52 protein-coding genes, 1 tRNA gene and 2 pseudogenes (1 of these 55 cut by a window edge) are annotated in these 56672 nt (G+C 61.5%); 22 read left to right on the top strand and 33 right to left on the bottom strand.

What is annotated here, in order from left to right; genetic code table 11:
• The 3 genes in view from gltB to ACR0NT_RS16045 are tightly spaced (at most 28 nt apart) and all read right to left on the bottom strand, a layout consistent with a single transcriptional unit that may run on beyond the window.
• On the bottom strand, positions 1 to 3756 hold the 5' portion of the coding sequence (gene gltB / locus ACR0NT_RS16055) for a glutamate synthase large subunit (RefSeq protein ID WP_170672511.1). The gene continues 777 nt to the left of window position 1, outside the view; the window shows 3756 of its 4533 coding nt (coding positions 1-3756); its start codon is at positions 3754 to 3756; its stop codon lies off the left edge, out of view.
• Positions 3753 to 4187, bottom strand: a complete 435-nt coding sequence (locus ACR0NT_RS16050; protein ID WP_170672513.1) for a GFA family protein — start codon at positions 4185 to 4187, stop codon at positions 3753 to 3755. Before ACR0NT_RS16050 ends, gltB begins: the two co-directional genes overlap by 4 nt.
• Positions 4188 to 4215: 28 nt before the next feature.
• Positions 4216 to 5649: an NAD(P)-dependent oxidoreductase gene (locus ACR0NT_RS16045; protein ID WP_170672515.1), complete on the bottom strand. Its 1434-nt coding sequence runs from the start codon at positions 5647 to 5649 to the stop codon at positions 4216 to 4218.
• 230 nt (positions 5650 to 5879) lie between these two features.
• Here ACR0NT_RS16045 and ACR0NT_RS16040 point away from each other — a divergent pair, with 230 nt between their 5' ends.
• Entirely contained in the window at positions 5880 to 6683 is an 804-nt protein-coding gene (locus ACR0NT_RS16040; protein ID WP_170672517.1) for an undecaprenyl-diphosphate phosphatase, read from the top strand.
• Here the strand turns inward: ACR0NT_RS16040 and ACR0NT_RS16035 are convergent, their stop codons facing one another.
• Positions 6684 to 7667 carry a complex I NDUFA9 subunit family protein gene (locus ACR0NT_RS16035; protein ID WP_170672519.1) on the bottom strand — a complete coding sequence of 328 codons (984 nt, stop codon included), beginning with the start codon at positions 7665 to 7667 and terminating at the stop codon, positions 6684 to 6686.
• 199 nt (positions 7668 to 7866) lie between these two features.
• Here ACR0NT_RS16035 and ACR0NT_RS16030 point away from each other — a divergent pair.
• Positions 7867 to 7953: transfer RNA gene (locus ACR0NT_RS16030), tRNA-Leu, on the top strand.
• A 447-nt stretch (positions 7954 to 8400) separates the two neighbouring features.
• A complete protein-coding gene (locus tag ACR0NT_RS16025; RefSeq protein ID WP_170672521.1) occupies positions 8401 to 8589 on the top strand; it encodes a hypothetical protein in 189 nt (62 codons plus the stop codon).
• A gap of 51 nt (positions 8590 to 8640) precedes the next feature.
• On the opposite strand, the gene ACR0NT_RS16020 is transcribed toward ACR0NT_RS16025, so the two are convergent.
• The 15 genes from ACR0NT_RS16020 to ACR0NT_RS15950 form a co-directional block, all read right to left on the bottom strand.
• The gene (locus ACR0NT_RS16020) at positions 8641 to 9336 is read right to left on the bottom strand and encodes an RraA family protein (protein WP_170672523.1); all 696 of its coding nucleotides are present in this window, start codon (positions 9334 to 9336) and stop codon (positions 8641 to 8643) included.
• A complete protein-coding gene (locus ACR0NT_RS16015) occupies positions 9333 to 10028 on the bottom strand; it encodes an alpha/beta fold hydrolase (RefSeq protein ID WP_170672526.1) in 696 nt (231 codons plus the stop codon). Before ACR0NT_RS16015 ends, ACR0NT_RS16020 begins: the two co-directional genes overlap by 4 nt.
• A complete protein-coding gene (locus ACR0NT_RS16010; protein WP_170672527.1) occupies positions 10025 to 11149 on the bottom strand; it encodes a cobalamin-independent methionine synthase II family protein in 1125 nt (374 codons plus the stop codon). Before ACR0NT_RS16010 ends, ACR0NT_RS16015 begins: the two co-directional genes overlap by 4 nt.
• A gap of 10 nt (positions 11150 to 11159) precedes the next feature.
• The gene (locus ACR0NT_RS16005; protein ID WP_170444927.1) at positions 11160 to 11762 is read right to left on the bottom strand and encodes a class I SAM-dependent methyltransferase; all 603 of its coding nucleotides are present in this window, start codon (positions 11760 to 11762) and stop codon (positions 11160 to 11162) included.
• The gene (locus ACR0NT_RS16000) at positions 11759 to 12718 is read right to left on the bottom strand and encodes a cupin domain-containing protein (protein ID WP_170444924.1); all 960 of its coding nucleotides are present in this window, start codon (positions 12716 to 12718) and stop codon (positions 11759 to 11761) included. Before ACR0NT_RS16000 ends, ACR0NT_RS16005 begins: the two co-directional genes overlap by 4 nt.
• 154 nt (positions 12719 to 12872) lie before the next feature.
• Positions 12873 to 13862, bottom strand: a complete 990-nt coding sequence (locus ACR0NT_RS15995; protein ID WP_170444921.1) for an ester cyclase — start codon at positions 13860 to 13862, stop codon at positions 12873 to 12875.
• On the bottom strand, positions 13859 to 14902 hold the full coding sequence (locus ACR0NT_RS15990) for a LacI family DNA-binding transcriptional regulator (protein ID WP_170444918.1): 1044 nt from the start codon (positions 14900 to 14902) through the stop codon (positions 13859 to 13861). Before ACR0NT_RS15990 ends, ACR0NT_RS15995 begins: the two co-directional genes overlap by 4 nt.
• Positions 14902 to 15666, bottom strand: coding sequence for an SDR family oxidoreductase (locus ACR0NT_RS15985; RefSeq protein WP_170672529.1), 765 nt, complete (start codon positions 15664 to 15666; stop codon positions 14902 to 14904). Before ACR0NT_RS15985 ends, ACR0NT_RS15990 begins: the two co-directional genes overlap by 1 nt.
• On the bottom strand, positions 15666 to 16721 hold the full coding sequence (locus ACR0NT_RS15980) for an ester cyclase (protein ID WP_480443356.1): 1056 nt from the start codon (positions 16719 to 16721) through the stop codon (positions 15666 to 15668). The genes ACR0NT_RS15985 and ACR0NT_RS15980 overlap by 1 nt, the downstream gene beginning before the upstream one ends.
• A gap of 48 nt (positions 16722 to 16769) precedes the next feature.
• The gene (hisD, locus tag ACR0NT_RS15975; RefSeq protein WP_170672531.1) at positions 16770 to 18101 is read right to left on the bottom strand and encodes a histidinol dehydrogenase; all 1332 of its coding nucleotides are present in this window, start codon (positions 18099 to 18101) and stop codon (positions 16770 to 16772) included.
• Between the two features lie 14 nt (positions 18102 to 18115).
• Positions 18116 to 18643, bottom strand: a complete 528-nt coding sequence (locus ACR0NT_RS15970; protein WP_170444909.1) for an ester cyclase — start codon at positions 18641 to 18643, stop codon at positions 18116 to 18118.
• Positions 18644 to 18767: 124 nt separating this feature from the next.
• Positions 18768 to 19922 (bottom strand): carbohydrate ABC transporter permease, encoded by a 1155-nt coding sequence (locus tag ACR0NT_RS15965; protein WP_170672533.1) that lies wholly within the window; start codon positions 19920 to 19922, stop codon positions 18768 to 18770.
• Position 19923: 1 nt separating this feature from the next.
• Entirely contained in the window at positions 19924 to 20946 is a 1023-nt protein-coding gene (locus ACR0NT_RS15960) for a carbohydrate ABC transporter permease (protein ID WP_170672535.1), read from the bottom strand.
• A 72-nt stretch (positions 20947 to 21018) separates the two neighbouring features.
• Positions 21019 to 22230, bottom strand: a complete 1212-nt coding sequence (locus ACR0NT_RS15955; protein WP_170672537.1) for an extracellular solute-binding protein — start codon at positions 22228 to 22230, stop codon at positions 21019 to 21021.
• Positions 22231 to 22278: 48 nt separating this feature from the next.
• Positions 22279 to 23352 carry a sn-glycerol-3-phosphate ABC transporter ATP-binding protein UgpC gene (locus ACR0NT_RS15950; RefSeq protein ID WP_170444899.1) on the bottom strand — a complete coding sequence of 358 codons (1074 nt, stop codon included), beginning with the start codon at positions 23350 to 23352 and terminating at the stop codon, positions 22279 to 22281.
• A 160-nt stretch (positions 23353 to 23512) separates the two neighbouring features.
• Here ACR0NT_RS15950 and ACR0NT_RS15945 point away from each other — a divergent pair, with 160 nt between their 5' ends.
• Positions 23513 to 24514: an ester cyclase gene (locus tag ACR0NT_RS15945; RefSeq protein ID WP_480443354.1), complete on the top strand. Its 1002-nt coding sequence runs from the start codon at positions 23513 to 23515 to the stop codon at positions 24512 to 24514.
• A complete protein-coding gene (locus ACR0NT_RS15940; protein WP_170672541.1) occupies positions 24511 to 25380 on the top strand; it encodes an amidohydrolase family protein in 870 nt (289 codons plus the stop codon). The genes ACR0NT_RS15945 and ACR0NT_RS15940 overlap by 4 nt, the downstream gene beginning before the upstream one ends.
• 20 nt (positions 25381 to 25400) lie before the next feature.
• On the opposite strand, the gene ACR0NT_RS15935 is transcribed toward ACR0NT_RS15940, so the two are convergent.
• The 4 genes from ACR0NT_RS15935 to ACR0NT_RS15920 form a co-directional block, all read right to left on the bottom strand.
• Positions 25401 to 25853, bottom strand: a complete 453-nt coding sequence (locus ACR0NT_RS15935) for an SRPBCC family protein (RefSeq protein ID WP_170672543.1) — start codon at positions 25851 to 25853, stop codon at positions 25401 to 25403.
• 113 nt (positions 25854 to 25966) lie between these two features.
• A complete protein-coding gene (locus ACR0NT_RS15930; RefSeq protein ID WP_170444888.1) occupies positions 25967 to 27505 on the bottom strand; it encodes a tripartite tricarboxylate transporter permease in 1539 nt (512 codons plus the stop codon).
• Positions 27506 to 27515: 10 nt separating this feature from the next.
• Complete coding sequence (locus ACR0NT_RS15925; protein ID WP_170672545.1) at positions 27516 to 27947, bottom strand: tripartite tricarboxylate transporter TctB family protein; 432 nt, start codon at positions 27945 to 27947, stop codon at positions 27516 to 27518.
• Between the two features lie 80 nt (positions 27948 to 28027).
• The gene (locus ACR0NT_RS15920; protein WP_170672547.1) at positions 28028 to 28996 is read right to left on the bottom strand and encodes a tripartite tricarboxylate transporter substrate-binding protein; all 969 of its coding nucleotides are present in this window, start codon (positions 28994 to 28996) and stop codon (positions 28028 to 28030) included.
• A gap of 149 nt (positions 28997 to 29145) precedes the next feature.
• On the opposite strand from ACR0NT_RS15920, the gene ACR0NT_RS15915 reads away from it, so the two are divergent.
• The 3 genes from ACR0NT_RS15915 to ACR0NT_RS15905 are packed head-to-tail and all read left to right on the top strand — an operon-like array spanning position 29146 to position 32232.
• On the top strand, positions 29146 to 29817 hold the full coding sequence (locus ACR0NT_RS15915; protein ID WP_170672549.1) for a response regulator transcription factor: 672 nt from the start codon (positions 29146 to 29148) through the stop codon (positions 29815 to 29817).
• Positions 29810 to 31201: a sensor histidine kinase gene (locus tag ACR0NT_RS15910; protein WP_170444876.1), complete on the top strand. Its 1392-nt coding sequence runs from the start codon at positions 29810 to 29812 to the stop codon at positions 31199 to 31201. The genes ACR0NT_RS15915 and ACR0NT_RS15910 overlap by 8 nt, the downstream gene beginning before the upstream one ends.
• The gene (locus ACR0NT_RS15905) at positions 31198 to 32232 is read left to right on the top strand and encodes an ABC transporter substrate-binding protein (RefSeq protein ID WP_170672550.1); all 1035 of its coding nucleotides are present in this window, start codon (positions 31198 to 31200) and stop codon (positions 32230 to 32232) included. The genes ACR0NT_RS15910 and ACR0NT_RS15905 overlap by 4 nt, the downstream gene beginning before the upstream one ends.
• Here ACR0NT_RS15905 and ACR0NT_RS15900 read toward each other — a convergent pair.
• From ACR0NT_RS15900 to ACR0NT_RS15890, 3 genes are read right to left on the bottom strand one after another with little or no spacing between them, the layout of a single operon-like run.
• Entirely contained in the window at positions 32229 to 33767 is a 1539-nt protein-coding gene (locus ACR0NT_RS15900) for a heme biosynthesis HemY N-terminal domain-containing protein (RefSeq protein ID WP_170672552.1), read from the bottom strand. The two genes, ACR0NT_RS15905 and ACR0NT_RS15900, sit on opposite strands and share 4 nt — an antisense overlap.
• Before the next feature lie 10 nt (positions 33768 to 33777).
• Positions 33778 to 35037, bottom strand: a complete 1260-nt coding sequence (locus ACR0NT_RS15895) for a COG4223 family protein (protein ID WP_480443352.1) — start codon at positions 35035 to 35037, stop codon at positions 33778 to 33780.
• A gap of 54 nt (positions 35038 to 35091) precedes the next feature.
• A complete protein-coding gene (locus ACR0NT_RS15890; RefSeq protein WP_170673282.1) occupies positions 35092 to 35805 on the bottom strand; it encodes a uroporphyrinogen-III synthase in 714 nt (237 codons plus the stop codon).
• Positions 35806 to 35902: 97 nt separating this feature from the next.
• Here ACR0NT_RS15890 and tsaD point away from each other — a divergent pair, with 97 nt between their 5' ends.
• From tsaD to ACR0NT_RS15870, 4 genes are read left to right on the top strand one after another with little or no spacing between them, the layout of a single operon-like run.
• On the top strand, positions 35903 to 37000 hold the full coding sequence (gene tsaD, locus ACR0NT_RS15885) for a tRNA (adenosine(37)-N6)-threonylcarbamoyltransferase complex transferase subunit TsaD (RefSeq protein ID WP_170672556.1): 1098 nt from the start codon (positions 35903 to 35905) through the stop codon (positions 36998 to 37000).
• Positions 36997 to 37959 carry an NAD(P)H-dependent glycerol-3-phosphate dehydrogenase gene (locus ACR0NT_RS15880; protein WP_170672558.1) on the top strand — a complete coding sequence of 321 codons (963 nt, stop codon included), beginning with the start codon at positions 36997 to 36999 and terminating at the stop codon, positions 37957 to 37959. Before tsaD ends, ACR0NT_RS15880 begins: the two co-directional genes overlap by 4 nt.
• 1 nt (position 37960) lies before the next feature.
• Positions 37961 to 38230 (top strand): YciI family protein, encoded by a 270-nt coding sequence (locus ACR0NT_RS15875; protein ID WP_170444855.1) that lies wholly within the window; start codon positions 37961 to 37963, stop codon positions 38228 to 38230.
• The gene (locus ACR0NT_RS15870; RefSeq protein WP_170444852.1) at positions 38230 to 38652 is read left to right on the top strand and encodes an EVE domain-containing protein; all 423 of its coding nucleotides are present in this window, start codon (positions 38230 to 38232) and stop codon (positions 38650 to 38652) included. The genes ACR0NT_RS15875 and ACR0NT_RS15870 overlap by 1 nt, the downstream gene beginning before the upstream one ends.
• 198 nt (positions 38653 to 38850) lie before the next feature.
• Here the strand turns inward: ACR0NT_RS15870 and ACR0NT_RS15865 are convergent, their stop codons facing one another.
• The 4 genes from ACR0NT_RS15865 to ACR0NT_RS15850 form a co-directional block, all read right to left on the bottom strand.
• Positions 38851 to 39192, bottom strand: coding sequence for a DUF2853 family protein (locus ACR0NT_RS15865; protein WP_170444850.1), 342 nt, complete (start codon positions 39190 to 39192; stop codon positions 38851 to 38853).
• Between the two features lie 133 nt (positions 39193 to 39325).
• On the bottom strand, positions 39326 to 39901 hold the full coding sequence (locus ACR0NT_RS15860; protein ID WP_480443349.1) for an extensin-like domain-containing protein: 576 nt from the start codon (positions 39899 to 39901) through the stop codon (positions 39326 to 39328).
• Between the two features lie 187 nt (positions 39902 to 40088).
• The gene (gene ahcY / locus ACR0NT_RS15855) at positions 40089 to 41477 is read right to left on the bottom strand and encodes an adenosylhomocysteinase (RefSeq protein ID WP_170672562.1); all 1389 of its coding nucleotides are present in this window, start codon (positions 41475 to 41477) and stop codon (positions 40089 to 40091) included.
• Positions 41478 to 41578: 101 nt separating this feature from the next.
• Entirely contained in the window at positions 41579 to 41893 is a 315-nt protein-coding gene (locus ACR0NT_RS15850) for a hypothetical protein (protein ID WP_170444842.1), read from the bottom strand.
• Between the two features lie 205 nt (positions 41894 to 42098).
• Here ACR0NT_RS15850 and ACR0NT_RS15845 point away from each other — a divergent pair, with 205 nt between their 5' ends.
• Positions 42099 to 42716, top strand: a complete 618-nt coding sequence (locus tag ACR0NT_RS15845) for an HD domain-containing protein (RefSeq protein ID WP_170444839.1) — start codon at positions 42099 to 42101, stop codon at positions 42714 to 42716.
• Here the strand turns inward: ACR0NT_RS15845 and ACR0NT_RS15840 are convergent.
• The 3 genes from ACR0NT_RS15840 to ACR0NT_RS15830 all read right to left on the bottom strand — a co-directional run bounded on the left by ACR0NT_RS15840 (position 42692) and on the right by ACR0NT_RS15830 (position 44466).
• Positions 42692 to 43201 carry a hypothetical protein gene (locus ACR0NT_RS15840; RefSeq protein WP_170444836.1) on the bottom strand — a complete coding sequence of 170 codons (510 nt, stop codon included), beginning with the start codon at positions 43199 to 43201 and terminating at the stop codon, positions 42692 to 42694. The genes ACR0NT_RS15845 and ACR0NT_RS15840 overlap by 25 nt on opposite strands.
• A gap of 3 nt (positions 43202 to 43204) precedes the next feature.
• Positions 43205 to 43759 (bottom strand): ActR/PrrA/RegA family redox response regulator transcription factor, encoded by a 555-nt coding sequence (locus ACR0NT_RS15835; protein WP_058283361.1) that lies wholly within the window; start codon positions 43757 to 43759, stop codon positions 43205 to 43207.
• Between the two features lie 86 nt (positions 43760 to 43845).
• Positions 43846 to 44466, bottom strand: a complete 621-nt coding sequence (locus tag ACR0NT_RS15830) for an SCO family protein (protein WP_170444833.1) — start codon at positions 44464 to 44466, stop codon at positions 43846 to 43848.
• Between the two features lie 90 nt (positions 44467 to 44556).
• Here ACR0NT_RS15830 and regB point away from each other — a divergent pair, with 90 nt between their 5' ends.
• The 9 genes and pseudogenes from regB to ACR0NT_RS15785 all read left to right on the top strand — a co-directional run.
• A complete protein-coding gene (gene regB / locus ACR0NT_RS15825) occupies positions 44557 to 45954 on the top strand; it encodes a sensor histidine kinase RegB (RefSeq protein ID WP_170672564.1) in 1398 nt (465 codons plus the stop codon).
• A 60-nt stretch (positions 45955 to 46014) separates the two neighbouring features.
• The gene (locus ACR0NT_RS15820) at positions 46015 to 47520 is read left to right on the top strand and encodes a PAS-domain containing protein (RefSeq protein ID WP_170672566.1); all 1506 of its coding nucleotides are present in this window, start codon (positions 46015 to 46017) and stop codon (positions 47518 to 47520) included.
• 41 nt (positions 47521 to 47561) lie between these two features.
• Positions 47562 to 48035, top strand: coding sequence for a tRNA (adenosine(37)-N6)-threonylcarbamoyltransferase complex ATPase subunit type 1 TsaE (gene tsaE, locus ACR0NT_RS15815; protein ID WP_170444824.1), 474 nt, complete (start codon positions 47562 to 47564; stop codon positions 48033 to 48035).
• On the top strand, positions 48032 to 49036 hold the full coding sequence (locus ACR0NT_RS15810) for a phosphotransferase (protein ID WP_170672568.1): 1005 nt from the start codon (positions 48032 to 48034) through the stop codon (positions 49034 to 49036). Before tsaE ends, ACR0NT_RS15810 begins: the two co-directional genes overlap by 4 nt.
• Positions 49033 to 49719, top strand: coding sequence for a nucleotidyltransferase family protein (locus ACR0NT_RS15805; protein ID WP_170672570.1), 687 nt, complete (start codon positions 49033 to 49035; stop codon positions 49717 to 49719). The genes ACR0NT_RS15810 and ACR0NT_RS15805 overlap by 4 nt, the downstream gene beginning before the upstream one ends.
• Complete coding sequence (addB, locus tag ACR0NT_RS15800) at positions 49712 to 52639, top strand: double-strand break repair protein AddB (RefSeq protein ID WP_170672572.1); 2928 nt, start codon at positions 49712 to 49714, stop codon at positions 52637 to 52639. The genes ACR0NT_RS15805 and addB overlap by 8 nt, the downstream gene beginning before the upstream one ends.
• Entirely contained in the window at positions 52636 to 55995 is a 3360-nt protein-coding gene (addA, locus tag ACR0NT_RS15795; protein WP_170444809.1) for a double-strand break repair helicase AddA, read from the top strand. The genes addB and addA overlap by 4 nt, the downstream gene beginning before the upstream one ends.
• 42 nt (positions 55996 to 56037) lie before the next feature.
• A pseudogene (trxA, locus tag ACR0NT_RS15790) lies at positions 56038 to 56376 on the top strand (thioredoxin); the annotation flags it as partial.
• 65 nt (positions 56377 to 56441) lie between these two features.
• A pseudogene (locus tag ACR0NT_RS15785) lies at positions 56442 to 56540 on the top strand (Lin0512 family protein); the annotation flags it as partial.
• Positions 56541 to 56672: the final 132 nt, after the last annotated feature.

Raw genomic sequence — 56672 nt, 5'->3', positions numbered from 1 at the left:
CAGGAACCGTGCCGCATCGCGGACGATCTCGGCGTCCAGAGTATCCGGCACCGCATTGCGATCCTTGCGACGGTCATAGACGATGTCCTGCGCGCCATCGACGGTAATCAGCAGCGGGTTCAGGTCCAGATCATCCAGATGCGCCGAGCCCCGGCTGACCTGCGCCAGCAGATCGGCCCGGCCGATGATCTCATCAATCGAACGTGCGCCGAGGCTGGCCAGCAGCTCGCGCACTTCCTGCGCGTAGAAGGTGATCAGGTTGACGACCTTGTCGGCGTTGCCGGTGAACTTGGCGCGCAGGTCTTCGTCCTGCGTACACACGCCAACCGGGCAGGTGTTAGACTGGCACTGGCGCACCATGATACAGCCCATCGCGATCAGCGCGGCGGTACCGATGCCGTATTCCTCGGCCCCCATCATCGCGGCCATGACGATGTCACGCCCGGTCCGCAGGCCACCATCGGTCCGCAGGGTCACGCGGTCGCGCAGGTTGTTCATCGCCAGAACCTGATGCGCCTCGGTCAGGCCCATCTCCCACGGCAGACCGGCATATTTGATCGAGGTCGCGGGCGACGCGCCCGTACCGCCATTGTGGCCCGAGATCAGGATCACATCCGCCTTCGCCTTGGCCACACCGGCAGCAATCGTGCCAACGCCCGAGGACGCCACAAGCTTGACCGTCACCTTGCAGCGCGGGTTGATCTGTTTCAGGTCATAGATCAGCTGCGCCAGATCCTCGATCGAGTAGATATCGTGGTGCGGCGGCGGCGAGATCAGCGTCACGCCCTTGGTCGAATGCCGCAGACGCGCGATCAGGTCGGTCACTTTCATGCCCGGCAACTGACCGCCCTCACCGGGTTTAGCGCCTTGGGCGACCTTGATCTCAAGCTCTTCGCACTGGTTCAGGTATTCGGCAGTCACGCCGAACCGGCCCGAAGCCACCTGCTTGATCTTGGCCGACGGGTTATCGCCATTGGGCTCCGGCACAAAGTGCGCCGGGTCTTCGCCACCTTCACCCGAGTCGGATTTCGCACCGATCCGGTTCATCGCCACATTTAGCGTCTTGTGCGCCTCGGGCGACAGCGCACCCAGCGACATGCCCGGTGTGACGAACCGTTTGCGGATCGAGGTGATCGACTCGACCTCTTCAATCGGCACCGGATTGCCCAACGGTTTGAAATCCATCAGGTCGCGCAAGTGGATCGGCGGGTTCGACTGCATCTTGGCCGAATACTGCTTCCACAGCTCGTACGAAGCGCGGTTACAGGCCATCTGCATCATATGCATCGAGGTCGCTTCCCACGCGTGGGTCTCACCCGATTTACGTGCCTTGTAGAAACCACCGATGGGCAGCACGTCCAGACCATTGGTCCAGGCTTTGGCGTGGATTTCCTCGGCCTTGGTCTGAATGCCGGTGACACCGATGCCGGAAATCCGGCTGGTCATGCCCGGGAAATACTCGGCCACCATCGCACGGCTGAGGCCCACGGCCTCAAAGTTCAGACCGCCGCGATAGGACGAGATCACAGAGATGCCCATCTTGGCCATGATCTTCAACAGACCCTGATCGATGGCTTCACGGAAACGGGCCACGTTTTCGGTCAGGGTGCCGTCCAGCAGGCCGCGATCGATACGGTCGGCCAGCGAATCTTCGGCCAGATAGGCGTTGACAACGGTCGCGCCGCAGCCGATCAGCACGGCAAAGTAGTGGGGATCAACACATTCCGCCGAGCGCACGTTCAACGAGCAGAAGGTCCGCAGCCCCTGACGGGTCAGGTGCGAGTGCACCGCACTGGTCGCCAGGATCATCGGCATCGCCACACGGCCCTGGCCCGAATTCATGTCGGACAGCACCAGATGCCCTGCGCCCGAGCGCACGGCCTCTTCCGCTTCGGCTCTGACACGGGCCAAAGCGGCGCTCAGTGCACCCCGGCCGGGTTCAAAGCTACAGTCGATCTCGGCCAGCGGAGAATTGAAGTTCTCAACCAGCTTGTCCCATTGCGTGTTGCCGACAAAGGGGCTGCCCAGCACGATGATCTCGGTCTGGCTGCTGTCTTCGTCCAGCACGTTCTTGAGGTTTCCGAACCGCGTTTTCAGCGACATCACCCGGTATTCACGCAGCGAGTCGATCGGCGGGTTGGTCACCTGGCTGAAATTCTGACGGAAGAAGTGGCTCAGCGGGCGGTATTGCTTGGACAGAACCGCCGACGGGGTGTCATCCCCCATCGAGGCGATCGATTCCTTGCCGTCCTCGGCCATCGGGGCCAGAATCTGCTCCAATTCCTCAATCGAATAGCCCGCAGCGATCTGACGCTTGCGCAGTTCTTCACCCGAGAAGATCGGCGCCTCGGCCGCTTCGGCCAGCGTATCGTCCAGATCGTTGATCTTGCCGACCCACTCGCCAAAGGGCAGCGCGCGCGCCAGTTTGTCCTTGATCTGGGTGTCGCGGTAGAGCTTGCCGCGCTTCATGTCCACAGCCAGCATCTGACCCGGACCCAGCGCGCCTTTTTCCGTCACGGTTGCTTCGTCAATCGGCACCATCCCGGCCTCGGACCCCGCGATAACCAGACCATCGCCGGTCACCACATAGCGCATCGGGCGCAAACCGTTCCGGTCCAGACCGGCACAGACCCAGCGGCCATCGGTCATGGCCAGCGCGGCGGGGCCGTCCCACGGCTCCATCACCGAGTTGCAATAGGAGTACATGTCGCGCCACGCCTGCGGCAGTTCCACCGCTTGCTTGGACCAGCTTTCCGGCACCAGCATGGTTTTCGCCATCGGCGCCGAACGTCCCGCGCGCACCAGAACCTCGAAAACCGAGTCCAATGCAGCAGAATCCGACGATCCGCCCGCGATGATCGGCTTGATATCCTCGGCATAGTCACCAAAGGTGCCCGACGCCATGCGGATCTCATGGCTTTTCATCCAGTTGATGTTGCCTTTCAGCGTGTTGATCTCGCCGTTATGGGCCAACATGCGGAACGGCTGCGCCAGCCACCATTGTGGGAAAGTGTTGGTCGAATAACGCTGGTGATAGATCGCGAACGCCGATTCAAAGCGCTCATCCATCAGGTCGGGGTAGAACACGGCGACCTGCTCGGCCAGCATCATGCCCTTGTAGATGATCGAGCGGCAGGACAGCGACGCCAGATACAGGCCGGAAATGCCCGCAGCCAGCGCCGCTTTTTCGATGCGGCGGCGGATGACATACAGCTCACGCTCGAACGTCTCTTCGTCCACGCCCTTCGAGTTCGAAATCAGAATCTGCTCAATCTCGGGACGGGTCGCGTTGGCCTTTTCGCCCAGGCAGGTGACATCGACCGGAACATGGCGCCAGCCATAGATGTAATAGCCCATGCGCAGAACTTCGGTTTCCACGATGGTCCGGCAGCTTTCCTGCGCGCCGAAATCGGTGCGGGGCAGAAAGACCTGACCAACCGCGATCAGCTCATCCATGTTGGGCTCGTGACCGGTGCGGCGGATCTGATCATAGAAGAAGGGAACCGGGATCTGCACGTGGATACCCGCGCCGTCGCCGGTTTTGCCATCAGCATCCACGGCACCACGGTGCCAGATCGCCTTGAGCGCATCGATCCCGGCATCCACCACCTTGCGCGACGGCTTGCCGTCAACGGATACAACAAGACCCACACCGCAGGAGGAATGCTCTTCCTCCTCGGAATAGAGACCGTTTTCCGCCATCCATTTGCGCTTGGCTTCCTCGGCCCGCACCCAATCAGCATCATATTTGGTCATTGGCTGTCTCCTTCTTCCGGCTGGGCGAACATGGCTTCGACCTCGGCCTTGGTCATCTGCTTGCGCTCGCCTGCGAACGCATACCCGTCGGGTTTTTTGTCGATATAGAGTTCATGGTCCAGCGCGTAGCCCGTGTCTTCGAACAGGCCTGCTGCCATTTGAGTGTGCCCGTGCATCTCGCCCGGCAGGGTGACCCGGTACCAAAGGGCCGAGCCACACTCGGCGCAAAAGGCGCGCTCGGCCCAGTCGGACGAGGTGAACGTCTTGACCGGACCCAAAGCGGCATAGCCGGGGTCGGCCTGAAACGTCACCAGCATCGAGCTGGTCCAGCGGCGGCATTGATCGCAATGGCACGCGCCCAGCGAGTCCTTCGCCGGGGTTGCGGTCACGGTGACCGCGCCACACATGCATTGGCCTTGCAATTCGGGCATTCGAACCCTCCTGTCGCTGGGCATTGGGTTATTCGGCTGCGATGGCAGCCTTGGCATTGAACCGGTCGATGATCGCATCGGCGCAATCACGGCCATCACGGATCGCCCAGACCACCAGCGAAGCACCGCGCACGATGTCACCAATGGCATAGACGCCGTCCATCTCGGTCTCACCGGTCTGGAATGCGGCCTTGACGGTACCCCAGCGGGTCACGGGCAGGTCGGGCTGGCCGAACAGGGTGGGCAGGTCTTCGGGCTCGAAACCCAGCGCCTTGATCACCAGATCGGCCTCTTCGATGTAATCCGCACCTTCGATCACTTCGGGCGCCTGACGGCCGGACGCATCGGGCTGACCCAGACGCATCTTTTGCACCATCACGCCCGAGACCTTGTCGTCACCGGTAAAGCCCTTGGGCGCGCTGAGCCATTCGAACACCACGCCTTCTTCCTCGGCATTCTGAGTCTCACGCTGCGAGCCCGGCATGTTGGCGCGGTCGCGGCGGTACAGGCATTTGACTGAGGTCGCACCCTGACGGATCGAGGTGCGCACGCAGTCCATCGCCGTATCGCCACCGCCGATCACGACAACTTTCTTGCCGTCGGCATTCAGGCGGCCGTTGTCGAAATCCTCAACGTCATCGCCAAAGCTTTTGCGGTTCGACGCGGTCAGGAAGTCGATGGCTTTTTCGATTCCGGTCAGGCCACTGCCCGGCATGGACAGGTCACGCGACTTGTAGACACCGGTCGCGATGATCACCGCATCATGCTTGGCGTGGATTTCTGCAAACTTTTCGGCATCCACGTCGCAGTTCAAGACGAATTCGACGCCGCCATCGGCCAGCAGGTCATTGCGGCGCTGCACGATGTCTTTTTCCAGCTTGAAGCCCGGAATACCGTACATCAGCAGACCACCCGCGCGGTCATAGCGGTCATAAACGGTGACCTGAATGCCAGCCCGACGCAGCATATCCGCCGCAGCCAGACCACCGGGGCCACCACCGATGATGCCAACGCTTTCACTGCGTTCAGCACCCGGAGCAACCGGTTTCACCCAACCTTTGTCCCAGGCAGTGTCGGTGATGTATTTCTCGATCGTGCCGATGGTGACAGTGCCGTGGCCGGACTGTTCGATCACGCAGTTGCCTTCGCACAGACGGTCCTGCGGACAGATTCGGCCACAGATTTCCGGGAAGGTGTTGGTGGCCTGGCTGGTCGCATAGGCCTCTTCCAGACGCCCCGTGGCGGTCAGGCGCAGCCAGTCGGGAATGTTATTGTGCAGCGGGCAGTGTGACTGGCAATAAGGCACACCGCATTGGCTGCAGCGACTGGCTTGTTCTTCAGCCTTGGCCGACGCAAACTCAGCATAAATCTCGTCAAAGTCTTCTTTGCGCACATCGGCGGCACGCTTTTCCGGCATGACGCGGTCGATCTGCACAAATTTCAGCATCGGTTGCTTGGCCACGGGTCAGACTCCATGAATTGGCTTGGTCGGGTTTCTTTAAGAGATACCGCTCCGGATGAAAAGTCAATCATACTGACCTAAATTGAAAAAATCTGAGCCAAAAACCGAAATCGATGAAAAATATTCAGTTTCTTAGTTCCGATTCGGACCTATTTACGCACTTTCCTTTTCGGCACCACACTTATACCCATTGCGCGCAAAGAACACGTGACGGCAGCACGGCAGGTTAAATGGGCTTTTTCCAACTGATTCTCGCGGCAATTATTCAGGGTATCACCGAATTTTTGCCCATCTCCTCATCGGGTCACCTGATCCTGCTGCCCAGCCTGACCGGCATGGACGATCAGGGGATGGCCATCGATGTGGCTGTGCATGTGGGCACGTTGGGGGCCGTGGTTCTGTATTTCTGGTCCGACGTGAAACAGGCGGCCGCCGGCCTGCCCCGCGCCATGACCGGGCGGGTCGATACCCCGCAGGCCCGGCTGGCGATGGGCCTGATCATCGCCACGATTCCCACCGTCATCGTCGGCATCATCCTGTTCAAAACCGGTCTCAGCCAATCCTTGCGCTCAATGACGGTGATCGGTTGGACCATGCTGGGTTTCGGACTGCTTCTGTACTGGATGGACCAGAAAGGCCCTCAGACCAAACAGGCCGGAGATTGGGGGCTGCGCGACGCCTTTATCATGGGGTTGTGGCAGGTTCTGGCACTGATCCCCGGCACCTCGCGGTCGGGCATCACCATCACCGGCGCGCGACAGTTGGGCTACAGCCGCGAAGACGGTGCCCGGATCGCGATGCTGATGTCGATTCCGACGATTCTGGCGTCAGGCGTGCTGTTGTCGGCAGAGGTTATCCGAGAGGCGGACGTGCAGCTGGCCAAAGACGGCGCGATTGCCGCCTTTTTCGCCTTTATCTCAGCCCTGCTGGCGCTGTCCCTGATGATGCGCCTGCTGCGCAGCGTCAGTTTCACGCCCTATGTCATCTATCGCGTGATCCTGGGCGCGATCCTGCTGGTGATCGCCTACAGCTGATCAGGTCCGCAGGTTGTCGGCCGAGTTCTGGATGTCGTCATACTGACCGGCCGGGCGGAACTTCCACAGGTAATCCGGCAGCACCGATTCCAAAGTGGCCGGCTCGATTCCCAGATCACCAAAGCCCTTGGCGTCCTCGGACACCACGTTGTCGCGGCGCAGGTTCTTCAGCTGGTCGCGGGTCAGGATGTGGTTCGGGAACAGCTGAAAGCTGACGAATTTGGCGATATCCAGAACACCCGCCATGATCCGGGCGGCAAAGAACGGCACCCCGATGATGACACGGCGGCGGTGAATCACCCCCAGCATCTGCTGCATCAGCGCGCGGAAGGATTTCACCTCGGGCCCGCCCAGTTCGTAGATGCCGGCCTCTGCCTGCCCCAGAACCCCCTGAACGGCGGCTTTGGCCACATCATCCACATAAACCGGCTGGAACTTGGTGTCCGCACCGACCACAGGCAGAAACGGCCCCATACGGGTCATGCCAGCAAAACGGTTAAAGAACTGATCCTCGGTCCCGAAAATAACCGACGGGCGCAGGATCACCGCGCTCGGCATATGCGCCAGCACGCCAGCCTCACCCTGCGCCTTGGTGCGGGAATACTCGCTGTTCGAGTCCGCGTCCGCCCCGATGGCCGAGATGTGCACCATCCGCGCAACGCCCTGTTCGGCCGCGATCCGCGCGATACGCTCGGCCCCTTCGGCCTGCACGGCGTCAAATTCGTTCTTGCCCAGCTCGTTCAGCACACCGACGCAATTCACCACCGCATCGGCGCCCTGCATCACCGCAGCCACCGAGGCATCATCGCGGATGTTGCACAGAATGGGCTCGACCTGACCAACCACACCATAGGGTTTGACAAACATCGCCTCGTTCGGGCGGCGTACCGCGACCCGCACGCGCCATCCTTCGTTCGCCAAGCGACGTGCGATGTAACGACCGACAAATCCCGATCCGCCGTAAATCGTGACCAGTTTGGACATGCGAGGGCTCCTGCTGATGGGTCTTGATCCGATCTACCGCCCAAAGCCCCGGCAAACAAGGCGCAATAACGCCGCGCGTCCGGGAAAAAACCGTCGGAATCCGGGCTGTTTGAAGCATGGGTCAAAAAACTTTCAAAAAACCTTCCGAATCCTGTTGACGCCCCCCGCCAGTAGGCTTAAACGCCCCTCCACGACACCTGCCCAGGTGGCGGAATTGGTAGACGCGCTAGCTTCAGGTGCTAGTGTCCGTATGGACGTGGAGGTTCGAGTCCTCTCCTGGGCACCAAATCCCCGACAAAGTAAAAAGACCAATCCGCATATGCGGAGGTTCCCTGCGTCTGCGGGATTTATCCTCTGGTTTTGTCATTCGTGTTGCACAAACGGGGGCAAATACTCTGCTTTCGACTCCGGCCAAGCCCTTTTGGTCCGAATGCCCCGCGCAGGCGCTTGTAACGGCCGTTCCAAAAGTGACGTGGCGTCGCGAAACGTAAACCTCTCCTTCAACGTCTTTACCTAAAGGTAAGGTTTGAAATCATTTTTTGATTGAATGGTTAAAAATGACGCAAAAGGGCAATTTCTTCCCCCTTGTTTGAAAAAGCACGGTGCGTAAATGCCCCCTGTCGCTGCGGATCACCGCTCACGGATCATTGATCCTCGAGCCCGGAACCAGCGGGTTCGGATCAGGTCCGCAGCGGCAAGTTTTTTAAGTCCGGAATTTTGGAGGAAAGTGACAATGCAGATCAGAACGTTTCTCAATCGCTTCAAAGCGGCCAAACCGGCGCGGGGCGCTGTTTCAGAAGATGTGGAAACCACGTCAGCACTGGGTCGCAGGATTCCCCAGATCGAGAAATCCGAACTGACCGCGTTGTTCCAAACCGTTCTGGAAGAAAAACGCGACGACCTTCCAGCCGGGCGTAAGTAGCCCGCGCCCGACCTTTCTGATCCCCGGTATTATTGCGCGACCGGGGTTATTTCACACCCGTGATTTTTCGAATTTCTCCCAGGCCGATTGAAAGGCGTGAAAATCAAAGCCCGGCTGGGTGGCAGCATCCAGAACGACGCGCTCCGTGGTCAGCAATTTCTGGATCGCGGCCTCAAGCTGATCGACAACATCCACCGGCACTATCAGCGCGCCATGACGGTCGGCGTGGATCAGATCACCGGGATTGATCGTCAGACCAAAGACCGACACCGGCGTGTCGAGCGCGCGCACATGGACAAAGCCGTGGCTTGGCCCGACCGAGCCGGCAACCACTGGAAAGCCTTCGGGCAGATCGCCGAGGTCGCGCATGACGCCGTTGGTCAGGGCGCCCGACATGCCAAAGCCCTTGTGTACGGTGGTGTTGATTTCGCCCCAATAGGCACCGATGCAGTTGGGGAAGTCGACATCCTCGATCACCGCGACCGAAGGCGCAGGGCCTTCGGCCATGTACTTGTAATAGGCCATGCGGCGTTCCCGGATAACCTCTGGTGCCTCGGACGGCGGTTGTACCGCGGCGATCTTGGCGGTGCGGGCATAGCCCACGATCGCGGGTTCGGACGGGGCCGAACACAGCATGGTGCCGCGGGTGAACGCATCGAAGCCGCGCGCGCCCTGCGCCACCTCGATGGCGTTGCAGACGGTGGGGGTATCGACCTTGCGTAACAGGGTCAGAAGCGACGGTGTCATGTGGCCTCCAGCCAGCGGATCAGGGCCGCTGTCGTCTCGTTGGGTTGTTCCAGAGTGGGCAGGTGCCCGGCCTGTTCGATGATGTCAAAGCGGCTGTTGGGCAGCAGATCGTGCATGAGCTGGTGCCGCTCGACCGGGCACAAGCCATCCTCGCGGCCGCACAGAACCAGCGATGTGCCGGTATAGGCTTTCAGTGTTTCGGACTGGTCCGGACGATCCATCAGGGCGCGGGACTGGCACAGGAAAACGTCGGGGCCCAGATCTTCGGCCATCGCCATGCACAGGTCCAGAATGGCGCCCTGATTGGGACCATCGGCCAGATAATTGGGCTTCATCTCATCCCGCATCACCTGCCGCAGCTTGCCATCACGCACCGCCGCCATCTGCGGGCCGCGCCGGTCCTTGACCTCGGGCTTTTCGGCCAGCGGGTTGGTGTCCAGCAGGGCCAGCCGTTCGACCCGGTCGGGGGCTTGCCGCACGACCTCCATCGCGACGATACCGCCCATCGACAGCCCTGCCAGCGCAAAGACCGGCGGCGCGTTGGCCAGGATATCGGCAGCCATCGCCTGCACGCTGTCCTGCATCGCCAATGGGAAGGTCAGCAGGGGTCTGGACCCGGACAGGGCGGTGATCTGCGGCTGATACAGCCGCGCGTCGCACATCATACCGGGTAAAAGAACCAGCGGCGTCATGCGTTGGCCAGTTTCGCGCCCTCGGACAGCGCGGACAGCTTGGCATAAGCAATGTCGGGGTCCACCGCGCCAAAGCCCGCGAAGGTGCCGAAACCGCAGTCACTGCCCGCGATCACACGGTCCGCGCCGACGATATCGGTGAACCGCGTGATGCGCTGCGCAACCAGTTCGGGGTGTTCGACAAAATTCGTCGTGGTGTCGACAACGCCGGGCACCAGAACCTTGTCATCCGGAATCTCGGCCTTGCGGTCGCGGAACACGGTCCATTCATGCGCGTGCCGCGGATTCGACGTTTCGAACAGTACATAGCGGGATTTTGTGTTCATCAGGGTCGTGAACACCTTGTCCATGGCGATATCACAGCAATGCGGGCCTTCGTAATTGCCCCAGCAGATATGCACGCGCACACGGTCCTGCGGCACGTTCTGCAGCGCGTGGTTCAGTGCCTCGACATGCATATCGGCGATCTTGACGAATTCCGCGTCGGTCAGATCGGTGAACAGCATGTGCCGCGACAGCGCAAGGTCCGGGCAATCCAGTTGCAGGTCCAGCCCGGCGGCCACAATGGTTTCGTATTCCTGCTTCATCGCGTCGGCCAGTGCGGCCAGATAGGCCTCACGCGTGGGATAGAAATCATTCTGCAGGAACAGCGAAATCACACCCGGAGAGGCGGCGTTCATGAAGCCGCGCTCAACTCCGTGCTGCGCCATCGCCGCCTTGAGGTTGGCGATGTCCTTTTCCAGCTCGCCCTGCCCTTTCGAGCGCACCTCGCCCGTACATTGCGGGCGGGCATATTGCGGCGTGCCGCCATCATCGGCCAGACGTTGCAGGAAGCCGGGGAACATCTTCAGATCGGCGGGCGCATTGCGCGGGCTGTCCCCCGAAAAACCGGTATAGCGATCCTTGACGTAAGTCGCGTAGGAAATCTTCGAGGTTTCGCCATCACTGACGATATCCACCCCGGCCTCAACCTGTTTGCGCACGGTCTCGGAGACGGCTGCGGCCATGCTCGCATCGAAAGCAGCAGGATCGAAAGGTTCTTCCCGTTCACGGGCAAAGATGAAATCGACCACCTCTTGCGAGCGGGGCAGCGACCCGACATGTGTTGTCTTTACGGTCATGGAACCTCCGTTATGTCTTGCGTGCCATCAGCACGGTGTGGCTTTGGGTTTCCGGGTCCTTGGCCAGAAACCCGGTCAGGATCATCCCGTTTTCCTCAAGGCAGGTGGCGTAGGCTGCGGGCGAGAGAGAGGCGTGATAGACCAGCTCTCCGCCCACGGTTCCCTGCTCTTCTCCGGCGCTGGGGCCGACGGTCAGCATCAGCATCCCGCTGGGGCGCAGATGGCGTGCCATGCGGGCGATGCAGTCTTTCTGTTCGTCCGCCGTCAGGTGGAAAAAGCTGTTCCAGGCGATGATGCCATCAAAGCGGCGATTCAATTCGAAGTCCCGCATGTCCGCCTGCAACCAGTCGCCATCGGGCCAACGGCTGCGGGCGATCTCAAGCATGGCTTCCGAGAAATCGACGCCGGTGACGGTGAACCCTTCGGCCTTGAACCATCGGGCGATAGGCTCACCCGTTCCGCAGCCCAGATCCAGCACGTGATCGCAGGGTTTCAGGCTGGCGGTGAAGCGCGCCAGCCAGCGCGCTTCGAACAGGGCCTTCGAGCGTTGCTCATCATAGGCCCTGGCCTGCCGTTCATAGACGGCATGAGTATCGTCGGGATCGACGGTCATCCGACCCAGGTCGCACCGGCAGGATCGTCGGTGGCCGTGATACGGTACAGGCCTGCCTGACCGGTCATGGAGGGCGTGACGCTGTAGGCCTCACCCGGCATCACCAGCGCGGTATCGCCGTTGGAGAGTGTTGTTTCATACCCGTCCACCGCGACGCGCCAATGGCCGCTGGCCGGCATCAGAACCACAGGCTTCTCGGCTTTGACCAGATCATTGACGGCCGAGCCACGGGTCAGGAAATCAACCTCGAAACCCGGTTTGTCTTTGATGATGCCATTCTCACCGATCACCGTTGCGGGTTTGTCCGCGGCCAGCGCCATCAGGTCCCAATAGCGGGCGACGTATTTGCCGATCACGGCGTCGACGGGCACTTCGGGATAGGCTTTCAGCTCTTCTTCGGTCAGCAGAGGCATCGGGCGCACGTTATGCGGCAGCTCCTGACCTTTTTTCGAGTCATACAGCACGCCGTTGTCGCCCAGCATCAGACCATGCGCCTGCGCGTCTTCGATCACCTGCGGTGCCCAGGTGACACCGCCACCAGCATCGTCGCCGCCCAGCATCGACATGATCATGCCGTAGTCGTCGCCTACGTTCTCGAATCCGCGGAAGATACCTGTGGGGATGTTGAAGATATCACCTTCTTCGGCAATGAACTCACCCGCCGTGCCATAACGGCCCCAGAAGAACCGCCAGCGGCCCTTGGCAACAAAGAACACTTCAGCCGTGGTGTGGCTGTGCAGCGAGTTGCGGCATTTCGGAGGCTGCCCCGCCGCGCCGATGTTGAAGCCGATCTTGTCGGTGATGTGGACGTGCTGATCGGGGGATTCCGACACGCCACCGCCGACGATGGTAAAGTTCTCTTTCTGATCGCTGCCCGGGGTGTGGGCGTCGATAAAGGCGGTTTTGCAGGGTTGCAGGTCGCCATAGCGGACGATGCGTTCTTGGATGGTGCTCATTTTGGTCTCCTAACGGGTTTGATGTTGCAACAGGCGGGTTAGCCCGTTGCCCCGGGAGGGCGGTTGTTCAGCCGCTTTGCCCGCAAAGAGGCCCGGTGGCAGTGATACCGCCGAGTCCCTTCACTGGTATCCAGAGGGGCAGGCACCAAGGGCATCACACGTCCCCGGTCGCCAGGATCAGCTGTTTCCAGATCGCCGTCTCATCGAACAGGGTCCATTCGCGGCGCAGTCGGATGTCGCCGCCGATCAGCTCGCCCCATTCGGCATGGCTGATGCCCAGAACATACAGCTCGGCCCCGGTGGGCACGCCAAAGGCACCCCAGCCGTCATGCCTGCCGTGCAGGCTCCAGCGGATGGCCGAGCGCGGTGGCATGTTCGGATCGTCACGCCCGATCTGGTGGTGGATTGTGAAGGTCGCACTGGGCATCGCCGCGCGCAGCGACATCCAGAACCGGTCAACTGGATCGCGCCCATGGCCGCTTGCGCCGCCGGGATATTCGGTCTGAACCGCGCGGTCATAGTCACGCTCGACCGCGCCCATATCCGCGCCCATCATCCGGGTCAGCAGATCGGCGTGGCGCTGGCTCCATTCATTGTCATTGCCGCGGCCCGAATACGGACCCTCCAGATCATTAGCCGGGGTCAGCGGCTTGACGCAGTTTTCCGGCCCGCCTTCGCGCGCGATCAGATCTCGGGTGAAATCCTGCGGGTCCCAGCCCATCTGACGCACCACCGCGCCGTTGTCGCGGATCAGCCATTCGTCATCGATGGCGTTGTTGCGGGCATGGCAGTCGGCCAGAATGCGATAACGCAGCTTGGCACCGGTCGCCTGACCAAACATGCCATCGCCCAGATGGGTGGCGGTGGACATGATGCGGTGGCTCGACAGCATCCCCTGTTCAGGCGTGCCGGACCATATCACATCTTCGCCCAGCAGGGTGCGGTCGGGAAATTCGGCCAGCGTGGCCATGGTGGCGCCGATCACACCCTGATTGCCGGTCGACACGCTGCCGGGCATCCGCACCACGATATCCGGCGCGTAATATTCGTGCAGGGTGGAAATCCCCCGGTCTTCCCAGATCTCTTTGGTGATGCCGATGATATAGTCGGGAAAATCCCGAAACTTGGCGTCAAAGCCCTTCATGTCTCTGTCCTTTGTGGGGTCCATCCTTTGGGCAACCGGGCCGAGGTCCGCACGATCAGGGGCCCGTCAATGGCCACTTTGCGCGGCTTCGCCGATGCCGGGGCGTCAATATGTTCAAGCAACGCGGTGACGGTTTCCGCCACCATGAGATTGGCGCGCTGGCGGATCGTTGTCAGGTTGTACGCAGGCCATCCGGCAGGCGGCACATCGTCATATCCCACGACCGAGACATCCTCGGGCACGCGCAGACCCAGTTCAAACCGGATCACGTCCATCACCGCCAAAGCCATGTGGTCATTGGCGACAAAAACCGCATCCGGGCAGCTTTCGGGCGGTACGTCAAACATACGCCGCGCAGCCGCGCGCACCTTTTCGGTGTGAAAGTCACCGACATCATGGGCAAACAGGCTCTGCCCCGCTTCCGTCAGTGCAGCGCGGAACCCGGCCTCGCGGTCGCGCTGGGTCGAGGCGCCCTGCCAGCCGGCGATATAGCCGATGCGCTCGTGCCCACCGGCCAAAAGAAACTCGGCCACTTTGCGCCCGCCGACAAAGTTGTCGGACGTGACCGAGGTGATGCCTTCGATATCCTGACTGCGGTTGAACAGCACGACCGGAACCCCGGCCTGCTGGCAGCGCATCGCAATTTCCGACGACATCGCGACCGAGGCCAGAATGACCCCATCCACCTGATAGTCGAGGATTTCCGCCATCACGTCTTCGATGTTCCCGGCCGTCCGCGAGGCCATGAAGATCAGGACGTGGTAGCCCTTTTCCTGCAATGCGTTCGACAGTTTCTCCAGCGCTTCGGGATAAAAGTAGTTGTCCAGATACCCGACCACCAAACCGATGATCCGGCTTTTGCCCGACACCATCGCGCGGGCCAGAACATTGGGGCGGTAGCCCAGCTCGGCCGCGGCCTTGCGCACTTTTTCCTCGGTCTTCTTGCTGACCGACGCGCCGGGCGTGAACACCCGGCTGACCGCCGATTGGCTGACACCGGCCAGTTGAGCAACTTGAAGAGAGGTGACTTTTTCAACCATCAGTCCGCCGTCCAACCCCCGTCAATCAGCATCGAGGTGCCCGTGACCAGCGCCGAGGCGTCCGAGGCCAGGTAGGTCACCGCACCCATGATATCCTCGACCTCACCGATCCGGTCCAGCTTGATCTTTTCCATGATCCACGCAGCCCGTTCGGGGTTGTCGAAGGTGGATTGGGTCAGGGGCGTGCGGATGAAAGTCGGGCACACCGTGTTGATGCGGATACGCTGCTTGCCCCATTCGATCGCCATGGCTTTGACCATGCCTTCCAGCCCATGCTTGGTGGCGCAATAAAGCGCCCGGTCAACGCCGCCCACATGACCCATCTGGCTTGAGATATGGATGATCGACCCCGGCTTACCCGCCGCCATCAGCGCCCTGGCCGCATTGGATGACAGGAAATAAGCCGAGCGCAGGTTGACGTTTGTCACCACGTCGAAATCTTCGGGCGTGGTCTCAACCGCCGGGCTGTGACGCGCCGTTCCCGCAGAGTTCACCACCACATCAAAGACACGGCCGTCGAACAACCCACGCAGCGCATCCAGATCGCCCTGATCGATCACGGCCGCTTCGGCCGACCAGCCCTGCGCCTGAAACGCGGCGACGGTTTCGTTCAGACGATCCGCACCACGCGCGGCGCAGACCACATGCGCACCCGCTTCGGCCAGGGCCACGGCACAGCCCTGCCCGATGCCCGAAGACGCACCGGTGACAAGGGCGGTCTTACCCGCAAGGGAAAACGAAGGGGTGCGGGGCAGATCACTCATCAGCTCATTCCATCCGGTATATTGATACGCCCCATGTTGCGGGCTTTATTGAATTCCCGCAGCCGGGCGAAAACGTCAACGCCTAGCTGGCGATACGCGTCCAGAAGATCGACCAGAACCCAGTTTTCGCGGATCTTGCCGTTTTCAACGCGCCAGAAATCAAGGCTGCGCATGGTGATCCGCTTGCCCGGGGGCGCGATCCCCATCCAGCCATCATGGGTCACGGTTTGAATCATGTTGGGCCAGCCCGTCACGGCGGCATAATCACCATCCCCAAAGAAGTGATAGGTAATGTCGTCGATATATTGCCCGCGATCCGGCATCCCGTTCAGAAACGGAATCTGGTGCCAATTGCGAAACCCAGAGAACCCACGCCCTGTGCCGATACCCGCCGGGCCGTACCAGTTCATGCGCGGATGCCAGAAACGATCGGGTTCCATCACCTCCGGCCCGCCCTGCGAGGGGTGTTTCTTGAGGTATTCAAGCATGTCAATAATGTGCTGACAGGTCGCCTGCCCCTTGGCCTCATCATAAGGACCCGGCACAAAACCGTCCTGCGTTGCTGGTCCGGGCACATGCCATTCGCGGCCAAGGCTGGGGGCCATCGGCCAGGCACCCGTTTGCATCATGACTTCGGGGACATCCCACAGGGCCTGCATCTCGACCACTTTGCCGTCTTCGAAACGGTAGAACTCGTGAAACCGCATGGTCACCTGATGGCCGGTCGGCGGGATATCCAGCCACGGCCCGGTGAAAGTGCCGGTGTAATAGCCGCCACACCCGACCCAATCAGCCCCATGCTCATCCGGGCCAGCCATAACGATATAGTCGCGGCGTTCCAGATCGGGCCACGCGGACAGCAGGTCTTTGTAGGCGGTATCGTAATACGCGTCGCTGCCGGTGCTGTCGCCAAAGGGGTGGCACAGCCTGAAAACAGCGTCAGGGACGCTGACATCTGCCAGCGCCCGCCGCACACCCGTTTCCATAAAATCATACATGGCCGCCCGCAGCGGCGAAATTACGGCTTTGTTCCGGGTATGCGTATCAGACTTCATCTTTTTCCAAATACTCTGGGGGAGGCTGAAAGCCGGGGGCAAAGCCCCCTATTCTGCAGCGTCCCGATAGGGCGCAGGCGCACCGTAAGGCACGTTGATCCCACCATAGCGACGCACGCGGATGTTGCACTGCTCGGCATGGCCGACAAAGCCTTCCAGCATGCACAGGCGCGAGCCATACTCGCCGATCAGTGTCGCCGCCTCATCGGTCAGAACCTTCTGATAGCTGTGCGTCTTCAGGTACTTACCAACCCACAGACCACCGGTATAGCGACCCGCTTTCTTGGTCGGCAGCGTGTGGTTGGTGCCGATCACCTTGTCCCCGTTCGACACATTGGTGCGCGGCCCAAGGAACAGGGCGCCATAGCAGGTCATGTTCTCAAGGAACCAGTCGTCGCGGTCGGTCATGACCTGAACATGCTCGGACGCGATGTCGTCGGCGACCTGCAGCATTTCATCATAGGTGTCGCAGACGATCACTTCGCCATACTCGTCCCACGACACTTTTGCAGTACCAGCCGTCGGCAGAATGCCCAGAATACGGTCAACCTCGGCCAGAGTGTCCTCGGCCAGTTTGCGCGAGTTGGTCAGCAGCACGCAGGGGCTGTTATAGCCATGTTCGGCCTGACCCAGCAGGTCGGTGGCGCACAGTTCGGCATCCGCTGCGGTTTCATCGGCGATGACCATGGTTTCGGTCGGGCCTGCGAACAGGTCGATGCCGACGCGGCCAAACAGCTGGCGCTTGGCTTCGGCCACAAAGGCGTTGCCGGGGCCGACCAGCATATGAACCGGGTCGATGGTCTCGGTCCCGATCGCCATCGCACCGATGGCCTGAATGCCGCCCATGACATAAATCTCATGCGCGCCGCCCAGATGCATTGCTGCAATCACAGCCGCGTTTGGCTTGCCGTTGAACGGAGGCGTACAGGCAATGATGCGTGGAACACCCGCGACCGAAGCCGTCGCCACGGACATATGCGCCGAAGCCACCATCGGAAACTTGCCGCCGGGCACATAGCAACCCACGGATTGCACCGGGATGTTCTTGTGGCCCAGGATCACACCCGGCAGGGTTTCGACCTCGATATCCAGCATGGAATCGCGTTGCGCCTGCGCGAAGTTGCGCACTTGTTTCTGCGCGAACTTGATGTCTGCCAGCTCGCGCTCGGTCAGCTGACCGATCAGGTCGTCGATCTCTTGCTGCGACAACCGGAACGAGGCGGGCGAGTAGTTGTCGAACTTCTCGCTCAGCTCGCGCACGGCGGCATCACCACGGGTTTCGATGTCTTTCAACGTGGCCTCCACCACGGCGCGGGTCCTGGCGTCATCCTCGGCCCGGTCGGCATCAGACTTACCGCGTTTGAGATACTCAATTGCCATTGTCTAAACCCTTCTTATTCAGGACGAGGAGCGGTCTTTTCACCACGGTCATAGGCTTCCCAGCCTTCGCCGTTGAAGATATCGACGCCCAACTGGGCGGCGACATGGGCAAAATCAACGTTCACCCAGTTGTCGACGATCTTGCCATCGACCACTTTCCAGAAGTCCATATAGCGGATCTCGACCCGCTTGCCGGTGGGCGCGATGCCGAGGAATTCACCGGAATGCGTGGCCTCTTGGCGACCGAACGCCGCTGCCCACTCACCCATATACAGGCGCGCCTCATCAATGCAGGTCTTGTCCGAGAACGCAGCCTGAAACGGGCGCTGCCAGTTGTCCTGAAACTCTTTCAGACCGGTTTTGGTGCCACAGCCCTGGTTGCCCAGCCAACGGAACCCTTCCGAGAAGAACTCGCCGATGTCGTCAATACGGTGGTCGTTCAGACCATCAACCATAGTTTCGATCACGCGGCGGGTGTCTTCGGTTTTGCTCATGTCCGTGTCGCGGGTCAGGACCGCTTGTTCGGGACGGGAACCTTTCATTTTCTATCCTTTCAGATCGCAAGAGTGTGTAAGGGGCGTCGTACCCCGTTTCACAAAAAGTCCCTCGGCATCCTGTTCAGCGCCGGATGGCGCGATACTGCGCTGTTGCGCGACCGGCTGCTCATCAGCCCTTCACCGCCCCGGCTGTCAGACCGCTGACGATCTGGCGCTGGAAAATCAGAACAAGGAAGATCAGCGGCGCGGTGATCGACACGGCGGCAGCCACGGCGACAACCTGATCGGTTGTGGTGGTCTCACGGTTGAACATGCCGACAATGGCCGGAACCATGGTCTGGTTCTGCGCGTCCAGAAGCAGTGAGGTCACGAGGAAGTCGTTATACGCCAGCAAAAAGCTGAACAGCCCCGTGGTAATCACACCCGGCCACATCACCGGCATGATGACACGGCGGAAGGCCTGGAAGTGGCTGCAACCATCGACGCGGGCGGCCTCGTCCAGCTCAGACGGGATGTTCTGGAAGAACGACCGCAGCATCCAGATAGTAAAGGGCTGGTTGATCGCAACCAGAACCGCGATCACCGCAAACGGCTTGCCGTACAGCGTTGGGGCATTGTCGCCCAGGATCGGGCTCAACCATTCGGCCGAGTTGATGAAGACCGGCAGGTAGCCCGCCACCAGAACCGAGTGCGGCAGGGCGCGGAACACCAGCGCCACGATCAGAATCCAGAAGGCGAAGGTCGACCCCGAGCGCGCCAGACCATAGCCCGCCAGCGTCCCAACCGTCAGCGACACGGTCACAACCCCGGTGGTCACGATCAGCGAGTTGCGGAAGTTGTCCGAGAAACCGCGGTCGATCCAGACGGTTTTATAATGTTCGGTTGTCAGGCCCAGCACATCCCGGCCCAAGGGGCCAAAGAGCGGGTTCAGCACGCCAAGGATCGCAGGCAGGATCACGAAGAACGCCACCAGAAAGCCCAGGGCGACGGCGAGCACTCCGATGATCCAACCGATCCATTCCTGACCGGGTTTGGAATAGGATTTGACCATCGAGGGCAGGGTCTTGGTCGCCACGATGATCGTGCCCCAGATCACCGCAATGCCCAGAATGATATCCAGCAGCGACAGACCGTTGCCCTTGGCCAGAGTTTCAGGTCCGAAAATCACGTTCAGCGCGTTGCTGTCAAAGGCGTCCACGGGGGATTTGAAGCTCATCACCGCGATCCAGAAGATCGGGAAGGCCGCGACCAGACACCAGAAGACCAGGAAGACGTTGGATGTCAGCCGCAGGCTGAACGGTTGGCGAAGCGCGCGCGAGGACATATCAGTGACCCCCTTTGTGATCGCGCCATGTCCGGCGCAGCGGAAGGATAAGCAGGATGACGATACCGATCATGGTCAGCATGGCGCTGGCCGAGGCCCGGCTGATCGACCGGTTGCCGGCCTGATCGGGTACCAGGAAGTCATAGGTCAGCCACTGCAGCGAGATGACATAGCCCTGGCTCGAGAAGCCGACGATTTCTTCGAACACGCGATAGGCGTCCATCAGGTGGATCATCGACACAAAGATGATCAGCGGCATCAGGTGCGGGATGACGATGTATTTCATCCGCTGCCAACGGGTGGCACCATCGATCACCGCACTCTCCAGACTGTCCTGATTGACGGTCTGCAGACCGGCGTAGAACACGATGGCGGCAAAGGGCGCGACGTGCCACACACGGTAGAGCATCATCAGGATCTCGATGGTCCAGGCCTGTGCAAACAGGGCGATATCGCGGTTCAGCCACCATTCCAGCAGCGCGGTCAGGATACCGTCACCGCGAAACAACCAGTTGATCGACAACACCCCGATCACCGGCGTGATGATGAAGGGCAGCAGCGAGATAAAGATCACCGGCCCGCGGATCGACCGCGCCGCGTTGTTGATCAGCACCGCAATGCCCAGCCCGCAGACGATCACCAGAGGCAGCGTGATCAGCGTAAATGTCAGGGTAAACCGCAGCGCTTTCCAGAAGTTGATGGTAGACAGAACGCTCAGGCTGCCTTCGCTGATCGCACGCCAGGCCCGTTCGGGTTCCAGAACGTTGCGATAGCTTTGCAGCCCCACATATTGGGTCTGGGTGATGACCTCGCCGTGTTCGTCCAGCTTCGGTTGCGATTTCAGCTCGGTCACACAGGTCTGGGTCAGGAAACCGGGGGTGCAGGTTTCCACCTCGACCGTCTCATAGATCGGCTGGGTGATGTAAAAGCTCTGCTTGAACACGCTGACCAGCGGGAAAGCGATGAAGAGAAGCATCATAAAGACAGAGGGGCCGACAAAGGCGGCAAATGTCCGGAAATTCATGGCTCTGCCTTTCTCATGGTTCTCGAGGGATCAGGAGGGGATGGGAGGGCCGGAGCCCTCCCTCCGGGAGGATCAGTTGTTGATCAGGCCGGCTTCTTTGGCGGCGGTCACATACGCGGCCTCGATATCGGCCAGAGTGGTCGCCGCATCCTTGGCACCGGTCAGATAATCGGCCAGACCGTTGCCCAGCGCGCTGTGCAGAACGCCCATCGGGGCCGACGCAGGGTAGGCCTTGGCACCGTTTTCTGCCGACGCTGCGGCACCGGCGGCCAGATCACCCGGCGTGTAGGCGGGGCTCAGCCAGACGGCGACGTCGTTGTTGGCGCTGACCATGTCACCGTCGATACCTTCCATGACCAAACGGAATGCGGCATCCGCTTCTTCGTCGCTCATGTTGGCAGCCAGAACGACACCATCCCACCAGATGGTGGTCGACGGAGCGGCTGCACCCATCGGCGCCGACGCCATGGTCACTTTGCCGACCACCTGGCTTTCGGCCTCGTCGTTCATCGCCGCGGCGCGGCTGGCCCACAGGTTCGCCATGGCGATCTTGCCCTGCTGGAACTGCTGCTGAACATAGGTCGAGTCGGATACCAGGAATTCCGGGTCCATGAACTCGGTCATCGCTTTCATGGTCTCCAGCGCCTTGACGCCCTGCTCGTTGTTGATCGAGGGCATGTTGCCTTCGCCAAAGAACTGGCCGCCTTCGCCCATGTACATGTTGACGAATTCCTGGGCCAGGTTCCAACCGGTCTTGAAGGTGCCGCCGATCGGGTACTCCATGACGCCGGCGTCCTTGATCTTGGCAGCGGCGGCCAGAACGTCGTCATAGGTTCTGGGCTCTTCGATGCCCAGATCGGCCAGAACGTCGTTGCGATACATCAGGTGCTGCGCGTTCACCATCATGGCAATCGCCATGACCTTGCCGTCCACCTTGATCAGCTGGTTCGGCAGCAGATCCTGACCGTATTTCGCGACCAGATCATCCAGCGGGCGCAGCGAGCCCGCGTTCAGCAGCGGGATCATCGTCTCGTTGGCGACGCCACCGATCTGATACAGCGAGGGGTTCGCCGCAAAGGCCTCGGGCTGCTTCTCGCGGAATTCCTGGTCCAGCGAGGCGCTGAAGTTGCCGCATTCGGCCATCGCGTCGGTCACGGCTTTCCACGCCTCGAATCCAGCCGAGAGCGATTTCAGCGGCACTTCGTTTTCATACGCACATTCGGCCCATGCGCCGGTTGCTGCGAGGGACATGGCGCCTGCCATGAAGAGTGATTTGAGTTTCATGCGTTTCTCCCTGTCAGGATCGGTCCGTCGTCGACGTCCGGACCGCTGTTATGCCCGAATGGGCTGTTTGTGGGATTGCTCCCCGATCCGCGCACCGCTTTCAGCTTCAAAGAGGTGACAGATATCCGTTGGCACCGAGAACGAGACCATCTCGCCGATCTCGGCGCGGAAGGCTTTGTCGGCCTTGACCGACACCAGCGCGCCACCGACCCGGACCGAGATCATGGTGGCGTCGCCCAACAGCTCCAGCGTATAGATCGGCGCGGTGATCTGGCCCTGCCCTTCGGCAAGGCTGGCGTCTTCAGCGCGAAAGCCCAGTGTCATCGGGCCGTCCGGTGCATCGACCGGAATCTCAACATGTTCGGCGCGGAACACGCCGCCCGACACCTGACCTTCCATCAGGTTCATTGCCGGTGAGCCGATGAAGCTGGCGACAAACGTGTTCGCAGGACGGTCATAAATCTCGGTCGGGCTGCCTACCTGCTGCACCACACCTTTTTTCATGACCACAACGCGATCGGCCAGGGTCATCGCCTCGATCTGGTCATGGGTCACATAGATGGTGGTCACAGCCAGTTCGTGGCTGAGGTTCTTGATCTGCGCCCGGGTCGAAACCCGCAGCTTGGCGTCAAGGTTCGACAGCGGCTCATCCATCAGGAAAACGTTGGGTTCGCGGACGATGGCGCGGGCCAGCGCCACACGCTGCCGCTGACCACCGGACAGTTCGGCGGGCTTGCGGTGCAGGAACTCGTCCAGCTCGACCATTGCGCTGGCACGGCGCACCTTTTCGTCATGGCTTGCCGGGTCGATGCCGCGCACTTTCAGCGGAAAGCGGATGTTCTCATAGACGTTCATGTTCGGGTAGAGGGCATAGCTCTGGAACACCATCGCCACGTCACGGTCTTTGGGCTCCAGATCGTTGACCACCTTGCCATCGACCAGAATTTCGCCTTCGGTCACATCTTCCAGACCGGCGATCATGCGCATCGTGGTGGTCTTGCCGCAGCCTGAAGGGCCCAGCAGCACCAGAAACTCGCGATCCGCGATGGTCAGGTCGAAATTGTGAACCCCGACAAAGCTGCCCCAGCGTTTGCCGACGTTGCGCAGTTGAATTTCCGCCATGGTGCCCCCTGCAAGGATTCGCTTTGCATACGTTTGCAAAACTGTATTCTTCAGTAATCATTTCTGGCAAGACTTTTTTGCATACGTATGCAAAAAAACCTTAAACTACGATTCTCAATCGCTTAAATCCAAAGCAAGCCATCAACGAAACGGTGCAAACGTGAGCTTTCAGGAAGAAAAAACACTCGTCTCCTCGTTCTACGAGGCCCTCGACTCATCCAGCGAAACGAATCTGCCTGGCATGTTCGGGCAGTTCTGTGCTGACGATTTGCTGTGGCGCGGCTTTCATCCGTTCGACGAAATCACCGGTGCGGACTCGGTGGCGCGAACGTTCTGGCAGCCGTTGAAATCCAGCCTGAAACGGATGCAGCGCCGTCAGGATGTCTTATTCGCGGGCACCAATTCTCTGGAATTGGGCGCGGATGTCTGGGTGGTTTCGATGGGCCACCTAATGGGCCTGTTCGACGCGCCATGGCTGGGGATTCGCCCAACCGGTAAGATGGCCTTTCTGCGTTATTGCGAGTTTCACCGGATCGCGGACGGCAAGATTGCCGAGACCGCGATGTATTTCGACATCCCCCATCTGATGGTGCAGGCGGGGCAAAACCCGTTCCCGCCGCAAACCGCAGCACATCTGATCCAACCCGGGCCGCTGACCCATGACGGTCTGCTATATGAGGACCAGCCCGAGGAAGAAGGCCGCAAGACGCTGGCGGCGATCAACGCCATGATCTCGGACCTTGGACAGTGGAACAGCGGCCTGTCGCTTGAGGACGAGCTGGCCCGCACATGGCATGACGACATGATCTGGTGGGGCCCCGAAGGGATCGGCGCCACCTACACGATCGAACGCTATGCCAAACAGCATTCCGGCCCGTTCCGCGCCGGGTTCACCGACCGCTCCAAGACCAAACATATCTGCCGCCTAGCCGAGGGGCATTATGGCGGTTTCTTTGGCTGGCCGAATTTCACCGCCGTGCCCACGGGCGGATTCATGGGCATGCCCGCCACCGGAAAACCCGGTGAGTTCCGGGTGATCGACATCTATCGTCGCGCCGGGGACAAACTGGCCGAGAACTGGATTTTCATCGACCTTCTGCATTTCTGGAAACAGCAGGGCGTCGATATTCTGGCCCGCGCGACAGGGATTGAAACGCCATGAGGATCGATGCACATCACCACCTGTGGAACCTGAACGCTGTGGATTACCCATGGCTGATGGAAAAGGGCGCAGTACGGTTCTTTGGCGATCCCACCCCGATTCAGCGCGACTATCTGCTGCCTGAATTCCGCAAAGATGCCGAGGCTGCCGGTTTTACCGCTTCGGTCCATATTCAGGTCGGCGCCGCTGATCCTTGGGCCGAGGCGCAATGGGTGCAGTCCGTCGCCGATCAATATCCCGACTGGCCACTGGTGCAGGTGGCTTTTTGTGACCTGACCGCGGACAACCTGACCGAACAGCTGGACCGGCTGCAATCCCTGCCCTCACTGCGCGGCGTGCGTCAGATCATTGGCCGCGCCCCGGGTGAAGATCAGGTCTCGGGTACCAACACCCTGTTGGACAATCCAAAGTTTCTGGCCGGGCTGAGACAACTTGGCGATCGCGGCCTGACCTTTGATCTGCAATTGCTGCCCGAATTGATGGAGCGGACCGCCTCCGTGCTGGATCAGGCACCTGCAACGCCAGTGGCGCTGTGCCATGCCGGGTCGCCGCATGACCGATCCGAACAGGGGCTGGAAGGTTGGGCCAAGGCGCTGCAATCGCTTGCGACACTGCCGCAGGTGACCTGCAAACTCTCGGGCCTTGGCATGTTCGATCACGGCTGGACTGCGAATAGTGTCCGACCCATCGTCGAAATCTGCCTGACCCAATTCGGGCCTGATCGGTGCATGTTCGGCTCGAACTTTCCGGTCGACAGCCTGTCATCCAGTTACGCGGACCTGATCGCCAGACACAAAGCATTGGTGCCCGACGCCCATCACGATCAGGTATTCGGACGCACCGCGCAGCAGTTCTATCACATGTAACGGGCAGGGTGTCCTGCCGGTCAGGGCACCGATTGCTCGGACACGATCTCGCCAAACCGGGTGAAGAACTTGCCCGACAGCTTTTTGGCGGTGCCCGAGATCAGGCGGCTGCCCAATTGGGCGATCTTGCCGCCGACTTCGACCTTGGCGGTGTAAGACAGCACCGTTTCATCCCCGTCTTCGGTCAGCGCCACGTCGGCCCCGCCCTTGGCAAAGCCCGCCGCCCCGCCCTTGCCTTCGCCGGACAGGGAAAACCCGTCGGGGGCGTTTGAGGTGTCCAGCGTGACCTCTCCGGCGAACTTGGCTTTGACCGGGCCGATCTTGAGCACAACCTTGGCCGCAAGCTCATCGGGTGCGTTCTGGGTCAGCTCCTCGCAGCCCGGAATGCACTCCTGCAGGATCTCGGGATTGTTCAGGGCTTGGTACACGACATCCCGTGGTGCCGAGATGCGGATTTCATCACTCAGGTCCATGCGCGCTTCCTCTGATCGGTGACTTGCCTTGTTCAGCAAAGTTACAGGTTCCACCGCATCTTTCCAGAGTCTGTTTCGGCGCCGCCAATCCCCGACCGGCGGCGCCCGATGTGTCAGTCGCTGATCGCGCCTTCTTCATCCTTGCGCTGATGCATCTTGGCCTTGACGCGCGCGCCCACGATCAGGGGCAAGACAAAGCCGATGATGGCAATGGCCCACAGGGCGATGGACAGCGGGCTGTCGATCAGGGTCCACCAGTTGCCGTTGTCGATGGTCACCGCGCGGCGCAGGTTGTTCTCCATCGAATTGCCCAGCAGCGTACCAAGGATGATCGGCACCAGCGGCACGTCCAGCTTGCGCAGAACCCAGCCCATGACGCCGAACCCGATCATCACCAGCAGATCAAAGCTGGAGCCCGAGATGCCGTAGATGCCGACAAAGCTGACCATTGCCACGATCGGCATCAGGATGCGCGAGGGGATCATCAGCACGCGGGTAAACAGCCCCACCATCGGGATGTTCATCGCCAGCAGCATGAAGTTGGCGATGAACAGCGCCGCGATCAGGCCCCAGACCACATCCGGGTTCTGGGTGAACAGCAGCGGACCGGGCGTGATGTTCAGCGCCAGCAGAACCGCCAGCAGCACGGCCGTGGTCCCCGACCCCGGCACGCCCAGCGCCAGCATCGGCACCAGGGCTCCGCCAGCAGCGGCGTTGTTCCCGGCCTCGGGTGCCGCAACCCCGCGTGGATCGCCGGTGCCAAAGGTGTTTTCCTTGTCAACCAGCCGTTTCTCCATCGAATACGAGATGAACGAGCCCAGAGACGCCCCCGCCCCCGGCAGAACCCCGGCGATAAAGCCCAGGAACGAGGTCCGCAGCATGGTTGGTGTACATTTCTTGACCATCGACATCGGCGGATAGAGGCGGCCGATGTTCAGCTTGCGGCCTTCGGCATCCGATCCACCGTGGCGGTGTTCGAGGAAGATGAACACTTCGGACAGGGCGAACAGGCCGACGATGGCGACAAGGAAATCGAGGCCGTCATACAGATGCACCTCGCCAAAAGTGAAGCGCGGCACGCCGGTCTGGGTATCCACACCAATCGTCGCCAGCCCAAGGCCAAGCGCGGCGGCAAAGGCCGATTTCGCCTGATTGGTCGAAGACACTCCGCCCAGCGTCATGAAGGCCAGCGCGAACAGGGCGAAATATTCAGCCGGTCCGAACAGCAGCGCGATCTTTACCAGCTGCGGTGCCAGAAAGATCAGGCCCCATGTGGCCAGAAAGGCGCCCACAAAGGATGCGATACCCGACAGCGACAGCGCCTCTCCGGCAAAGCCTTTTTTCGCCATTGGATGCCCGTCGAGACAGGTCATCATGGCGGGCTCGTCCCCGGGAATGTTCAGCAGGATCGACGAGATCCGCCCGCCATACATGGCCCCGTAATAGACACTGGTCAGCAGGATCAGCGAGGGCGTCGCCCCCAGCCCCAGCGTGAACGCCAGCGGGATCAGGATGGCCACGCCGTTCGACGGGCCAAGACCGGGCAGCGCGCCCATGATGGTGCCCAGAAAACAGCCCAGAAGGGCCAGCATCAGGTTCTGCCATGTCAGCGCGATGGCAAACCCGTCGCCAAGAGATGCAAGAGTTTCCATGTTCTATTCCTCAGAACCCCAGCGGGCCGCGGGCCAGCGACAGGCCCAGAACCAGATGGAAGATGACGTAGATGCCGACGGACGTGCCGATGCCCACCAGCACGCTTTCAATCGGGCGAGAGCCCAGACGCCAGGCCAGATAGGCGGCGGCAAAGGCGGTGGCGATGACAAAGCCGATTTCGGGCAGCAGTTCGGCGTAAAGGATCATCATGACCACTGCCGCGCCGACCTCGACCAGACGGCCCAGCGCGGGCCATTCGGGTTCAGCATCCGGGCGGATGGCGATGACAAGGCTCGACAGGCCCAGAATGGCGGCGATGATCAGCGGGAAGGCTTTGGGTCCGACGGCATCGGACAGAAAGCTTTCCTCGATCGCCAATGCGGAAAAGGCAAATCCGATGGCGATTAGCAGTCCGACGACCCCGAAGATACGGTCACTCATCGGTGTCTCCTATTTTTGCGGGTAAATCTGGTGATCCCGGGCGCGGCAAGCTGAGGCCGCGCCCGGGTCTTCGTGAGTGGTTATTTGATGATCCCGATCTCTTTCGAGATGGTCTGGATTTGGCCCACAGATTCCGCCACGAAGTTCTGGAAGTCCGCGCCCTGCAGGTCCAGCGGGGCCAGACCGTTTGCGGCCATGACCTCTTTCCACTCGTCCGAGGCGTAAAGATCACCGATCTTGCCGACCCAATCGCCATAGGCCTCATCGGTCATGCCGCCGGGGGCATAGAACCCACGCCAGTTGGCACCGATGGCGTCAACGCCCTGTTCCTTGGCGGTCGGGAAATCGGCGAACTCGCCGGGCAGGCGGTCGGGGGCCAGCACTGCGATCACCTTGATGTCGCCGGAATCCACGAAACCCTTGGCCTCGGAAATGTCACCGGTAAAGGCCTGAACCGAACCGGCCAGCAGCTGGGTCACCGCCTCGCCACCGCCGTCAAAGGCGATGTATTTGACCGAGCGCACATCCTCGATGCCATAAGCATTGGCCGCGATCAGCACTTTCAGGTGGTCCCAGCCACCCACGGCAGAGCCACCCGCGACCGACACGGCGGTCGGGTCGGCTTTGATCTGATCCAGCAGTTCAGGCAGCGTGTTGACCGGGCTGTCGGCGGCCACGGCGATCACACCGTAATCCGCGCCGATGGCGGCCAGCCAGCGGACCTGATCCATGGTGTTGCCGGGATACGCGCCTTGCGCCAGACGGGTTGCGGTGGCGGCACTGGCCGCAACGATCAGCTCGTTATCTTCGCCGCGCTTGTTCACCACTTCGGCAAAGGCCACGCCACCGCCGCCACCGGCAAGGTTCACAACCTGCATGGTCTGGTCGATCAGGCCCAGATCCTGCAGCGACTTACCCACCTGCCGGCAGGTGAAGTCCCAGCCACCGCCGGGGTTGGCAGGGGCGATACATTCCTGTGCGCTGGCGGCAACGCCGGACAGGGCAAAGATAGCAGCTGCAATCGCGCCACTGGTTCCAAACAGTTTCATTCGTGTCTCCTCCTTGGGTCTTTTTGGGCCGCACTCCGGCGACCGAAACCGATCCCCGCAGGCGCGTGTCCTTGCAGGTCGTACCCGTTTACCGAATAATGCTGTCATGAACCTGTCACGGTTCCGGCGTCCGACTTTGGGGAGGGGTCATGCGCGTTTTGATGATCGAAGATGCCGAGGACCTGGCCGAGGGCGTCGTGGCCCATCTGGCCCGGTCCGGCGTGGTGTGTGATCTGGCGACCACTGTCGAATCTGCCCGCGATTTCCGCGCGGTGCAAAGCTATGACGCGATGCTGCTGGACATCAACCTGCCCGACGGGTCGGGTCTGAACTTCCTGGGCAAGATCCGCGCCTCGGGCGATCGCACGCCGGTGCTGATGCTGACGGCGCTGACCTCGGTCGAGGATCGCGTCGCCGCATTGGACAAGGGCGCCGACGATTATCTGGGCAAGCCTTTCGATCAACGCGAGCTTGAGGCCCGGCTGCGCGCCCTCGTCCGTCGCGATGCCGACCGCAAGAGCGAACAGATCACTTTGGGGCCGCTGATCTACGCCCCCAAGGACCGCAGCGCCACGCTGGACGGCAAGCGCCTGAACCTTACCGCGCGCGAGGCCGCCGTGCTGGACGCGCTGATCCGGCATGAGGGGCAGTTCCTGTCAAAAACGCGGCTGTATGACTCTCTTTACGGGTTCGAGGACGCCGACGTGGGTGAAAACGCGATCGAGCTGTATATCGCCCGGCTGCGCAAGAAGTTCGCCGGCAGCACAGTCAGCATCACCACCCAGCGCGGAGTCGGGTATCGGATCGGTCTGGATGGCTAGGCCGCACCTTCCCCACAGCCTGACAGCGCGGGTTCTCAGCGCAGTGCTGCTGATCCTGATACTCGGTGGCTGTCTGGTGGCGCTGTCGATCTGGGCCAATGGCCGCTTGGCGGCGCGGCAAGCCTATGACCGGCTGCTGCTCGGCGCGGCCACGGATATCGCGGAATCGGTGCGCATTCAGGACGGAGAACCTTTTGTCGACCTGCCGGTCTCGGCCTTTCAGTTATTGGCACAGGCCCCGGATGACCGGATATTCTATGCGGTGCAGGTGCCCGGTGGCCCGTTCATCACCGGGCTGGATCGCGATACGGTGATCGAAATGCCGCAGCAACCCGGCGCCGTGCCCTTCTATTTCACCGCCGACCTGAACGGAGAACCCGCCCGTTTCGTCCGCGTGGCCCGCCTGTTTGCCGAGCGGGAGTTCTCGGGCGAGGTCGAGGTGCTGGTCGGCCAGACGCTGCGCGCGCGCCAGATGATGACCGGCGGACTGATGCGCGACGCGCTGCTGCCGATGGCCGTCGCGGGGATTTTGCTGCTGATCATGTCGTGGTTCGTCACCCGATCCGCCCTGCGCCCGCTTGAGGCGCTGTCCGACGATCTCACGCGCCGCGACCCGCATGACCTGACGCCGATGGCCAGCGACGGGCTGCCGCGCGAGCTGCAGGTGATGCTGACCGCGATGAACCGCTTCATGGGGCGGCTCGACCGGCAGGTGGACACGATGCGCAACCTGATCGCCGACACGGCCCATCAGCTGCGCACCCCGGTCGCCGCCATCCGGGTACAGGCCGAGATCGCGCAGGACGACCCCGATCCCCCGGCCCGCGCACGCGCCTTGGACCGGCTGCTCAGGCGCACGCGGTCGCTGGGTACCCTGCTGGATCAGCTGCTATCGCGCGCCATGGTGATCCACCGCATCGACAGCGCCCCCCGCCGCCCCGTCGATCTGCGCGAGGTGGCGCTGGACGTCTTGGAACAGAGCGACCACGAACTGGTCGCCCCCGGCGTCGAAGTGCGGCTCGAGATCGGAGAATCCCCGGTGCTGGTGAACGCGGATGCCTTTTCCCTTGGCGAGGCGGCCAAGAACCTGCTGGGCAATGCGCTGCGACATGGCGAACCCCCGGTCAGCATCGGCGCAACGCAAGAAGGTTCCCGCGCCGTTCTGTGGGTGCGCGACCACGGATCCGGACCCGCAACGCCCATTGCAGATCACATCGGAGACCGGTTCAACCGCACCACCGGATCCGGCGAGGACAGCAGCGGCCTGGGTCTGTCGATCGTGAAATCCACCGCCGAGGCCTTTGACGGCACGGTTGAGATGGCCCGCAACGATACCGGATTTCGCGCAGCTCTCAGCTTTCCGACCACAAGGGGGATGGAATGATCCGCACCTTTATGATCTGCCTTCTGTTTGCCCTGCCCGGCACCCTGCAGGCGCAAGAAGCCACGGCCAGCTTCGGCCGCGGCAATGACCCGATGCTGATCCGGTCGACCACCGATATCGCCATCATCGCCCCGGTGCTGGAGCGCTTTGCCGAACTGAACCCGGATTTGCGGATCACCTATGAACAATGGGGCTCGAACGCGCTGTTCCAGCACAGCCGCACGGTCTGCAAGGACGGTCGGAACCCCGCTGATGTGGTATTTTCCTCGGCCATTCAGCAGATGGTGTGGCTGGTCAATTCCGCCTGCGCGCACCGCTACCGTTCCCCCTTGACCGAGGCCCTGCCGGACGCGCGGCGCTGGCGGGATGAGCTTTGGGGCATCACCACCGAACCCGCCGTCATCGCCTATAACAAAGCCCTGCTGGACGATCAGCACGTCCCCCGCAACCGCTTTGCCCTGTTGGACGCAATGCGCACGCAGCCCGATCTGCTGCGGGGTCGGGTGGCGACCTATGATATTGCGGCATCCGGTCTGGGATACCTGTTCGCCTATGGGGATAGCCTTGAGGCCACGACCTTTGGTTCCCTGATCGAAGGGTTTGCCCGCATCGACGCCGTGGCCACTTGCTGTTCATCCGAGATTATCCGCGACGTGGCCGAGGGGCGATTCCTGATCGCCTATAACGTTCTGGGGTCCTACGTGGCCAATGCCGATGCGCCCGGCGTGGGGGTGATCCTGCCCGAGGATTACACGCTGGTCCTGTCCCGTGCCCTTATGATCCCGGCGCAGGCGGGCAACAAGGATGCCGCAACCGGGTTTCTGGATTTCCTGCTGTCACCGGAGGCGCAGAACCTGCTGGCGGCCTCGGGCCTTGTGGCCCAGATGGACGCGGCCGAGACCGGCCTGACCCCCAGCGCCCGCCGCTTTATCGCGCTGTCCCCGGCGCTGCTGGTCGCACGGGACCAGAACCGCCGGGCAGAGCTGTTCAAATTGTGGAACGCTGCTTTTGACGTGGAAACCGCGCGCTAGGCCCGTTTCTCGACCACGGGCTCTCCCTCGGCATTGACCGCTGGCTCGACATCGGGCCGGACCGGTTCCGTCTCGATCTCGATGACCTCAGGTTCGACCGCCTCCTCGACCTCTTCGGTTTCGGGCTCCGGCTCGGGTTCCGGTTCCTGCTGGTCCTCAAGCGCGCCGACGATCAGCGGCAGCATGTGAACACCGGTAGCCGTTGCGATCTCGGGGGTTTGCGGGGTCTGCCAGCTAAGCGTGTCAAAGCTGTGACAGTTCTGACAGACCGGACCCCATTCTGGCTGAATGTCGTGGCAGTTGTCACAGACCCATTGCGGCCCGCGCGGCGCGTTCAGCGCCTTGGCCAGCCAGCCCTGCACCACGGCGTCCGAGGCGCCCTCGCCCCGCTCAATCGCCGCCATCAGCGTATAGGCACGCGCATCGGCCTGTTTTTCCACCACATCGCCCAGCGCCCGGCGGGCTTCGGGGAAATCCTCGGCCACGATGTTCAGTTCGGCCTGGATCAGGCGGGTTTCCGGGTTTTCCGGGTGAATGCGGGTCAGCGCCGTAAAGCGTTTGATCCGCGCCCGGGGCGTTTCATCCGGTGCAATTTCAGCAAAGACATGGGCCAGATCGGGGTGCGGCTGCACCTCCCACGCCTTTTTCAGAATCTTGGTCGCGGCGCGCGGTTTGCCCTTTTCGATATAGGCCCGCGCAGCCATGGCCGCCGCAGGCACCAGATCGGGCGACAGGCGGTTGGCCTCGATCGCGTGTTCCTGCTGTTCAACGGTGGCGCCTTCGGCCAGAATATCCTTGGCCTCGGACAGGGCCAGCACCGCATCGCGGCGCTTGAACACGTCGCGCGGCAGATGGCCGGCCTTCAGCTTGGCGGTCAGGGTCGAGCGCGCGCCGGCCCAATCCTGCGATTTGGTCTGCAGACCCAGCAAAATGTCCTGCGTCTCGGCATGGCGCGGTTTGATCGCCAGCGCCTTTTCGGCCAGCTTGCGGGCGGTTTCGTCATCGCCCTCGGCCAGTTTCTGTTTCATGATACCGCGCACCCCGACAAAGCGGGTGGCATTGTTGGTGACCAGCTTCTTGTAGGTCTCGGAGGCTTTTTTGGTGTCGCCGTTCATCTCAGCCGCTTGGGCCACCAGCAGGTTGGTCAGCTCGGGCTTGTTCAGCAGTTTTTCGGCTTTATAGGCCTTGTTCATCGCCACACGCCCCTCGCCCGAGGCCAGCGCCATCAGACCGTCGGACAGCGCCTGATAGCCCCGCTTTTCACGGCTGCGGTCGAAGTAACGCGACAGCGCAGTTTCATCCCCGTTGAGGAATTTCAGCGTCGCGATCAGCAGGGTCAGCAGCTTGAAGAACACCCAGATCAGGACAACCAGAACGCCCAGCGCGATCACCGATTGCAGCGGCCCCAAGGTAAATTCCTGACCCCACGCCGTGATCTGTACGCCGCCGCTGGTTTCCATCAGGAACATGGCGCCCATGGCCAGCAGGCCGATAATCGCTACAAAAACAAGGATCTTAAACAATGACCACAGCATGGCAGGTCCTTCAGTTCGAGTTTACGCTGGATTGCAGCGCATTTGCGGCGTCCACGGCGGCCTCGCGAGTCTGGGCCGTCTGTTCCCAATCCGCCAGTGCCGCCTTGGCCGCATCGGGCAGGGTCTTGAGTTCGCTCAGCGCGGCAGCAACATCACCGCCCGCCAGCGCGGCCTCGGCCCGCGACAGGATCGCATCCGGGCTGTCGCCCTCTTGCGGCGTGACCGAGCGCGCGCCGGTCTGGCGTTGCAGGAAGGCGACCAGACCCGTGGCCTTGTCCGCGCTGCGCGCATCGGCCAGTGCTGCGCGGGCAGCGGGCGTGAAAGACTCTCGCAGCGCTGCCAGGCTGGCAACACCCTTTTCTGACGGGGCCGACAGAGCGTCAGGTACGGTCACGCCGCTGGCTGTCAGTTCAGCCACCAGATCGTTGTAGGGCTGGCCCGCGTCCAGTTGGCTGAGCACCTGAGACAGGACCGCCGCATTGGTGGCCGCTTGCGCTTTGGCGGCAGCCTGAGCTTCAAGCGCCTGCGCGTCCGTGACCATTTTTTCGACCTCGGCCCGCTGTGCGGCCAGCGAATCCTGCAGTTTCTTCAGTTCGGCCTCAAAGGCAGCCGAGGCTTCGGGTGAGGCGCCCTGCGTCAGCGCACCGCTTTCCAGATCGCTCAGACGGCTGGCCAGAGGGTCGATCTTGCCCGCCAGCCCATCGAGGCCGGATTTCACCGCCTCAAGTTCCGCGCCCAGCGGTGTGACCTGATCGGTCAGGGCGGCGATTTTGCTGTCCACATCAGAACTGTCTGACCTGTCGGCCAAGGATTTCGTCAGTGCCTCGATCTGGCTGGACTGATCATTGAGCTTCGCCTCAAGCGCCGCGAGGCCGTCGGACTCGCCGGACCCGAACAGGCCCGCGCTGCCCGCGGCAAACCCGATCCCGGCCGCAAGTACACCACCAAGCAGGGCCGGCACAAAGCCGCCGCGTTGTTCCTGTTCAGGTTCGGCGGATTTGTCTGCGACCGCCGCGACGGGCCCTTCCACAATCGCTTCGGCTTCGGCTTCGGCTTCGGCTTCGGCTTCGGCTTCGGCTTCGGCTTCGGCTTCGGCTTCGGCTTCGGCTTCGGCTTCGGCTTCGGCTTCGGCTTCGGCTTCGGAAAGAGCCTCTTCTACAGTCTCGACCGCGTCAAGAGGCGCATCATCCTGTGTGGAAACGGTTTCAACCGCCTCATCCGACTTGGGGTCTTCCACCGGCTTTCGATCGGTTTTCTTCTTACCAGCCACCGCAACATTCCCCTTATCGAATCCAATTTCACATGAATAACAGGCCACTCTAGGTTAGTCGGTGGTCTCGCTGCCCTCAACCCGCATCGCATGTTTCACAAGTTTTTTAACGGCTTTCTGCATTTTCTTCGGGGTCGGCTCGTTGACGATCTTTAGATGCGCATAGTCCAAGGAATAAAGGGGTTCCGCCGTCGCCTGGCTGATTGCGACCAGCCACAAGGGCGCTGAACCGGTCCAGATATCGGCAAATTGTCGCGCCGTTCTGGGTGAAAACAGCGGCGCGACAACCGGTATATCTGCGTCAGCGACCGCAGCGGCTTCGGGTGTCAGCGGCAAAAGGTGCTGCTGATAGACGGATTGTTCGCGCACGGTCAGGCCCGACTCGGTCAGGCGGATGGCGATATTGCCCCGGCTGTGTTCGCCCCGCAGGTGCAACAAGGGGCTTTCAGGGCGATGCTTCAGCAGATGAGCCACCAGTTCCTCGGCGGTGGCGCCAACCATCTGCGCGTCCCACCCGGCGCCCTTTGCGGTGCCGGTGGTGGCGGGGCCGACGCAAAAGGCAGGCATGTCGCGCGCCAAACCCAGAGACACCGCGGCATTCACCCCATTGGCCGACGTGAATATCAGCCCGCGCACACCGTTGGTATCGACGCTGATCGGCAGGGGTTTGATCTTAAGGATCGGGGAATAGATAACCTCGACCTGCGATCTGATGCGGGTCGGCAGCTGCGCAACAAACCGTTCAGAGGCAGCGCGCGGGCGGGTCATCAGCAAATACAACAGTCGGCGCCTTCCGCCTTGGGATTGTTTGCATCCGCGCGGGGTGATACCCCGCTTGGCAATCAAGGTGTAACGGATCGGGCCAATGGTGCAAACACTTACCGTCCTCGGACTGGAAAGCAGCTGTGACGACACAGCGGCCGCCGTCGTGCGCCAGACCGATGGCGCCGGGGCCGAAGTGCTGTCATCCATCGTGCATGGTCAGACCGAGTTGCACAGCGCCTTTGGCGGTGTGGTGCCCGAGATCGCGGCCCGTGCTCATGCGGAAAAACTGGATACCTGCGTGGTGCAGGCGCTTGAGGCCGCGGGCTTGGCTTTAACGGATATGGACGCCATTGCCGTCACCGCCGGACCGGGTCTGATCGGCGGGGTCATGTCCGGCGTGATGTGCGCCAAGGGGCTGAGCGCCGCAACCGGCCTGCCGCTGATCGGGGTGAACCATCTGGCGGGCCACGCGCTGACGCCACGCCTGACCGACGGGATTGCCTTTCCCTATCTGATGCTGCTGGTGTCAGGCGGCCATTGCCAATACCTGATCGCCCACGGGCCAGAGCAATTTACCCGCCTCGGCGGCACCATCGACGATGCACCGGGCGAGGCCTTCGACAAGACAGCCCGCCTGTTGGGCCTGCCGCAACCGGGGGGCCCCTCGGTCGAGGCCGAGGCCCGCGCGGGCGACCCCAAACGCTTCCGCTTTCCCCGGCCTCTGCTGGACCGGCCCGGATGTGATCTGTCCTTTTCGGGGCTCAAGACCGCACTGATGCGGATGCGGGATCAGTTCGTCGCCGAAAAAGGCGGCCTGACCCGTCAGGATCGTGCCGATCTGTGTGCCGGGTTTCAGCAGGCCATCGTGGACACTCTGGCCGAGAAAACCCGCCGCGCAATGGATCTGTATCTTGAGGAAAACCCCTCTGATCCGGTGATTGCCGTGGCCGGCGGCGTGGCGGCAAATTCTGCAATTCGAGCCGCGTTAGAGACTGTTTGCATCGAAAAAGGCGCGCGTTTCACGGCGCCGCCGCTGGCCTTGTGCACCGACAACGCGGCCATGATCGCCTATGCCGGGATGGAGCGTTTTCGCTCCGGTGCCCGCGATGGTCTGGACCTGACGGCCCGGCCCCGCTGGCCCCTGGACCAAACCAGCCCCGCGATGTTGGGAAGCGGCAAGAAAGGCGCCAAGGCATGAGTGTTTCGGTACTGGGATCGGGTGCTTTCGGCACCGCGCTGGCGATTTCACTGGCCGGGAACGGGCCGGTTACTCTGTGGTCACGGGACGCCGCACAGGCCCGGCACATGCAGAACAGCCGCGAGAATACCGCGCGCCTGCCGAATGTGGCGCTGCCGGGTGCGATATCGGTGACGACCGATATTCAAGACGCGGTTGCCGCTGACGTGCTGTTGCTGGCCGTACCCATGCAGAAACTGCGCAGCGCCTTGAAGGAACATGCTTCGGTTCTGACCGGGAAGACGCTGGTCGCCTGCTGCAAGGGGATCGAACTGTCCTCGGGCCTCGGACCCATTTCGGTGATCCGCGAGACCATCCCGGACGCGCACCCTGCCCTTTTGACCGGACCCAGCTTTGCCGATGACATCGCGCGCGGCCTGCCCACGGCCTTGACCCTGGCCTGTGCCGATGACGATCTCAGCCAAACCCTGCAGTACGAACTGACCACCGCAAACCTGCGCCTGTATCGCACCACCGATGTGATCGGGGCGGAACTGGGTGGCGCGTTGAAAAACGTGATGGCCATTGGCTGCGGGGCCGCCATCGGGGCGGGTCTCGGTGACAGCGCCCGCGCTGCCTTGATGACCCGTGGTTTTGCCGAGATGCAACGGTTCGCCCTGATGCGCGGTGCGCAACCCGAAACACTGATGGGGCTGTCCGGGCTGGGGGATTTGGTATTGACCTGCTCGTCCGAATTGTCCCGAAACTATCGTTTTGGCCTGAGTTTGGGTCTGAATCGGCCCTTTGACAGCCACACGACGGTCGAAGGTGTCGCCACCGCGCGGGCCATGTCCGAGATCGCCACAAACGAAGGGCTGGACATGCCCATCAGTGCCACAGTGGCAGACCTGAGCCATGGCGCCTACAGTGTCGCGCAAGCCATCGAAACCCTGCTCAACCGCCCCCTGAAGGAGGAATAACATGCTGATCGCCCTCATCGCCCGTGACAAGGACGGCGCCCTGCAGACCCGGCTGGACAACCGCGCCGCCCATCTGGCCTATATCGAGGAAACCGGCGTCGTTTCGCAGGCCGGTCCGTTGCTGAATGGTGACGCGATGATCGGCTCGCTGGTGATCCTCGAGGTCGAGGACATGGCCGCCGCGGAAACCTGGGCCGAAAATGATCCTTATGCCAAGGCAGGGCTGTTCCAGTCCGTCGACCTGATCCCGTGGAAGAAGGTCGTGGGCTGATGGCATACTGGCTGTTCAAATCCGAGCCGTCGACCTGGAGCTGGGACCAGCAGGTTGCCAAAGGCGATGCGGGCGAAGAATGGGACGGCGTGCGCAACTATCAGGCGCGCAATTTCATGCGGCAGATGGCGGTTGGGGATCGTGGGTTTTTCTACCACTCGCAAAAGGACAAGGCGATTGTCGGTATCGTCGAGGTCTGCGCCGAGGCCCATCCCGACAGCACCACCGATGACGAGCGCTGGGACTGCGTGGATATCAAGGCGGTGCGGCCGTTCACAACACCGGTGACGCTGGACCAGATCAAGGCGGACGCGCGTTTGGCCGAGATGGTGCTGGTGAGGAACTCGCGCTTGTCGGTTCAGCCGGTCAGCGAGGCCGAATGGCGGGTGATCTGCGCCTTGGGTGGCACGCTGGCGGATTGATTAAAAGGGAAGGCCCTGACGGTTGCAGAACCTTCCCTACCCCGCGTGCTCCCTACTCACCACACGCATATGGAAATCTTTGGCTCTGACCGTCCTGGTCGCACTCTGACACTAGCCCATTTCTGGTGGCCGGCACAAACGCCAAGTGCTTAAAATTGAAAACGCCCGCCGCAGGGCGGGCGCCAGAAAACCAAAGGATCAGGCGTAGACCGACTCTTTTCCGAACCGCTTGGTCAGCATGTAGTAGACCACGGCGCGGTATTTGTTGCGCTCGGACATGCCATAGGTTTCCAGAACCGAGTTGATCGCTTCCATCAGTTCCGGCCCGTCCGACAGACCCAGTTTCTTGATCAGGTAGTTGTTCTTGACCGTCTCAAGCTCGGCTTCCTGCGTGGCCGCCACGGTCGACGCGTCGGCGTCATAGATCGCCGGACCGCAACCGATGGTGACCTTGGTCAGCAGGTCCATATCGGGGTCCATCCCGCATTTGCCTTTCAGATCTTCAGCGTATTTGGCGATCAGCTCGTCGCGTTTTCCCATGTTCAATTCTCCTAAACTTGTGTTGTTACGGCGCATTGCGCCGTTCCGGAAAAGACTAGCCGCGACTATGGCCATCCAAAAAGGAAAAAAATCGGCAGTTTCTCCCCCCTGCTGGGGCCGCCGAGGGCAGAGGTTACCGGCAATACCCCCAGCCGGGTCCTTGCAGATGGAAATGATCCGCGTGAAGCCGGTTGAAATTCGGGCTCAGAACCACCCGGAACCAATTACAGGCGCCCTGCCCGATGCGGTGCAGAAACTCGGCCTCGGGACCGGGTGTTGCCCAGTCATGAAGCAGGCTGAGCTTCCGCCCGTCCTCAAGCTCCAGCCCAATGATATCGATCGAATCCGCTGTCGCATGACTGCTCCACCGGTTGTTTTCACCCTCAGCGGTGCGCATGCGACGGCAGTTGTAGCTGCCCAGATGGCGAATTCTCTGAACTTTGGTCGCAAGAATATCCCGGGCGGCGGGCTGAACCACGTGGTGTTCCCACATCGCCAACCGCAGGGCGGTGGTGCAACGGGTCTCAACCGGTGCAAGGCGGGCCGTGCCAAGTTGTGACAACTCTCCCCGGCCTGAAATCCCGCAATTCCGATCGACGACCAGATCGCCCATCGGCGCGAACGCAACACCGGCCTCTAACAAAACCGCACGGCATTGGGCGTCATCCGCCAACGCCCGGTTCAGCTGGTATCTGGTGATCGGGGTCACCGGGGCCGCCACAGATAAGTCCCGCAACGGGTTCCAATGTGCCGGAAGGGGTGTTTTCGGATGGGAGAGCAACAACCACCCGCCACCCCCCACAAGGATCAGCAAGACAAGACAGGTAAAAAGAAAAGACGCCGCCAGATGCAAGATCCGACGGCGTCCCGTGCGTTTGGTCATACCCGACCCGCAATCAGTAGCGGTAATGCTCGGGCTTGTAGGGACCTTCGGGTTTCACGCCGATATAGGCGGCCTGCTCGGCGTCCATCTTGGTCAGTTTCACGCCGATGCGGTCCAGATGCAGACGGGCAACCTTCTCATCCAGATGCTTGGGCAGGATGTAGACGTCGTTGTTGTACTCGTCGCCTTTGGTGAACAGCTCGATCTGCGCCAGAACCTGGTTGGTGAACGAGGCCGACATCACGAAGGACGGGTGGCCGGTGGCGTTGCCGAGGTTCAGCAGACGGCCTTCGGACAGCAGGATGATGCGGTTGCCCGAGGGCATCTCGATCATGTCCACCTGTTCCTTGATGTTGGTCCATTTGTGGTTCTTCAGGCTGGCCACCTGAATTTCATTGTCGAAGTGACCGATATTGCCGACGATGGCCATGTCCTTCATCTCGCGCATATGTTCGATGCGGATCACGTCCTTGTTGCCTGTGGTGGTGATGAACACGTCAGCAGAGGCAACTTCGTCTTCCAGCAGCGTGACCTCGAACCCGTCCATCGCGGCCTGCAGGGCGCAGATCGGGTCTACTTCGGTCACTTTCACACGGGCACCTGCGCCTGCCAGCGACGCGGCCGAGCCTTTGCCCACGTCGCCATACCCGCAGACCACGGCAACCTTACCGGCCAGCATGGTGTCGGTGGCGCGGCGGATACCGTCGACCAGCGATTCCTTGCAGCCGTATTTGTTGTCAAACTTCGACTTGGTGACGCTGTCGTTGACGTTGATCGCGGGGAAGGGCAGATGGCCTTCTTTCACCAGCTGATACAGACGGTTCACGCCGGTGGTGGTTTCCTCGGACACGCCCTTGATCTGGTCGCGCATCTTGGTGAACCAGCCGGGGGAAGCGGCCATACGCTTGGCGATCTGCTTCTTGATCACCTCTTCCTCTTCCGAACCGGGAACGGGGATGATGTCTTCACCCGCTTCGGCGCGTGCACCCAGCAGGATATACAGCGTTGCGTCGCCGCCATCGTCCAGGATCATGTTCGGGCCTTCGTCGAACAGGAAGGATTTGTCCAGATAATCCCAATGCTCTTCCAGCGTCTGGCCCTTGATGGCGAAAACGGGAATGCCGGCTTCGGCAATCGCCGCCGCCGCATGGTCCTGGGTCGAGAAGATGTTGCACGACGCCCAGCGCACATCCGCGCCCAGTGCGACCAGCGTTTCAATCAGAACCGCGGTCTGAATGGTCATGTGCAGCGAGCCAACAATACGCGCGCCTTTCAGCGGCTTGGCCTCGCCATATTCCGCGCGCAGGGACATCAGGCCCGGCATCTCGGTTTCGGCAATGTCCAGCTCTTTGCGGCCGAACCCGGCCAATGAAATGTCTTTGACGATATAGTCCCCGGCCATCAGGTGCTCCATTGAGGTAAATCACGTTCGGGCTGCCCCTAGCATTCCTTGGGGCAGGTGGCAACGCGAATGGCCGGAAACGGGGTTTTCCGCCGCTTAAATCAGCTGGGCTCACCCTTTAGTGCAATCTTCGGGATCGCTTCAAAAAAATCGGTGCCAACGGCGACAATACAACTAATGCCGTTCGCCTGGGTCACCAGAACCGTATAGCTTCCGGTTTCCTTCGAGGTCCAGACCTCCATGACCGCCTGCGCACCGCGTGTTTTCTGCAATCCGCCAAAGACCAGCTCTTCTGAATAGCTGTCCTGCAGCTTGGCGATCACATGTTCGCGCTGTGCACAACTTTGGGCAAATGCGGGTGGGGCAGTGGCGGCCATTCCAAAGGCCAGGGCAATTCCAAACAGTCGCTTAAACATAGCTAGCTCCTTCCGATACGAGTTACGTTCCGAGAGGGGCACACCAGGAGGAGCATGCACCCCCCTCAGCACAAATGTCGGTATCACCACGCGCCGGTTCAAAGCACGTCTGGTCAAGAAAAAGTTGGCAGCCGGTGATCTCGACAGGTACATCATAACACAAAAACGCGAAACTTACGTGTCCCACTTCACAAGGCATGGCAGAATGGCAACACAAGCACGAGCATGGCAGCGGATGTTGTCGGGGCGCAGGCTGGACCTGCTGGACCCGACCCCGGTGGACATCGAAATCGAAGATATCGCCCACGGACTGGCCTTTGTGGCCCGCTGGAACGGCCAGACGGCAGGGGATTTTGCCTATTCCGTGGCCGAACATTCCCTGTTGGTCGAAGAGCTTTTTGGCCGGATCGCCCCAAAAGCACCGGTGAAATGGCGGCTCGCGGCTTTGTTACACGACGCGCCGGAATATGTGATCGGAGATATGATCTCACCAGTCAAATCCGCCGTCGGCCCCGATTACGGCGCGCTGGATGACCGGTTGGCGGCGGCGATCCACATCCGCTTTGGCCTGCCCGCTGCAGTGCCGAAAACGGTGAAACGTCAGATCAAAAAGGCCGACAAGATCAGCGCCTGGATGGAGGCGACCCAGATCGCGGGTTTTTCCGAGGCCGAGGCGACCAAGTTCTTTGGACGGCCGGACAAGGCGGTGATGGAGGGGTTGGAGATTACCCTGCGCCCGCCGGTTGAGGTGCGGCAGGCGTACTTGACGCGGCATGAAGAGTTGCTTGCAAAATTCAGCTACGCCAAAACTACGCGTAGATAGTCGGCGAATTCAGCCTCTGACAACGGAGTCCCCCAACGATCTTTCAGGGGACGTGATTGAATCTTGCACAAAGACAGATTGGGAACTGACACGTCGTGCTCAAGCAGAATTTTCACAGCATTTTCCAAATGTTCTCGCGGAAGTGACGTATCCGCGCCGTACATATCGGCAATTCCAATTTCCACGACGTGCTCTATTAGCTCTGTGAAACCAGCGATCTGCTCGCTTGGAAAAATCTCTTCTATTTCTGACGGCACAACTTCCCCGCGTCCGCATAATTTCAGCTCAGAACCTTGCTGGTCCCAAGTTGGCAAGTCGGGTGCAGTGAGTATGGCAAACAAGTGATTTACCAGTCCATCAATGCTGGGGTGTTGAATTGTAAGCCTTTTACAATACGCGATAATGCAAGTTGCTCCAAAGCTCTGCATCTCGCGGTTTGATAATTCGATAGCTTCCTTTTGGTTTTTGAAAACCTTGGCAAACATACTTCACCGCGGACTACGCTTCGCCAATATCCGCTGCAACGTCCGGCGGTGCATGTTCAGGCGGCGGGCGGTCTCGCTCACATTGCGGTCGCACAACTCATACACCCGCTGAATATGCTCCCAACGGACACGATCCGCGCTCATGGGGTTTTCCGGCGGCGGGGGCAGTTCGTCGCCCTTGGCCAGCAGCGCGCTGGTGATGTCGGTGGCGTCGGCGGGTTTCGACAGGTAATCGGTCGCTCCGATTTTGACGGCGGCCACGGCGGTGGCAATTGCGCCATATCCGGTCAGAACGACAACCCGGCTGTCGGGGCGCTTTTCACGCAGCACTTCGACCACATCCAGACCGTTGCCGTCCTCAAGCCGCAGATCGACAACGGCATAGGCGGGTGGGCGGGCGGTGGAAATGGCGCGGCCTGCGGCGACGGAGCCTGCGGTTTCAACCTCGAACCCGCGTTTTTCCATGGCCTTGGCCAGTCGCCTCAGAAACGGCTCGTCATCATCCACCAGAAGCAGGGATTTATCGGGGCCGATATCGAGGTCTGAGCTGTCCGCCATATTCTGTTCTTTCCGCTATTTCACGCCTTTGGCTTAAACATGAGTAATAGCAGCGCCATTCCAAAGGTCAAACAACCCGTTGCGTCCTAGAGCTTGTCCAGAAAGCACCCGACCTTGTCGGCCATCTGCTCGGCGGTGTCATCGCGGTTGAAGAATTCAAGAAATCCCTGCTCGGGCGTCACCAGATAGGTAAAGGTGGAATGGTCGACCAGATAGAACTCGTCGCTTTTGTCATGCGCCCGGTAATAGGTCTTGTAGGCCTGGCTGGCGGCCTTGACCTGCTCGGGCGAGCCGGTCAGCGCGATGGTCTTGCCGCCCAGATTGAAGGCAAAGTCATCCACCACCTGCGGCGTGTCCCGATCCGGATCGATCGAAATGAACAGCGGTGTCACCGACTGGCCACGCTCGGCCAGGATATCCACGGCCTCGGCGTTGCGCGACATATCAAAGGGGCAGACATCGGGGCAGAAGGTGTAGCCGAAATAAACCAGCGTCGGCTCGGTGATCACATCGGTGTCGGTGACGGTTTCGCCCTTGCCGTTGACCAGCTCAAACGGACCGCCGATTGCAGCCGTGCCGCCAGCAATCTGGGCCGACCGGCATTGTGCGAACTGATCGTCCGACCCCGCCCCCCGCGTCAGCAGCCACATGGCGCCCAGACCGACGGCCAGAACAACGGTTGCAAGGATGGCGTAAAGGCGGATCATGACATCAATCCTGAGATGAGGGGTTGTTGATCGTTTCGGCCGGGACACCTATCAAGATGATCAGCCGATGCAACAGGACATAATAGACCGATGGCAAATTCCAACATCACATTATGGCGCAGTCAGGAACGCAGCAGCTGGATCCGGCTGCGCACGCTGATCCTGCTGCGTTGGGTGGCCATTATCGGTCAGTTCACCGCCATCACGGTCGCGCAGCGGTATTTTCAGGTGCAACTGGAGCTGGCGCTGTGTTACCTGGCCATCGGCGTGTCGGTCATGGGCAACATGACCGCCATTCTGCTGTTCCCGAAAAACAAGCGCCTGACCGAGTTCGAAAACTTCCTGATGGTGTTGTTCGACCTGTCGCAGCTGGCCATCCTGCTGTACCTGACCGGTGGCCTGAACAACCCCTTTGCTCTGCTGCTGTTGGGTCCGGTGACGATTTCCGCCAATGTGATGAGCACACGCTCGACCGTGATTGTTGGCGCCGTGGCAATTGCGCTGACAAGCATGCTGGCTGAATTTCACCTGCCTTTGCGCACCGAACAGGGTCTCATACTGCAGATTCCGGACCTGCTTTTGTTCGGCAATTGGGCGGCGGTGGTTATCGCCATCGTTTTCATCGGCGCCTATTCCCACCGCGTCAGCTCCGAGGTGCAGTCCATGTCCGAGGCATTGGCCGCCACCCATATGGCCCTGGCGCGCGAGCAGAAGCTGACCGATCTGGGCGGCGTTGTTGCGGCGGCTGCGCATGAGCTGGGCACGCCGCTGGCCACCATCAAGCTGACCAGTTCCGAACTGATCGAGGAACTGGAGGACCGCCCCGACCTGAAGGAAGACGCCGCCCTGATCCGCGAACAGGCCAACCGCTGCCGCGACATCCTGCGCGATATGGGCCGGGCAGGCAAAGACGATCTGCACTTGCGGCAGGCCCCCCTGTCCACCGTGGTGCATGAAGCCGCCGAGCCGCATATCCACCGGGGCAAGACCGTTCACTTTGCCGAAGGCCCGGCCGGGGACGGAGATGTGCAGCAACCCTCGATCCTGCGCAAACCCGAGATCATTCACGGGCTGCGCAACCTGATCCAGAACGCGGTGGATTTCGCCCGCTCGAATGTCTGGGTCGAGGCCGAATGGACCACGGATCAGATCACCATCAACATCATGGATGACGGGCGCGGATACCCATCGCAGATGATCGGCCGCATCGGCGACCCCTTCATGCGCCGCCGCCGGGCCGAGAAAGATCAAAGAACCCGCCCGGAATACGAGGGCATGGGTCTGGGCCTGTTCATCGCCAAGACCCTGCTGGAACGCAGCGGGGCTGAGTTGGATTTTGCGAACGGCTCGGACCCGTACCAAACCCTCTGCGACAACCCCGAACGCAGGGGTGCGATTGTAAAGGTGTCGTGGCCGCGCAATCTGGTGGATGCCCAGACCGGCGATACCCCTGTGCCATCTGGTGAAAACCAGCAGATCCAGGTCTGAGTTAAGACCCCGTTAACCATTGGCGCGCATAGTCCTTCCGGTATCAATTCCGGAGAGCGCATGGTCGACTGGATCATTCTGGCCGCGATCAGTCTGGTATCCGCCAGCCTGGCGGTGCAATGGCTATTGCCCCGCCGCCGGCAGAGGGGCGACAATTTCGGCTTGTCTGCACCCGCATCGCTGTATGATGCGGTGTTTCTGTTCGACGGCAACCGCCTGATCAGCCATTCAGACATCGCGCTTGAAGGGTTCGAAGCCGTCCGCGACTGGCCCGACCTGCGCCGCCTGCTGCAGCGGGATTTTCCCAGCTTTCCAGAAACACCCGACCATATCCGCCGTCAGGGCACGCTGGTCATTCCCGCCATCGACTGCACCGTCGAACGGGACATCCTGTGCGAATGGATTGACGGTATCGTCCGCGTTCAACTGCGCGACAGCGCCGAACGCCCCACCCCGGTCCAGCGCGACGCACAGGATCCGATCCGTCTGGCAATGGAACAAGCTCCATACCCCGTCTGGCTGCTGGATCATCAAAGCAATGTCCGTTGGTGCAATGCCGCTTATGTCGCATTGGTCAGAAAGGTCCGTGGTCCCGATACCGATCTGACCGCACCGCTGTTTCCCGGTGCGGACGGCGATGCACGGTTGGGCGCAAAAACCCGCATCTCGATCTCGTCCGAGAGCAGCGAGAACAAGCTGTGGTTCGACCTGACGCTGGTCGATCACCCCGAAGGCCACCTGTGCTATGCGGTTGATATCAATGCCATTGTTGCTGCCGAAACCGCCCAGAGAAAATTCGTCCAGACCATGACGAAGACCTTTGCACAATTGTCCATCGGGCTGGCGATCTTCGACCGCAACCGACAATTGGCGCTGTTCAACCCGGCCCTGATCGACCTGACCACCCTGCCCCCGGACTTCCTCAGCTGCCGCCCCAGCCTGTCCAGCTTTTTCGACCGGCTGCGCGATCAGCACATGATGCCGGAACCCAAGAATTACCGTAGCTGGCGCAGCCAGATGAACGACCTGCTCGAGGCCGCCGAAGACGGGAACTATCAGGAAACCTGGTCGCTGCCCTCGGGGTCGGTCTATTCGGTCAGCGGCCGCCCGCATCCCGACGGGGCGGTGGCGTTCCTGTTCGAGGATATCACGGCCGAGATTACCCTGACCCGCCGGTTCCGCTCGGAAATGGACCTGATGCAATCGGTTCTGGACAAACTGGCCGATGCTATCGCGGTGTTCGGCGATGACGGAACCCTGGCCTTCACCAACCGCGCCTATCAAAAACTGTGGGGCGAGTCCGATGAGGCCGGGTTTGAACCGGACTCGGTGCTGGACGTGACCCGCAGCTGGCAGGACCAATGTGCCGCCACGCCGCTGCTGGGTGAGGTGCGCGACTTTGTTGAAATGCGCGACAACCGTGCTGAATGGTCCGGTGAGATACGTATGCGCAACGGCACCGAACTGACCTGTGTTGTCAGCCCAATGCAGAACGGCGCAACCATTGTCCGGTTCGTGGTGGACCGGCTTGCGCCGTCACAGCCGATACGCCAAATCAGCGCCTGAACCGGGTTGCAGCCGACAGGGCCTGAGGTCATTGTGGCGCCATGACGTTGCACTCTCGTTCGATCACCCTGACTTCGCCAGAAGAAACCACCCGGTTCGCCGCCCGGCTCGGGGCGGAATTGCGTTCTGGCGACGTGGTGCTGCTTGAAGGGGAGATCGGCAGCGGCAAGACCCATTTCGCCCGCAGCCTGATCCAATCGCTGATGACCGCGCCCGAGGATGTGCCCTCGCCCACCTATACGCTGGTACAGGCCTATGACACATCGGCGGGCGAGATCTGGCACTGCGATCTCTACCGGCTTACCGCCGTGGAAGAGATTGAGGAACTGGGCCTGACCGAGGCGTTCGACACAGCCATCTGCCTGATCGAATGGCCCGACAAACTGGGCCCGCTGACCCCTGAAACCGCCCTGAAACTGAGCTTTGAAACAGATCCTAATACGATGGAAAACCGTCATCTGACCCTGTCCTGGTCCGACCCGAAATGGCCCCAAAAGCTGGAGAGCGCCGCATGACAAACCGCGCTGTACTGGCCGAGGCGCTGATTGCACAAACACCTTGGGCCAACGCAAGGCGTGCACCGCTGGCCGGGGACGCCTCGAACCGTCGATACGAGCGTCTGACCGACCCCGATACCGGCCGGACCGCCGTGCTGATGGATTCCCCGCCGGGCAAGGCTGAACCGGTCGCGGATTTTGTGCGCATGGCGAACCATCTGCGTTCTGTCGGCCTCAGCGCGCCCGAGATTTACGCCGAGGATACGGAATTCGGCTTTCTGCTGCTTGAGGACCTGGGCGACGACCTGTTTGCCCGTGTTCTGCAACAAGACCCAAAGATGGAGCGCCAGCTATACGAGGCCGCAACCGACGTTCTGATCACACTGCACAAGGCCCCCACCCTGTCCTTGCCCTCTTACGGCCCGGCGCTGATGACCGAGCTTGCGGCGCTGTCCTTTACCAAATACGCGCAGGCGGTTCAGGGTCAGCACGACAGGGATGCGCGGGAACAGTTCGAATTCCGGTTTTCGGACATTCTGCATCGGGAAACCTCGGGGACCAAAGTGGTGATCCAGCGCGATTACCACGCTGAGAACTTGATCTGGCTGCCGGACCGGGACGGCGTCAAGCGGGTGGGTCTGCTGGACTTCCAGACCGCCATGCTGGGGCATCCGGCCTATGACCTTGTGTCGATGCTGCAGGATGTCCGCCGCGATGTGACCCCGGGCACCGAGATGCGGATGGTCAACCACTATATCGCCGCAACCGGCGTGAACGACCACGACTTTCGCACCGCCTATGCCGTGCTTGGGGCGCAGAGAAACCTCCGGATTCTGGGCGTGTTTGCCCGTCTGGCGACAGAATTCGGCAAACCTCAGTATATTGAACTGATCCCGGCCACATGGGCGCATCTGATGCGCGATCTGGATCACCCTGCGCTGGCCACCGTCGCCGATCTGCTGCGCACGGCCCTGCCCGCCCCAACCCCGGAAAACCTGGACAGGCTCAGACAGACATGACCCGACACCCCGAAGCCGTGATGCTGTTCGCCGCCGGGTTCGGCACCCGTATGGGCGCGATGACCAAAACCCGCCCGAAACCCCTGATCGAGGTCGCGGGCCGCCCCCTGATCGATCATGCGCTGGATCTGGTGGATGATCTGGGCCCGGATCGCGTGGTGGCCAATCTGCACTATCTGCCCGATCAGCTTGAGGCATATCTGGCCCCCAAAGGTGTGCTGTTATCCCGTGAAGAGCCCGGGATTTTGGAAACTGGCGGCGGGTTGCGGGCGGCTTTGCCCCTGTTGGGGCCGGACCCGGTCTATACCCTGAACACCGATGCAATCTGGGCCGGGCCGAACCCTCTGACCCTGTTGCGCGAGGCCTGGGATCCGGATCGGATGGATGCGTTGCTGATGTGTATTCCAACCAACCAGACACTCGGACACACCGGCGCAGGTGATTTCACCGCCGATGCCGACGGCCGGATCAGCCGCGGACCCGGCTTGGTTTATGGCGGAGCGCAGATCCTCAAGACCCAAGGGCTGATGACCATTCCCGACAAAGCATTCTCGCTGAACCTGCTGTGGGATCAGATACATAGCCAAGGCCGCCTGTTCGCAGCCACCTATCCCGGCCGCTGGTGTGACGTGGGCCGCCCCGAAGGGATTGCCCTGGCCGAGGGGCTGATCGCGGATGTTTGAACCCAGCCCCGCGCCCCGCGTCTTTGCCGTACCGCCCGGATCGGATTTCCCCAAAGCGCTGGTGGATGGGCTGCGGCAACGCAGCGCCCAACACCCGCCCGAGGCGCTGGCGCGGGTGCAGCTTGTCGTGAACACCCGCCGCATGGCCCGCCGCGTGCGCGATCTGTTCGATCAGGGTCCGGCCTGCCTGTTGCCACGGCTATCGCTGATCACCGATCTGGGCGAAAGCGTCGATCTGGCGCAAATTCCACCCGCCATCCCACCGCTGCGGCGCCGGTTGGAGCTGACCCAACTGATCGCCAAGCTGTTGGAGCAACAACCTGATCTGGCGGCGCGGTCCTCGCTGTTTGACCTGTCTGACAGTCTGGCCGCGCTGATTGACGAAATGCAGGGCGAAGGTGTCCCCCCCGATGCCATCCGTCAGCTGGATGTCAGCGACATGTCCGGCCACTGGGCCCGCGCGCAGGCGTTTATCGGGATTGCCGATCACTTCATCGACTCCGGCCCCGATGCGTTGGACGCGCAGGCGCGGCAGCGGCGTGTGGTGGAAAACCTGATCGACCGCTGGCAAGTGGCGCCACCGCAGCATCCGGTGATCCTCGCGGGGTCCACCGGCTCGCGCGGCACCACACTGATGCTGATGGACGCCGTCGCCCGCCTGCCGCAAGGGGCGCTGATCCTGCCCGGCTATGATTTCGACCAACCGGATCATGTCTGGCGGGGGCTGGAGGACGCGTTGACCTCGGAAGATCACCCGCAATACCGGTTCCGCAAGCTGATGACGCGGCTGGACATGCACCCGGGTCAAATCGCGCCTTGGACTGATGCACCGGCCCCCTCACCTGCGCGTAACAGACTGATTTCACTGGCCCTACGCCCCGCTCCGATTACCGATGCCTGGATGTCCGAAGGTCCTCAACTGACCGATCTGGATGCGGCGACAAAAGACCTCACACTGGTCGAGGCGCAATCGCCGCGGGCCGAGGCGCTGGCCATCGCGCTGCGTCTGCGCGAAGCCGCCGAAACCGGCCAGACGGCCGCGCTGATCACCCCGGATCGGATGTTGACCCGTCAGGTCAGCGCCGCGCTGGATCGCTGGAACATCCTGCCCGATGACAGTGCGGGCCTGCCGCTGCAGCTGTCGCCTCCGGGCCGGTTCCTGCGCCATGTGGCGGGCCTGTTCGCCCGGAAGCTGGAGGGTGAGGCGCTGCTGACTCTGTTGAAGCACCCGCTCTGCCATGGTGGCGGCGATCGCGGCGCACATCTGCTGCACAGCCGCGATCTGGAGCTGGACCTGCGGCGGCATGGCCCTCCGTTTCCCGACAGCGCCAGCCTGACCGCATTCGCCATCCGCAAAGAGGTACCCGAGGGCTGGATGCGCTGGCTTACCACCCATTTCTGCGGTCAGCATGTGACAGGTGAACTGCCGTTGTCGGATTGGGTGACGCGGCTGCGTGCGCTGGCCGAAGCGATTTCTGTCGGCGGCGAGGGCGATACCGGGCCGTTATGGGACAAGAACGCCGGCCAAAAGGCATTGAAGGTTCTGACCGCGCTGGAAGACGAGGCCGAACATGGCGGCCCAATGACCGCCCATGATTTCGCCGATTTGCTGGGCGCGCTGCTGGCCGGAGAAGAAGTCCGCGACCGCGATGCGCCGCATCCGCATATCATGATCTGGGGCACGCTCGAGGCACGGGTGCAGGGGGCCGATCTGCTGATCCTTGGCGGCCTGAATGAAGGCAGCTGGCCCGAAGCCGCCGCGCCTGACCCCTGGCTGAACCGTCAGATGCGAGACACCGCCGGGCTGTTGCTGCCCGAACGTCGCATTGGCCTGTCGGCCCATGATTTCCAGCAAGCGGTTGGCGCACCCGAAGTCTGGTTGACCCGCGCAACCCGGTCGGATGACGCCGAAACCGTGCCGTCACGCTGGCTGAACCGGATGACGAATCTGTTGCAGGGCTTGCCGGGGCAGGGTGGTCCACAGGCCCTGTCGGCGATGCGTGCCCGCGGGCAAACTTATCTGCGTTGGACAGAACAGCTGGAGGCCGCGCCCCGGATCGATCCGGCCCCGCGCCCATCTCCGCGCCCGCCGGTCGCCGCGCGCCCGCGCCGTCTGAGCGTGACGGAGATCAAACGCCTGATCCGCGATCCCTATGCGATATATGCGAAACATGTGCTGCGCCTGCGACCGCTGGACCCGTTGTTGCAGGCCCCGGATGCCCTGCTGCGCGGGATCGTTATTCACGAAATCCTGGAACATTTCGTCAAGGACAGCGTGTTGGACAGCGCCTTGCTGACCCGTGAGAATTTCCTGAAGCGCGCCGAGACCCTGCTGGACCAGCATGTCGCCTGGCCCACGGCCCGCAAATTATGGCTGGCCCGGCTGGAACGCATCGCCGACGATTTCCTGACCGCCGAAACCGCCCGGCGCGGCGACGGCGGGCCGGTGGCGTTCGAAGCCGTGATGAAACTGGTGCTGAGCCCGTTGGATTTTACAATCGCCGGTCGCGCCGACCGGATCGACCACAACAGTCGCGGTGCGCTGCGGATTGTGGACTACAAGACCGGCACTCCTCCGACCGAAAGCCAGCAGTCCAAGTTCGACAAACAGCTGCTGATCGAGGCGGCGATGGCCGAGCAGGGCGCGATTGAAGGGGTCGACCCGCTGCCGGTGGCTGAGGCGGTCTTTATCGGCATGGGCGGCACCTACAAAGAGGTGGCAGCGCCGCTGGCCACGGAACCGCCCGACAAGGTTCTGGCCGAGCTGAAAGAGCTGATTTCTGCCTATTTAGAGCCTGATCAAGGCTTCACATCCCGCCGGATGCTGCACAAGGACACCGACATTGGCGACTATGACCATCTGGCCCGTTTCGGCGAATGGGACCGCACCGATGAGACCGATCCAGAGGTGCTGAAATGAACGCGCGCAACGACGCGACCGAACGGCAGGTGCAGGCCGCGCGGCCCGATGCCTCGACCTGGCTGGCGGCCAATGCGGGCTCGGGCAAAACGCGGGTTCTGACCGATCGGGTGGCACGTCTGCTGCTGGGCGGGGTGCAGCCGCAGCACATCCTCTGCCTGACCTATACCAAGGCCGCCGCCAGCGAGATGCAGAACCGGCTGTTCAAACGGCTGGGTGAGTGGGCAATGCTGGGCGACGACTCGCTGCTGGCCCAGCTGACCGATCTGGGTGTGCCGGGCGTGATCGACCCCGAAAGGTTGGCACAGGCGCGCACGCTGTTTGCCCGCGCCATCGAGACGCCGGGCGGGCTGAAAATCCAGACGATCCACTCATTCTGCGCCTCTTTGCTGCGGCGCTTTCCGCTGGAGGCCGGGGTCAGCCCTCAGTTTTCCGAGATGGAAGACCGCGCCGCCGCCCTGTTACGCGAAGAGATCGTAGAGGATTTTGCCGAAGGCCCGCAGGCCGCGCTGATCGAGGATGCCGCCCGGTTTGTCACCGACACGGGGTTCGACAACCTGACCGCCGCCATCACCCATAAACGCAACCTGTTTGCACAGCCGCTGGGCTGGCGCGACCTGCTGCGCCGGTTCGATCTGCCAGAGGAGTTTGACGAAGACGCCCTGCAGTCCCGCGTTTTCATGGGCGGTGAGGTCGACCTGATCCGCTCGATCCTGCCCGCGCTGACTGAAAGCGGCGGCAATAACGCCAAAGCGGCGGCCAAGCTGGCGACCTTTACCCAAGCGCATGTCGGTAACCTGCCGGTATTGGAAAGCGTGTTTCTGACCGGAAAATCCGCCAAGGAGCCTTTTACCGCCAAGATCAACAGCTTCCCGACCAAGGCCCTGCGCGAAGGGGTGTTGGCCGCGCAGATGCCGCAGTTGGAATCCTTGATGTTGCGGGTCGAGGCCGCGCGTGAGCACCGGCTGGCGCTGGTTGCGGCGCGCAAGACACATGTGCTGCACCGGTTCGCGGCCGCCTTCCTGCCTGAATACGAACGGCGCAAACAGCTGCGCGGCTGGCTGGATTTCGACGACCTGATCCTGCGCGCGCGGCAGGTGTTGAACGATCCGGCGGTGGCGGAATGGGTCCTGTACCGGCTTGACGGCGGCATTGACCATATTCTGGTCGACGAGGCGCAGGACACCAGCCCCGATCAATGGGACGTGGTCGAGAAACTGGCGCAGGAATTCACCAGCGGGGAAGGGGCCAGATCCGGGGTTGAGCGCACGATTTTCGTGGTCGGCGACAAGAAGCAATCGATCTATTCCTTCCAGGGGGCCGACCCCGCAGCCTTTGACCGAATGCAGCAGGAATTTGGGCGCAGGCTGACGGAATCAGGCTCTAAACTGTGGGATTCGACGCTGGAATACTCGTTCCGGTCCTCCAGTGCGATCTTGTCATTGGTCGATATTCTGTTCGAAAACCGGGCTGAGGCCGGGTTTCACAAAGACAGCCTGCACCGCGCCTTCAAGGCCGATCTGCCCGGTCGGGTCGATCTGTGGCCGGTGGTTGAAAAAGTCGAAGACGACGATAATGGCGACTGGACCGATCCGGTCGACCGGCCCGGTGCGCGGCATCATACCGTCATTCTGGCCGAGAAGGTGGCCCGGTCGATCAAGGACATGATCGACGGGGGTGAGACGATCCCCGAGGATGGCGATGCGCCCGGCACATTTGTTCGCCGCAAGGTGCAGCCGGGGGATTTCCTGATCCTCGTGCAGCGCCGATCTGACCTGTTTGCCGAGATCATCCGCGCCTGCAAGGCCCTGCGCCTGCCCATCGCCGGGGCTGACCGGCTGAAAGTGGGTGCGGAACTGGCCGTGAAAGACCTGGCCGCGCTGCTCAGCTTTCTGGCCACGCCCGAGGACAGCCTGTCGTTGGCGACCGTGCTGAAATCGCCCTTATTCGGCTGGACGGAACAGCAATTGTTCGATCTGGCGCACAGGCGGCAGGACCAATTCCTGTGGGCAGCGCTGCGCCACCGGGCCGACGACTTTCCGGACACGCTGGACATCCTGAACGATCTGCGCGGTCAGATCGACTTTTTGCGCCCCTATGACCTGATCGAACGCGTCCTGACCCGCCATGACGGGCGGCGCAAACTGCTGGGCCGGTTGGGGGCCGAGGCCGAAGACGGCATAAATGCGCTGCTGTCGCAGGCGCTGGCTTATGAGCGGACCGATATCCCCAGCCTGACCGGCTTTCTTGTGTGGATGCAGACCGACGATCTGGAAATCAAACGGCAGATGAGCGGCGTCGGCAACATGATCCGGGTGATGACGGTGCATGGCTCCAAAGGCCTTGAGGCGCCGATCGTGATCCTGCCGGATACCGGCAAACGACAGGCCCCGCGTGACGCCGAGATCATGGTGGGTGAGGGCACGCCGCTGTGGAAAGTGCCCGGCGATGCCTCTCCGGCATTGATCACACAGGCGCGGGCCGAAGCGCGGGCACGGGAGGAAAATGAACGTCTTCGCCTGCTATATGTGGCTCTGACACGGGCTGAAAAGTGGTTGATCGTGGGCGCAGCGGGGGATGTCGGCAAGGACGGAACCAGCTGGTATCAGATGGTTGAGGCCGCAATGGCGCGGGCAGGGGCCACGCAACTGCCAGACTCGGGCACGCTGCGCCTGTCCCACGCGGATTGGGATGCACTGCCGATTGTCGAACAGGCGGAAACCGAAATTGCCCATACGCCACTGCCGGATCAGTTCCTGAATCCTGCCACGACACCGGACCCCGCGCCGGAAACGATCAGCCCGTCCGATCTGGGTGGAGCCAAAGCCTTGCCCGGTGATTCTGGTCAGGATGAAGAGACCGCCAAGCTGCGCGGTACGCGCTTGCACTTGCTGCTGGAACATTTGCCCTCGGTTGCGCGGGAAAACTGGTCTCAGCTCTGCGTCCGGGTTCTGCCCGATATGCAGGAAGCGGACCGGCAGGAGTTGCTGACCGAAGCACAAACCGTGCTGACGGCGGACCATTTGAAAGCCGTATTTGCCGCTGACGCGCTGGCCGAAGTTCCGGTCACCGCCGCGCTGAACGGACGGCGGATGCACGGGGTGATCGACCGGCTGATCGTGACCGAGGTGGACGTGCAGGTGATTGATTTCAAATCAAATGCCACGGTTCCCGACAGCCCGGCGGCCTGTCCTCAAGGCCTGTTGCGGCAGATGGGGGCCTATGCGCAGGCGCTTGCGCAGATCTATTCGGATCGTGAAATCCGCACGGCGATCCTGTGGACGCGAACGGCAGAGCTCATGTGGTTGCCACACGATCTTGTGACGGATGCACTGACCTGCACCCAGATATCTTGACCTTACCATGCCCGGCCCCTACGTTCTGTTCCCGAGTTTACCCCATTCAGGAGACAGAGAATGTCGACCGTAGCCGTAACCGACGATACCTTTGACGCAGAAGTCAAGAATTCCGACATCCCCGTTGTTGTCGATTTCTGGGCCGAATGGTGTGGCCCCTGTAAGCAGATCGGCCCCGCTCTGGAAGAGCTGGCCGCTGAATATGGTGACAAGATCAAAATCGCCAAGGTAGACGTGGACAGCAACCCGAACGCAGCCGCCGCCATGGGCGTGCGCGGCATTCCGGCGCTGTTCATCTTCAAGGACGGTCAGGTTGTTTCGAACCGCGCTGGTGCGGCTCCGAAGGCGGCGCTGCAAAGCTGGATCGACGAATCCATCTGATCCGTTAGGATCACACAGATCTAAGGCGCCCCGCACCGGGCGCCTTTTTTTCGCCGGAGGGTCAGATGGCAAAGACACGGGTTCATGTTGAATTCGGCATGGGCACATCGCTGCGGCGCCAGGATTACACCAAGGCCAAGGTGCGGGCCGTCAAGGGCGGTTTGGACGTGGCCGATACCGAGGCCGGAACCCGGCATGTCGTGGCAACCGCCGCCATCGAGGCGTTCCTGTCCGATCTGTCTGGCCAATACAAACTGTCCTGACAAAGAAAAAGCCGCTCGAAAGAGCGGCTCATC

The organism is Ruegeria sp. AB10 (genome assembly GCF_056542745.1).
The sequence above is the reverse complement of the archived record's forward strand: the minus strand, read 5'-3'. Positions and strand labels throughout refer to the sequence as shown.

What these genes read in the sequence shown, in the direction of transcription:
- regB (WP_170672564.1), top strand. Translation starts at nt 44,557, where the DNA reads ATGGCAAATTCCAACATCACATTATGGCGCAGTCAGGAACGCAGCAGC.
- ACR0NT_RS15990 (WP_170444918.1), bottom strand. Translation starts at nt 14,902, where the DNA reads ATGGTTGAAAAAGTCACCTCTCTTCAAGTTGCTCAACTGGCCGGTGTC.
- ACR0NT_RS15810 (WP_170672568.1), top strand. Translation starts at nt 48,032, where the DNA reads ATGACAAACCGCGCTGTACTGGCCGAGGCGCTGATTGCACAAACACCT.
- ACR0NT_RS15830 (WP_170444833.1), bottom strand. Translation starts at nt 44,466, where the DNA reads ATGATCCGCCTTTACGCCATCCTTGCAACCGTTGTTCTGGCCGTCGGT.
- ACR0NT_RS15960 (WP_170672535.1), bottom strand. Translation starts at nt 20,946, where the DNA reads ATGAATTTCCGGACATTTGCCGCCTTTGTCGGCCCCTCTGTCTTTATG.
- tsaE (WP_170444824.1), top strand. Translation starts at nt 47,562, where the DNA reads ATGACGTTGCACTCTCGTTCGATCACCCTGACTTCGCCAGAAGAAACC.
- ACR0NT_RS15870 (WP_170444852.1), top strand. Translation starts at nt 38,230, where the DNA reads ATGGCATACTGGCTGTTCAAATCCGAGCCGTCGACCTGGAGCTGGGAC.
- ACR0NT_RS15950 (WP_170444899.1), bottom strand. Translation starts at nt 23,352, where the DNA reads ATGGCGGAAATTCAACTGCGCAACGTCGGCAAACGCTGGGGCAGCTTT.
- addB (WP_170672572.1), top strand. Translation starts at nt 49,712, where the DNA reads ATGTTTGAACCCAGCCCCGCGCCCCGCGTCTTTGCCGTACCGCCCGGA.
- ACR0NT_RS15880 (WP_170672558.1), top strand. Translation starts at nt 36,997, where the DNA reads ATGAGTGTTTCGGTACTGGGATCGGGTGCTTTCGGCACCGCGCTGGCG.
- ACR0NT_RS15805 (WP_170672570.1), top strand. Translation starts at nt 49,033, where the DNA reads ATGACCCGACACCCCGAAGCCGTGATGCTGTTCGCCGCCGGGTTCGGC.
- ACR0NT_RS16000 (WP_170444924.1), bottom strand. Translation starts at nt 12,718, where the DNA reads ATGAGCACCATCCAAGAACGCATCGTCCGCTATGGCGACCTGCAACCC.
- ACR0NT_RS15865 (WP_170444850.1), bottom strand. Translation starts at nt 39,192, where the DNA reads ATGGGAAAACGCGACGAGCTGATCGCCAAATACGCTGAAGATCTGAAA.
- ACR0NT_RS15995 (WP_170444921.1), bottom strand. Translation starts at nt 13,862, where the DNA reads ATGAAGGGCTTTGACGCCAAGTTTCGGGATTTTCCCGACTATATCATC.
- ACR0NT_RS16035 (WP_170672519.1), bottom strand. Translation starts at nt 7,667, where the DNA reads ATGTCCAAACTGGTCACGATTTACGGCGGATCGGGATTTGTCGGTCGT.
- ACR0NT_RS15925 (WP_170672545.1), bottom strand. Translation starts at nt 27,947, where the DNA reads ATGAGTGACCGTATCTTCGGGGTCGTCGGACTGCTAATCGCCATCGGA.
- ACR0NT_RS15980 (WP_480443356.1), bottom strand. Translation starts at nt 16,721, where the DNA reads ATGAAGTCTGATACGCATACCCGGAACAAAGCCGTAATTTCGCCGCTG.
- ACR0NT_RS15940 (WP_170672541.1), top strand. Translation starts at nt 24,511, where the DNA reads ATGAGGATCGATGCACATCACCACCTGTGGAACCTGAACGCTGTGGAT.
- ACR0NT_RS15900 (WP_170672552.1), bottom strand. Translation starts at nt 33,767, where the DNA reads ATGCTGTGGTCATTGTTTAAGATCCTTGTTTTTGTAGCGATTATCGGC.
- ACR0NT_RS16040 (WP_170672517.1), top strand. Translation starts at nt 5,880, where the DNA reads ATGGGCTTTTTCCAACTGATTCTCGCGGCAATTATTCAGGGTATCACC.
- ACR0NT_RS15820 (WP_170672566.1), top strand. Translation starts at nt 46,015, where the DNA reads ATGGTCGACTGGATCATTCTGGCCGCGATCAGTCTGGTATCCGCCAGC.
- ACR0NT_RS16020 (WP_170672523.1), bottom strand. Translation starts at nt 9,336, where the DNA reads ATGACACCGTCGCTTCTGACCCTGTTACGCAAGGTCGATACCCCCACC.
- ACR0NT_RS15970 (WP_170444909.1), bottom strand. Translation starts at nt 18,643, where the DNA reads ATGAAAGGTTCCCGTCCCGAACAAGCGGTCCTGACCCGCGACACGGAC.
- ACR0NT_RS16015 (WP_170672526.1), bottom strand. Translation starts at nt 10,028, where the DNA reads ATGACGCCGCTGGTTCTTTTACCCGGTATGATGTGCGACGCGCGGCTG.
- ACR0NT_RS15835 (WP_058283361.1), bottom strand. Translation starts at nt 43,759, where the DNA reads ATGGCGGACAGCTCAGACCTCGATATCGGCCCCGATAAATCCCTGCTT.
- ACR0NT_RS15915 (WP_170672549.1), top strand. Translation starts at nt 29,146, where the DNA reads ATGCGCGTTTTGATGATCGAAGATGCCGAGGACCTGGCCGAGGGCGTC.
- ACR0NT_RS15875 (WP_170444855.1), top strand. Translation starts at nt 37,961, where the DNA reads ATGCTGATCGCCCTCATCGCCCGTGACAAGGACGGCGCCCTGCAGACC.
- hisD (WP_170672531.1), bottom strand. Translation starts at nt 18,101, where the DNA reads ATGGCAATTGAGTATCTCAAACGCGGTAAGTCTGATGCCGACCGGGCC.
- ACR0NT_RS15905 (WP_170672550.1), top strand. Translation starts at nt 31,198, where the DNA reads ATGATCCGCACCTTTATGATCTGCCTTCTGTTTGCCCTGCCCGGCACC.
- tsaD (WP_170672556.1), top strand. Translation starts at nt 35,903, where the DNA reads ATGGTGCAAACACTTACCGTCCTCGGACTGGAAAGCAGCTGTGACGAC.
- ACR0NT_RS15955 (WP_170672537.1), bottom strand. Translation starts at nt 22,230, where the DNA reads ATGAAACTCAAATCACTCTTCATGGCAGGCGCCATGTCCCTCGCAGCA.
- ACR0NT_RS15890 (WP_170673282.1), bottom strand. Translation starts at nt 35,805, where the DNA reads ATGACCCGCCCGCGCGCTGCCTCTGAACGGTTTGTTGCGCAGCTGCCG.
- ACR0NT_RS16010 (WP_170672527.1), bottom strand. Translation starts at nt 11,149, where the DNA reads ATGACCGTAAAGACAACACATGTCGGGTCGCTGCCCCGCTCGCAAGAG.
- ACR0NT_RS15840 (WP_170444836.1), bottom strand. Translation starts at nt 43,201, where the DNA reads ATGTTTGCCAAGGTTTTCAAAAACCAAAAGGAAGCTATCGAATTATCA.
- ACR0NT_RS16050 (WP_170672513.1), bottom strand. Translation starts at nt 4,187, where the DNA reads ATGCCCGAATTGCAAGGCCAATGCATGTGTGGCGCGGTCACCGTGACC.
- ACR0NT_RS15985 (WP_170672529.1), bottom strand. Translation starts at nt 15,666, where the DNA reads ATGAGTGATCTGCCCCGCACCCCTTCGTTTTCCCTTGCGGGTAAGACC.
- ACR0NT_RS15910 (WP_170444876.1), top strand. Translation starts at nt 29,810, where the DNA reads ATGGCTAGGCCGCACCTTCCCCACAGCCTGACAGCGCGGGTTCTCAGC.
- ACR0NT_RS16025 (WP_170672521.1), top strand. Translation starts at nt 8,401, where the DNA reads ATGCAGATCAGAACGTTTCTCAATCGCTTCAAAGCGGCCAAACCGGCG.
- ACR0NT_RS15920 (WP_170672547.1), bottom strand. Translation starts at nt 28,996, where the DNA reads ATGAAACTGTTTGGAACCAGTGGCGCGATTGCAGCTGCTATCTTTGCC.
- ACR0NT_RS15965 (WP_170672533.1), bottom strand. Translation starts at nt 19,922, where the DNA reads ATGTCCTCGCGCGCGCTTCGCCAACCGTTCAGCCTGCGGCTGACATCC.
- ACR0NT_RS15930 (WP_170444888.1), bottom strand. Translation starts at nt 27,505, where the DNA reads ATGGAAACTCTTGCATCTCTTGGCGACGGGTTTGCCATCGCGCTGACA.
- ahcY (WP_170672562.1), bottom strand. Translation starts at nt 41,477, where the DNA reads ATGGCCGGGGACTATATCGTCAAAGACATTTCATTGGCCGGGTTCGGC.
- ACR0NT_RS15935 (WP_170672543.1), bottom strand. Translation starts at nt 25,853, where the DNA reads ATGGACCTGAGTGATGAAATCCGCATCTCGGCACCACGGGATGTCGTG.
- ACR0NT_RS16005 (WP_170444927.1), bottom strand. Translation starts at nt 11,762, where the DNA reads ATGACCGTCGATCCCGACGATACTCATGCCGTCTATGAACGGCAGGCC.
- ACR0NT_RS15845 (WP_170444839.1), top strand. Translation starts at nt 42,099, where the DNA reads ATGGCAACACAAGCACGAGCATGGCAGCGGATGTTGTCGGGGCGCAGG.
- addA (WP_170444809.1), top strand. Translation starts at nt 52,636, where the DNA reads ATGAACGCGCGCAACGACGCGACCGAACGGCAGGTGCAGGCCGCGCGG.
- ACR0NT_RS15850 (WP_170444842.1), bottom strand. Translation starts at nt 41,893, where the DNA reads ATGTTTAAGCGACTGTTTGGAATTGCCCTGGCCTTTGGAATGGCCGCC.